Origin of the sequence: Nocardioides halotolerans DSM 19273 (assembly GCF_000422805.1) — a bacterium.
Classification (GTDB): domain Bacteria; phylum Actinomycetota; class Actinomycetes; order Propionibacteriales; family Nocardioidaceae; genus Nocardioides; species Nocardioides halotolerans.
In genome coordinates this window covers 111,624-165,053 of sequence record NZ_AUGT01000020.1, presented here as the reverse complement: position 1 = coordinate 165,053, position 53,430 = coordinate 111,624, and the positions used below count along the sequence as shown (strand labels likewise).

Genomic DNA, 53,430 nt, shown 5'->3' with positions numbered 1-53,430 from the left:
GGTGCTGGTCCCTGGCCATCCTGGAATAGGCCCGCGCCCCGCCAAGCCCGGTCTCGGGCTTGAGCCGACTGCGACGTGCAGCGCGAGGAGCCGACCCACGTTTCGACTGTGAGCCACCAGACCGACTGGTGACGCTCGACCTCAGAGAAGCGGAGCGCTCCTGCCGAACGCCGTCATGCGGTAACCAACCCGCGCATATCAGTCTCGACCGCGCGTCGCCAAGACACGCTGCGAAGCAGTCACCCACCCGAGACCGACGAGGCGCCGCCAGGTCACCCGACCCGGCGGCGCCTCACCCTGCCCTTGACAGCCAGCACTCACATATCAGTCGAGGACGCCGGGGGCGACGTCCTCGTCGTCGATCCAGTCGGCGCCGTCGTCGAAGAGGTCGCGCTCCTCGCCCTGGCGCTTCTTGTCCTTGCCGCCGCCGCGGCCGGCGCCCGCGCCGGCTCCGGCACCTCGGGAGCCCGCGCGCCCGGTCGTGCCTCGACCGCCCGCGCCCCGGCTACCACCGCGGCCGTTGCGGCCCGCCGTGCCACCGGCACCCGCACCGCGAGCGCCCGCGCCACGTGCTCCGGCTCCGCGCGCCCCGGCGCCCGTGCCGCGACCCAGGACCGAGCCGACGCCGGTGCGCGAGGTGGACCCGATGCCGCGGACGCCGCTGGACGAGAGTCCGCCGCGGACGCCACCGCCCGCGACCAAGCCGTTGAGCCCGCCGTTGAGACCGCCGGCCGCCAGGCCGGCCGCCGCTGCTCCGCCGAGCGCACCACCCGCGACCGCGCCGACGCCGCCCACGGCACCCGCGCCTCCGCCGACCGTGCCGACACCGCCGGGGACGCCGCCGCCGGTCGGGAAGGGCGAGCCCTGCGTGGGGTCGGGACCCTGCGGGATGCCGGGGTCGGCGGTGGGGTCGTCGACCGTCGGGTCGTCCGTCGTTTCGTCGGTGGTGTCGTCGGTCGTGTCGTTGGTGTCGTTGGTGTCGTCGTGGTCGTGGTTGCCCGGGTCCCAGTCGTTGTGGTGGTCGACGGGCGTGCCCACCGGCACGTGCGTGGTCGTCGTGGGCGGGGTGCCGGCGTTGACCGGGTTGGGGCCCGGGGGCGGCGGAGGCGGGGGCGGCGGGGGCTCGCCGTGGATCTTGGCGAACACCGCGGCCTGCTCGGTGTGGTTCTGCGTCAGCGCGGTGATCGCGTCGCCCGCAGCCGTCTCGCTCTTGTCGTAGTGGTTCCAGAACTGGTTGTTGCTGGTCTTCCAGTCCTTCTGCGCCTGCACGTCGGTGAGGTCGGCCGGCTGCTTGGGCGGCTGCGCCCCCGCGTGCTCGGCGAACTGGCTGTTGGCCTGCTTGGCCGTGTGGATGGCGTTGGCCGCGCGCCGGAACGCCTCCGACCCGTCGTGCATCTGGTCGGCCCGGTCGCTCATCTTCTTGGCAGAGCTGCTGAACGCCGTGCTCGCCGCCGTCGCGGTGCTGCCGCTGAACTCCTCGCTGTGGCCGAACTCCTTGGCCTTGGCGTCGAGCTGGGTCGAGAGACGCCGCAGGAGGCTCTCGGCCTGCGCCCACTGGGTGCTGGCTCCATGGAGCGGCTCCGGGTCGGCGTTCGCGACGTACGCCGCGAGGCGCTGCTGCTGGGGCCCGAGCACGTCAGCTGCCCTCCGAGCTGCTGCCCGGCAGCGTGCACTGGCTCGGTGCGGCGAAGGACGGCGCGATGCAGGCGTCGGCCGCAGCGGCCTTCTTCGTCAGGTCGGCCTGAGCGGTCTCGTCGATGACCTTGACGTCCTTGTAGAGGTCGGTCACGACCCCGCCGTAGCCCATCAGCGCGGCACCCATGTCGACGAGCGCCTGGGCGACGTGCGCGCGGGCCTTGTGGGCGTCACTCGAGCATTGCCGGCTCGCGGGCGAGCTGCCGAACGCGCTGGCCAGCACGTTGTCCGGAGTCATCTCCTTCAGCTCGCCGGCGCTCTCGTCGAGGAAGGCGCGCACGTCGTTGGCCAAGTCCTCAGAGATGCCGAGGGATGGCAGGGCGTTCACCACCGTGCCCACGTCTGGCAAAAGCATGTCGTCGCTCCCGAGTGTCCGATTGCCGGGTACGAGAGTGCTACCCCGCGAGCGTCAAGGCAAACCAAGCGGCGCCAACTGGATACCCCCGCGAGTTTCGGCCCCCAATCCGCGGCGACGCTTCGCTGGCGCCTGGCTCGCTGGCGGTCGCTGCGGCGCGGTCGCCGCGGCCCGGAGGCCGATCGCGGGGCGCCTCGCTGCGCTCGGAACTACCGGGTCGCTGCGCTCCCACCGCTCCCATTGCGCTTCGCGCCCGCGACCCGGCTGCGGAGAGAGACCGCGCTACCGTGATCGGCGGTGGATCCGGGTCCCCCAGTGGCCCGACCCCGCGACTGGAGGACCACGTGACGAGGCAACGCCGTTCCGCTGCCGGCACCCGGGCGGTCCTGCTGCCCGCGCTCCTGCTGTCGCTCTCGGCCGGGCTGGTCGCCTGCGGTGACGACGACCCGGAGCAGGAGCCCGGGCCGACGTCGTCCGCCTCCCCGTCGACCGGAGCGACCGGCCAGACGACGTCCGAACCGACGTCCCCGGACCCCACCGATCCGTCCGCCTCCGACTCGGTCGCAGACCCCTCGGTGGCGCCTGCGACCGGCATCCAGCTCGACGAGGCCTCGTCGACCGTCACCGCGCCCGCGGGGTGGAAGAAGCAGCCCGAGATCCTGGAGTACGCCTCCGCGGCCGCCAAGGGCCAGAGCTCGCTGCAGCTGGTGGACAGCGGCGACATCAGCGGCGGGGCGTCGCTCGACTCGCTCGCGGAGAGCACCCTCGACACGCTGCCGCCGGGCGCGAAGGGCGAGCGACTCCCCGACGTCGAGCTGGACGGCCAGCCCTTCCTGCACGTCCGCTACACGGTCAAGGGCGAGCCGCTGGAGCACCACACGTTCACCACGATCCGCAACGAGCGCAACGTCGGCCTCGACTTCGTCCTGCTCGAGCGCGACGCCGCCACCAACCCCGCGCTCATCGACTCGGTGCTGACCACGTTCCGCTGGACCGCCTGAACTGGCCGCGTGAGGTCCGTCGACGAGCCCGCCCTCGTGCCGGAGTTGCTGATCGATCAGTCACGTCCCCGGGTTACTGATCGATCACACACCTCCCCGGGTTGCTGATCGATCAGCAAGGCGACGAAGCGTGGGTATGCAGCGCACTGGGAGCGGTGGGAGCGAAGCGACCCGGTAGTTCCGAGCGCAGCGAGGCGCCCCGCGATCGGCCTCCGAGCCGTGGCGCCTGCGCCGCAGCGAGCGCCAGCGAGCCAGGCGCCGCGAAGCTGGCGCCACGGACTGGGGGCCGAAGCTCGCGGGGGTATCAGATCCAGGTATCAACGCTCAGGGCGCTGGTCGACGATCCGGCGCATCTTGCCGACGGACCTCTCGATGCCGTCGGGCTCGACGACGTGCACCGCGACCGAGACCCCGATGGTGGCCTTGACCAGCCGCTCGAGCTCGGCGCCGGCCGCGTCGCCGTCGGATGACGAGGCGTCCCCGCGACGCTCCACCCGGACCGTGAGGTCGTCGAGCGTGCCGGTGCGGCTCAGCACGCACTGGAAGTGCGGCGCCAGCGCCGGGAGCGTGAGCAGCAGCTCCTCGATCTGGGTCGGGAACAGGTTCACCCCGCGCAGGATGATCAGGTCGTCGGTGCGGCCGGTGACCTTCTCCATCCGGCGCATGGTCCGCGCGGTACCCGCCAGCAGCCGGGTGAGGTCGCGGGTGCGGTAGCGGACGACGGGCATGGCCTGCTTGGTGAGCGAGGTGAAGACGAGCTCGCCCCGCTCGCCGTCGGGCAGGACCTCGCCTGTGACGGGGTCGACGATCTCCGGGTAGAAGTGGTCCTCCCAGACGTGCAGGCCGTCCTTGGTCTCGACGCACTCCTGGGCGACGCCGGGACCGATCACCTCCGACAGCCCGTAGATGTCGACGGCGTCGATGCCGAGCACGTCCTCGATCTCGAGCCGCATCTGGTCGGTCCAGGGCTCGGCCCCGAAGATGCCGACCTCCAGCGACGACTCGCGCGGGTCGAGACCCTGGCGGCGCATCTCGTCGACGATCGCCAGCATGTACGACGGCGTCACCATGATGACCCGCGGGCGGAAGTCCGTGATCAGCCGGACCTGCCGCTCGGTCATGCCTCCGGAGACCGGGACCACGGTGCACCCGAGCCGCTCGCCCCCGTAGTGCGCACCGAGCCCGCCGGTGAACAGGCCGTAGCCGTAGGCGTTGTGGAGCACGTCGCCCGGCCGGCCACCGGCGGCGCGGATGCTCCGCGCCATCACCGACGCCCACACGTCGAGGTCGCCGGCGGTGTAGCCGACGACGGTGGGCTGCCCCGTCGTGCCGCTCGACGCGTGCACGCGGACGACCTCCTCGCGCGGCACCGCGAACATGCCGAACGGGTAGTGGGCGCGCAGGTCGTCCTTGCTCGTCAGCGGGATCCTGGCCAGGTCGGACAGGTCGCGGACGTCGTCGGGGTGCACGCCGGCCGTGTCCCATGTCTCGCGGTAGTGCGCGACGTTCGCGTACGCGTGCCGCAGCGTGGCTCGCAGCCGCTCGGTCTGCAGCGACCTCAGCTCGTCGACGGACGCGGTCTCGATGGGGTCGAGCTCCTCCATGCCCACGGCTCGCAACCTACGCCCGGCCCACGGCCCTACGGTGGTCGCATGGGCGCACGGACGACGAGGCGGACGTTGCTGCGCGGCAGCGCGCTCGCCCCGCTGGCGGCGCTGGCGGCCTGCAGCGGCGACGAGCCGACCGGCGCACCTACGCCGGCACCCACGCCGTCATCCACGCCGCCCCCGTCGCCCGCCCAGTCGACCACGCCGACCACGCCGGCATCCGCGCCCACCGCCACCGGCGCCCCGCACGCTCGGGTCGCCGGCGAGGTGGTGAGGGGGCTCGCGGTCCCGTGGGGCATTGCGCTCCTGCCCGACGGCACCGCGCTGGTCGGTGAGCGCGACACCGGTCGGCTGCTCCGGGTCGCGGACGGCCGCGCCGAGCCGCTCGGCACCCTGGAGGTGCGCTCCCGGCTCGACGAGGGCGGCGAGACCGGCCTGCTCGGGCTCGCCCTCGACCCGGCGTTCGCGGACAACCGGATCGTCTACGCCTACCTCTCCACCGACGAGGACAACCGGGTCGTGCTCTTCTCCTTCGACGGCACGACGCTCGGCGCCCCCACACCGATCCTCACCGGCATCGGCACGTCCACCCACCACAACGGCGGCGGGCTCGCCTTCGGCCCCGACGGAATGCTCTACGTCTCCACCGGGGACGCCGAGGACCCCGCCGCCGCACAGGACACCGCCTCGCTGGACGGGAAGGTGCTGCGCATCACCAACCTCGGGACGGCGCCGCGTGACAACCCGTTCGGCAACCCGGTGTGGAGCTACGGGCACCGCAACGTCGAGGGCCTCGCGTTCGACGGCACCGGCCGGCTGTGGGCGGCCGAGTTCGGCGACAAGGGTGCCGACGAGCTCAACCTCGTCGAGGCGGGGAAGAACTACGGCTGGCCCGACGTCGAGGGCACCGACGGCCCGGGCGGGTACGCCGACCCGCTGGCCGAGTGGCCCGTCGACCAGTGCTCCCCCAGCGGCGTCGCGATCGCCGCCGGACGCGCCTGGCTCGGCGCGCTGCAGGGCGAGTGCCTCTGGTCCGTCGTGCTCGACGGTCCGGACGCCGGCCGGACCGAGCAGCACCTCGCGGGCCAGCTCGGCCGGCTCCGCTCGGTCGTCCTGGCGCCCGACGGCTCGCTGTGGGTCACCACCTCCAACCGCGACGGCCGTTCCGAGCCGCGACCCGGCGACGACCGGATCCTGCGGGTCGTCCTCGAGCAAAAACCCGGATGACCCGACCCGGGGTCCGGCCGATAGGTTCGCCCGCATGTTCGGTGCCCTCGGTCGTCTCGCCTCCCGCCGTCCCTGGCTCGTCATCGCCGCGTGGGTGGTGTTCGCCGTCGCTGTGGTCGGCCTGGCACCCGCCTTCAAGGCCACCCAGGACCAGGCCGAGTTCCTGCCCGGCCATTACGAGTCGATCAAGGCCTTCGAGCTCCAGGACGACGCGTTCGGCTCGACCAGCCAGGTCGCCGCGATCGTGGTCTTCGACCGCAAGGACGGCGGCAAGCTCACGTCCGACGACCAGGCCCAGGTCGAGTCGGTCGTCGACGACATCAGCGGCAAGATGGGCAGCGGCGACCTGAAGAAGGCGTTCACCGGCATCCAGGTGCAGCCGCCATCCGAGAACGGCCTCGTCCAGCTCGCCGTCGTCGGGCTCTCCGACGACGTCACGGGCTACGACACGGCGTCGTTCGACGCGGTGAAGGCGTTGCGCGCGGACCTGGAGAAGTCGGTCACCGGCGACCTGGAGTACGGCGTCACCGGCACGGTCGCGCAGGGCTACGACCAGCAGGAGTCCGGCAACAAGGCCCTGCTCATCGTCGGGCTGGCGACGATCCTGCTGATCATCGTGCTGCTCGCGCTGATCTTCCGCAGCGTGCTCATCTGCCTGATGCCGATCATCGTGGTGGCGATCGTCTCGCAGATCGCGACCGGGCTGATCGCGACCGCCAACAAGGTCTTCGACCTGAAGGCCAGCAGCGACATCCAGACGATCCTCGTCGTGGTCCTCTACGGCATCGGCACCGACTACATCCTGTTCTTCCTCTTCCGCTACCGCGAGCGGCTGCGCGAGGGCGAGGAGAAGCGCCCCGCCGTGGCGCACGCCCTCGAGCGGGCGGGTGAGGCGATCGCCTCCGCCGGTGGTGCCGTGATCGTGGCCTTCATGGCGCTGGTCCTCAGCTCGCTCGGCATCTTCCGGTCGATCGGCCCGGCGCTCGCGATCGCGGTCGCCGTCACACTGCTGGCCGCCCTGACGCTGGTGCCGGCGGTCGTCACCGTCCTCGGCCGCGCCCTGTTCTGGCCGTCGAAGAGCTACCTCAAGGAGCCGGAGGCGGCGCGGTTCGCCGCGGTCGGTGCCTCGCTGTCGCGGAACCCGGGCCGCTACGCCCTGGTCTCGGGTGGCGTCCTCGCGCTCCTCGCGATCGCGGCGTTCTCCTTCAACCCCTCCTTCGACCTCGGCGGCAGCAGCACCGCGGGCGACGAGGAGTCGGCGGTCGCGCTGAGGACCCTGGAGAAGGGCTTCCCGGCCGGCGCCACCGACCCGACCACGGTGTTCCTCCGCTCCACCGACGGTGACCGGCTGAGCGAGGACGAGCTCTCGTCGTTCCAAGCGGCCCTCGCCGACGCCGACGGCGTCGCGCAGACGGCGCCTGCCGAGACCAACGACGACGGGACGGTGGCGCAGTTCAGCGTCTTCCTCGACGGCGACCCCGCGTCCGACGCCTCCATCGCCGCGGTCAAGGGGCCGATCCGCGACGCCGCCCACGAGGCGGCGCCCGACGGCACCGAGGCGCTCGTCGGCGGGATCACCTCGGTCTACGTCGACTTCCAGGCCGCCATGAACCGCGACTACTCCGTCGTCTTCCCGGTCGCGGCCCTGGTCATCATGGTGATCCTGGCGCTGCTGCTGCGCAGCCTGGTGGCACCGCTCTACCTCATGGGCGCGGTCGCGCTCGGCTTCGGGGCGACGCTCGGCGCCACCGCGCTGGTCTTCCAGAACATCAAGGGCGACGCCGGCCTGCTCTTCCTGCTGCCGATCTACGTCTACCTGTTCGTGGTCGCGCTCGGCACCGACTACAACATCTTGATGATCGCCCGGCTGCGGGAGGAGGCGAGGGACGGGCTGGAGCCACGCGCCGCCGCGGCCGAAGCGGTCAAGCACGCCGGGCCGACGGTCGGCGCCGCCGGTGTCATCCTCGCCGGCACGTTCGCGTCGCTGATGCTGGCCGGCAACTCGTTCTTCCTCTCCATGGGCTTCGCCCTCGCCTTCGGCATCCTGGTGTCGGCGTTCGTGATGGCGATGTTCTTCGTGCCGGCGATCACCTCGATGATCGGGCACGCCGCCTGGTGGCCCGGCCACGGCGACGAGAAGAGGCCGGAGCACGTCCAGGAACCTGCCTCCTAGGCCATGTCTCGGCCTGGGGCGCGAGCGTGAGGGTCAGCCCCGGCCGCGCACGCAGATCGGCGGCGGGTACTCCTGGAGCGTGCGCAGCGACAGCGTCGACATGGTGAGGGTCAGCCAGTCCGGGGTGAGGTAGCGCGCCTTGCCGATCCCGACGTCGCGGACGGCGCCGGGCCGGGCGCCGACGTACCGGTCGAGCCAGTAGTCGGCGCCGGCGCTGGCGAGGTAGCGCGCGAGGTGTCGCTCGTCGACGCCGTGGGGGTCGTCCATGATCACCCGCGCGGAGTACGTCACGACCACCCCGGCGACGTCGGACGGGTCGATCTTCGCGCGGGCGCGGATCGAGTAGAGGTGGAAGTTGTAGCCACCGCCCAGCGTGGCCGAGACCGCGCCGTCGGGCTCGTTGCGGAGGTCGGCCGGCTTGCTGGCGTTGCCGCTGAAGTCCTCGACGTAGTTGGCGCCGTTGACCCGCTTCGAGGCGTTGCAGCGGCGCCACGTGCCGCTCCGCCGCGACAGGATCCACACCGCGATGTCGCGGCAGGCGACCCGCACGTTGCGCGCCGGGCTGCCGTGGAGGTCCTCGTAGACCTGGCCCCACGCGCTGATCGCGTGGAAGCCGAGCCGGTCCGGGTGGTTGCCGGCGCCGATGCGCGGGCGCTTGGCCCAGTTGTACGACGACGGGACGCCGTGCATGCGGCCCTGGTGCGTGCCGCTCATGTCCCGCTTGAGCAGCACCGCCACCTTCTCGCGAGGCGCGCAGCCGCGCCCGCGCAGCACCGCGTCGTCGGGCGGCTCGAGCCCCTCGGCGCGGCCGGGTGCGGCGAGGAGGGCAGCGGGCGCGACGAGCGCCGCGCCGCGCACGAGGGAGCGTCGGGTCAACGGATCCATCCGGAGAACGGTAGGCGATGCGCTCGATGCCCCGCAGGGCATCTACCTACCGAGCCACTCGGCCACGGTCCGGCCCAGCTCCGCGCGCAGGTCGGTGACCAGGCTGTGTGTGGCGCCCTCGACGAGGCGTACGTCGGCCTGTGGGACGGCGTCTCGGAAGGCCTGCCCGGCCCGCTCGTTCTGCTCGCGGGCCGACTCCGGCTCGGTCGCGAGCAGCAGCAGCGTGGGCGTGCCGGCGGCCCCGAGCGCCGGCCACGTCGCACTCTGCCGCGCCCGGGCCAGATGGAAGAGCGCGGCGCCCTGGGCCTCCGGGGTCACCCGCGACACCAGATGGTCGTCGTCCTCGACCATGCCGAGCAGGAGATCGTCCATCAGCGGATCGTCGGCGTCGACCTCGACGGCCTCCGCGAGGGCTTGCCGGTCCGCGACCTCGAGCCGCCGCTCCCGGGCGCGCGCCACCCAGTCGTCGAGGGAGAGGTCCGCGTCGGCGCCGTTCACGTCGGCGTAGTCGAGGTGGCCGCTGTCGACCAGCACGAGCGCCGCGAGGACCCCCGGCGAGCGCGACTGCATGTGCATCGCGATCGCGCCGCCCCAGCTGTGCGCGAGGAGCGTCACCGGTCCGGTCGCCCCGAGCGCGTCGACCCACTGCCAGACGAGGTCGGCCAGGAGCGCGACGTCGTACTCCTCGGCCCGCAGGGCCGGGGTCATCCCGTAGCCCGGCAGGTCCGGCGCGACGACGCGGTAGCCGGCGTCGACCAGCGGGCCGACCGCACAGCCGAACAGGGCTCCGGTCGAGACCGGACCCATCGAGTGCAGCGCGACGACCAGCCGCGCACCGGTCTCGTCGCCCCACTCGCGGAGCGCGACGTCGCCGGCGTCGGTCGTCATGGTCCGGGTGCGCATGGCGACACCCTCGCCGGTGTCGGCCGGTCTGACTAGGTTTCGGGCGTGGGCTGTGCGATCGCGGACTTCGTCGAGCTGGTCCACCAGCTCGACGACGTGACCCAGCACGACCGCGAGCGGTGGTCGGCGTTCGACGTCGGTCGCCGGACCTTCGGCTACCTCTGGCCGCGCACGAGCACGGTCGGCCTCAAGCAGACGATCGCCGAGCAGCTCGCGCTGGTGGCCGAGCGCCCCGAGGTCTTCGAGGTGCAGTACACCGCGCACGGCTTCGGCTGGGTGGTCGTCCGCCTCGACGGCATCGAGCGAGACGAGCTCGCCGAGCTCACCTTCGAGGCCTGGCGCCTCACCGCGCCGGAGGTCCTGGTCGAGGCCCGCGCCGACCGCCTTCCGGTCTGACGCGGCAGTCAGCCCAGCGCCGGCAGCAGCACGCGGAACGTCGTGCCGTCGCCGAGCTCGGACTCGAGCTCGATGCGGCCCCGGTGGCGGCGCACCACGCGCTCGACCACCGTCAGGCCGAGCCCGGTGCCGGGACGGGTGCGGGCCTCGACGCTCTCGGAGCGGAAGAACTCCTCGAAGAGCCGGCCCTGCTCCTCCTGCGCGATGCCGATGCCCTCGTCGGCGACGCACAGCTCGACGTACGCCGTGCCGCCCTGCACGACGCGCTGGGCGGTCGCGGTCACCGAGCCGCCGGCGTCGGAGTACTTCAGGGCGTTGGAGAGCAGGTTGCCCACGAGGTCCTCGAGCTCGCCGGGGTCGCCGCTCACCAGCAGCGGCCCGGCGGGCAGGTCGAGGCGCACCTTCACGTCGGCGGCGGCGGCCTCGGCGCGCACCGAGTCGCCGACGTCGCGGACCAGCGCGACGAGGTCGACCTCGACCTCGTGCAGCGGCCGGTCGGGGTTGTTGACCTTCGCGAGCGCGAGGAGGTCCTCGATCATCGACTGGATGCGGCCGGTGGCGCGCTCGATCGCGCGCAGCGGCCGCTCTCTGGTGTCACCGGGCTCGAGCTGGTCGAAGAGGAGCTCGAGGTTGCCGGTGATCGCCGCGACGGGGTTCTGGAGCTGGTGGGAGAGCGCGTCGATCAGCTGGCCACGGTAGTCGGAGGTGGCGCGCTCGCGGTGCATCCCGGTCTCGAACTCGTGCCGCTCCAGCAGGGTCACGACCGCGCGGCCGGCCTGGCGTGCGTGCTGCTCGATCACCCGGCGCTGCTCGGTGTCGGGGCGCAGCCCGTTGCGCGGCACGTCGACAGAGAGGACGCCGCGCAGCTGCCCGGCGTCGTCCTCGAGCAGCGCCACGAGCAGGTCGTTGGGGTGCCAGGCGTCCGGGGCGTCCACCGGCGCGAGGTCGGGGATGAAGGAGAGGTCGGCCAGCTCGCGCGACTGGCGCTCGGCCGGGAGGAACTTCAGCGACCCCCAGTCCTCCGCGCGCTCGAGCTCGGCGAGCACAGCCGACACCTTCGGCTGGAGCGTCGAGGGCTCGGGGTCGGCGTGCGCGGAGCCGGCGATGGCGATCGTGTGCAGGCGGCCGTCGTGGACGATGCTGATCGCCGCCAGCTCGAAGCCGGCGAGCTCGGTCACGCCCTCGGCGATGAGCTGCAGCGCGGCCCGGTCGACCTCGCCGGGCTCGACCCCGTCAGCTGTCCCCATGAGGGAGGTGTAACACGGCGTCCCTCTCCGCCGGGGCGTTTCGGCCGGGTCCGGGGTGGCGCATCACCAGGACCACGCCCGCGAGGAGGAGCAGTGCCACCAGCCCGTCGATCCAGTAGTGGTTGGCGGTGACCACGACCACCAGCACGGTCAGCAGCATGTGGCCGGTCGCGATCCACGCCAGCCAGCGCGGCCCGGTGCGGTGGATGACGTAGGCGATGAGCGCGGCCCACCCGATGTGGAGGCTCGGCATCGCGGCGAACTGGTTGGCCATCGCGCCGCTCGCGCCGGAGTAGGCGTTGGGACCGTAGGCCGCCATCGTGTCGACGAACCCCCACTGGGGGAACATCCGCGGCGGCGCCAGCGGGAACACGATGTGCACGACGAGCGCGATGCTGGTCAGGGCGATCACGAGGTTGCGCGCCCAGCGGTACTCCGCGCGCGGCCGGAACAGATAGCCCCAGACGAGGAAGGCGATCATCGTCGGGAAGTGCACCGAGAAGTAGTAGACGTTCGCCGCGTGCAGCACCGACTCCCACGGCACCAGGCTCTGCACCCACGCCTCGGAGGGCAGGTGGAGGGCGCGCTCGAGGTGGTGCACCTGCAGGGCGTGCTCGTACGCCGCGGCGCTCTCGCCGCGGGCCAGGAGCCGGCCGGCGCGGTAGAGCTCGAAGACCACGAGCACCAGGGCGAGCTCGAGGAGGGCGCGCAGGACGGTGGGCGCGACGCTGCTCACCGTGCGTCGTACGACCGCAGGTGCCCTACTGGGGTTCAGCAGTGCCATCCGACCTCCTCGCCGTAGTTCTATCCACAGCAAGCACTTCTCGTCACCCGGGATTCCCCCCGGCCCTCCCCTGACCGGCCCCCGACCGGCGCCGGCCGCGCCGTGCCGTCCCGCCGCCGACACCCTCTCGACGTCGCGCCGGCTCGTTCTGTGACCTGTGTTGACCTGTCCGCATCCTGCATCTCATCGCGCGGTGACGCGGTGATCGCCGAAGCATCCCGCAGAATGCGTGCAGGGAGAGCGAACCTCTGGCGGCTTCCGCGCGTCAATGGTGCGGAGGGAGTCTCCGGTCCGAAAGGGAACACGTTGAACAAGATCCCGGCCTTCGTGGCCGCCGCCGTCTCGACCATGCTCGTCACGAGCATCGGCCCGACCACCCCGGCCAGGGCGGTGACGGCAGCCGACGACCGGTCCAGCCCGGCGGCCTCCGGGGCGGCCTCCGGGCCGGCCTCCGGGGCCGCCCCGTCCGGCTCGGCGACGAAGACCACCGCCGAGGCCGACCGCGGCACGGCCGCGCGAGGACGCGGCGGGCGCTACCACGTGCCGACGGGCGCGTACTTCAACAACCCGCGGGGCGGCTGGGACTCCCGCATGCGCATCGAGCGCCAGATCCTGCGCGCGATCAAGGCCACCAAGAAGGGCTCCGTCATCCGGATCGCGCTCTACTCCTTCGACCGCATCCCGGTCGCCCAGGCGCTCATCGCGGCGAAGCGCCGCGGCGTGCACGTCCAGATCCTGCTGAACGACCACCAGGACACCAAGGCGATGAAGATGCTGCGCGGCTACCTCGGCACCAACGTCAAGAAGCGCGACTTCATCTACAAGTGCCACTCGGGCTGCCGCACCGACAACCGCAAGCGCCTGCTGCACACGAAGTTCTACACGTTCACCAAGGCCGGTGGCTCGAAGTGGGCGCTGTTCTTCGGCTCGCACAACCTGACGATGAACGCCATGCGGCACCAGTGGAACGACCTCTACCTCATGGACGGCGACAAGGAGCTGTTCCAGCAGTACGTCGCGCTCTTCGACGACATGAAGAAGGACTACGAGAAGGCCCAGAAGCCGTTCCCGGCGTTCTGCGGCATCCCCGCCAACGGCGTCGCGTGCGACGACGCGATCGACAAGGGGACCACCGTGACCTTCCCCAAGCTGGTCGGCCCCAAGAACGACCCGATCGTGCAGATCCTCAACCGCGTGCAGTGCATCACGGTCGCGGCCGACGGTCGCCGGGTCCGCACCAAGCTGGCCGTCAACATGCACACGATCCGCGGGCACCGCGGCAACTACCTCGCCGACGCCTACCGGCGGAAGTTCGCGGAGGGCTGCCAGGCCCGCTTCAGCTTCGGGCTCGTGGGCGCGCGCACCAAGGGTCACCTCGGCGCCATGACGCCGCGCGGTCGGATGCCTCTGCGCTCGACCGGGTTCGACTACCACCCCGAGAACAACGAGGACCCGAAGAACAACCCGGACGAGAAGCTCGACCTCACCCTCGACTACTACTCGCACCAGAAGTTCCTGATCATCCAGGGCAACTACGCCGGCGACCCCAACGCCCAGCTGGTGTTCACCGGCTCGTCCAACTGGGGTGCGCTCGGCTCGGTGAACGACGAGATCCTGGTGTCGGTGCCGGGCCGGAGGACCGCCCGCCAGTACCTCCGCCAGTTCAACTTCGAGTGGCGGCCGGGCAACTCGCGCAACGCCTACACGACGTCCTACCTCCACTTCCGCGTCCCCGTCGTGCACCGGGGTCCCGACGGCGAGGAGGTCACGACGTACAAGACCGTCACCCGCAAGCGCGTCGTCGTCGACCCGCGCCTGGTCTACCGGCCCGGTGCCGACTACGGCCCCTACTGGGAGGACGACTGAGCCCGGCCGACCGCGGCCGGGTCAGGCCGGCAGCCTGACCGCAGGAAGCGGGGCCGGTAGCGAGTGGGGTCCCGCGCGGTCCTCGCGCCGCCGCTCAGCGGACCGGGGTCGGTCGCGACTCCGGCCCGCTACCCGGATGCGCCCGGGTGAGCCGCACCAGCACGCCCGGCAGGACCGCCAGCAGCACCAGCCAGAGCAGCTCGGCCACCCGGGGCGGCTCGGTGCCGAGCAACCCGGCCAGGCCGGGGAGCGCCGCTCCGCCGACCTGGAGCGCTGCGGCGCACAGGACGGCGAGCTCGAGGCCGCGCTCGTTCCAGCGCCAGGTCCGCGGGGTGCGTGGAGCCCTCAGGGCCAGGGCCACGAAGAGCTGGCCCAGCCCCAGGGTGAGGAAGACCGCCGTCCGCACGTCGCTCCCGGCCCATGACGCCCACCACGCGGCGGCCAGCGACGTCGCCGTCACCAGGGCGCCGGCGAACGCGATCTGCCCGACCAGGACGCGGTCGAGGATCGATCGGTCGGGGGCGGGCGAAGGGCGCCGCATCGTCGCGGGGTCGAGCGGCTCGCCGCCGAACGCCACCCCCGGCAGGCCGTGGGTGAGCATGTTGACCCACAGGATCATCGCCGGCGTGAGCGGGATCCCCAGGCCGGCCAGCGGGGCGATGAGCAGGACCGCCACCTCCGCGACCCCACCGGCCAGGCCGTAGCGCAGGAAGGTGCGGATGTTGGCGTGGATCCGGCGCCCCTCGGCCACCGCGACGACCAGGGTGCCGAGGTCGTCGTCGACGAGCACCAGGTCCGCGGCCTGTCGGGCCACCTCGGTCCCGCGGCCGCCCATCGCCACGCCGATGTCCGCACGGCGCAGGGCCGGAGCGTCGTTGACCCCGTCGCCCGTCATCGCCACCACCGCGCCGTACGCCTGCCACGCCTCGACGATGCTCACCTTCTGCTCGGGCCGGATCCGGGCGTAGACGTCGATCTCCTCGACCCGGTCGAGGTGCTCGCCCCGCGCCACTGCGGCGCCCTCGACCACCCGCCCCGTTCCCAGGATGCCCACCTGCGCGGCGATCGCGCTCGCCGTCGCCGGGTGGTCGCCGGTGACGAGGACGGTGCGGATGCCGGCTTCCCGGCACTGCTCGACGACGGTCGCTGCGGCCGGGTGCGGCGGGTCGATCACGGCCACGAGGCCGGCCCAGGCGCGGTCCTCGGCGACGGCGAGCACCCGGTGCCCCTCGGCGGCCAGCCGCCGGGCCTCCGCGGCGGCGCGGTCGGCGACTGGTCCGGCCGGGAGCAGGGCCAGGACGGTCTCGGGCGCGCCCTTGACCACCTCGAGCCGCGTCCCGTCCGCCGCCCGGTGGACGGTGCGGGCCCAGCCGAGCGCGCTGTCGAACGGTGTCTCGTCCACCCGCGTCCACCCGCCGAGAGTCTCCGACGTGGCCCCGACCTTGGCCGCGGCGACCAGGAGTGCCACGTCGAACGGGTCCCCGACCGGCTGCCAGTCGTCGTGGGCACCTGCGACCAGGGTGGCGTCGTTGCACAGCGCCGCGTCCCGCAGCAACCGGGTCGCGCCGCTCACGGCGGACCCTGACCCGGTGACCGCACCGGCTCGGCCGTACGCCGTGCCCGAGACCTCGCACGGACCCTCGGGGGTCCACAGCCGGCGGACCGTGAGCACGCCCGGAGTCAGGGTGCCCGTCTTGTCCGAGGCCACCACGGTCACCGAGCCCAGCGTCTCCACCGCCGGCAGTCGACGCACGACCGCGTGACGCCTGGCCATCCGGTGCGCGCCCAGGGCGAGGGAGATCGTCACGACCGCCGGCAGCGACTCGGGCACGGCCGCGACACCGAGGCTGACCGCGAGCACCGCGGCCCTGGGCCACGACTCCCCCTGCGCGAGCGCCAGCGCGAGGACGACGAGGCACAGCGCGCCCGTCACGACCACCAGCTGGCGCGAGAGGACCGCGAGGCGACGCTGCAGCGGGGTGGGGCGGACCCGTCCCCCGACCAGCGCGGCGATCTGGCCGAGCGCGCTCGCCGTCCCGGTGCGGACGACGCGGCCCACCCCGCGGCCCCGCGTCACGACCGTGCCGGCGAGGATCTCCTCGGCCGGGTCCCTGCGCACGGGGAGCGACTCACCGGTCATCGCGGACTCGTCGACCTCGAGGTCCCTCGCCTCGAGCACCGCCAGGTCGGCCGGCACGACGTCCCCCGCCTCGAGCCTGACGACGTCGCCCGGCACCACGTCTGACGCGGCCAGCGCGAGGAGCCGGCCGTCCCGCCACACGTGCGCGACCGGTGCCGCCATCCGCGAGAGGGCGTCGACCGCCCGCTGGGCGCGCACCTCCTGGACGACCCCGACCGTGGTGTTGAGGACGACGACCGCGGCGATGATCGCCGCGTCGGAGGTGTCCCCCACGGCCACGACCAGCACGAGCGCCGCGCACAGCAGCAGGATCATCGGGTCGGTCAGCTGGTGGAGCACGCGCGCCGCGACCGACGGGCCCGGATCGACGGGGAGCTCGTTGCGACCGTGCTCGACGAGCCGGCGCGTCGCCTCGGCCGCCGAGAGCCCCTCGCTGCCGCTCGCGTCCACCGCGGGCACGGACGACCCGTCGTGGGACAGCGCAGACATGAGTGGTTCCTCTTCTCCTGGTCCTGCGACCAGCCCACCCGACCCCGGCTGCGCACCACAGGGGCCAAGGTCATCCGCGCGAAGGCCCCAGGCCCCCGGTGGCGGGCGCAACGGTCTGCCGCCGGCCGGCGCGACCCCAGCCGTGATCCAACCTCGCTCCCACACGCTTGACGGGGGCCGCGCCGGTCACCCACGTTTGAGGACCAGCGCCCTGCCGACGCACGACGCCCGACGACCGAGGAGTGGACCGCCGTGAGCGACGAGAACGAGACCACCCCGCCCGCCCGCCTCAGCGAGGACGAGCTGTCACTGCTCGACGCGTGGTGGCGTGCCGCCAACTACGTGTCGGTCGGGCAGATCTACCTCCTCGACAACCCGTTGCTGCGCCGGCCGCTGGAGCGCGAGGACATCAAGCCGCGGCTGCTCGGCCACTGGGGCACCACGCCCGGGCTCAACCTGCTCTGGACCCACCTCAACCGGCTGATCCGCGAGCGCGACGTCAACGCGATCTTCCTCGCCGGGCCGGGGCACGGCGGGCCTGCGGCCGTCGCCAACGCGTGGCTGGAAGGGACGTACTCCGAGGTCTACCCGCGCGTCGGCGACGACGAGGTCGGGCTGCAGCGGCTGTTCCGGCAGTTCTCGTTCCCGGGCGGCATCCCGAGCCACGTCGCCCCGGAGACCCCGGGCTCGATCCACGAGGGCGGTGAGCTCGGCTACGTGCTCTCCCACGCCTACGGCGCCGCGATGGACAACCCCGACCTCGTGGTCGCCGCGGTCGTGGGCGACGGCGAGTTCGAGACCGGCCCGCTGGCCGCGTCGTGGCACGCCAACAAGTTCGTCGACCCCGTGCACGACGGTGCGGTGCTGCCGATCCTCCACCTCAACGGCTACAAGATCGCCAACCCCACCGTCCCGGCGCGGATCCCGCGCGAGGAGCTCGTGAGCCTGCTGCGCGGCTACGGGCACGAGGTGCTGACGGTCGAGGGCGACGACCCGGGCGACGTCCACCAGCAGCTGGCCGCCGCCATGGACCAGGCGCACGACCGGATCCGCGAGATCCAGGAGGCTGCGCGAGAGCGCGGCGACGTCGAGCGCCGGCCCTGGCCGATGATCCTGCTCGTCACGCCCAAGGGCTGGACCGGGCCCGCCGAGGTCGACGGCGTCCAGGTCGAGGGCACCTGGCGCGCGCACCAGGTGCCGCTCGCCGCGACCAGGGAGAACGACGAGCACCGTGCGCAGCTCGAGGAGTGGATGCGGTCCTACCGGCCCGAGGAGCTCTTCGACGAGGACGGGCGGCTGGTCGAGTCGCTGCGGGCGCTCGCCCCCGAGGGCCACCGGCGGATGAGCGCCAACCCGCACGCCAACGGAGGGCGCCTGCGTCGACCGCTCGACCTGCCGGACTTCCGGGCGCACGCGGTCGACGTACCGTCGCCGGGTGGCTCGGTGCACGAGCCGACCCGCGAGCTCGGCCGCTTCCTCGTCGACGTGGTCCGCGACAACGCCGACAACTTCCGGGTCTTCGGGCCCGATGAGACGGCGTCCAACCGGCTCGACGCGGTCTACGAGGTGACCGACAAGGTGTTCGCCGGCGAGATCCTGCCGGTCGACGAGCACCTCGCGACCAGCGGCCGCGTGATGGAGATCCTGTCCGAGCACACCTGCCAGGGCTGGCTGGAGGGCTACCTGCTCACCGGCCGGCACGGCGTCTTCAGCTGCTACGAGGCGTTCATCCACATCGTCGACTCGATGCTCAATCAGCACGCGAAGTGGCTGAAGACCACGCGCGAGCTGGAGTGGCGGCCGCGCATCTCCTCGCTCAACTACCTGCTCAGCTCGCACGTGTGGCGGCAGGATCACAACGGCTTCTCCCACCAGGACCCCGGGTTCATCGACCACGTGGTCAACAAGAAGGCCGAGGTGGTCCGGGTCTACCTGCCGCCGGACACCAACACCCTGCTCTCGACGATGGCACACTGCCTCGCGAGCGAGCACTACGTGAACGTCGTCGTCGCCGGCAAGCAGCCGCAGTTCGACTGGCTCGACGCCGACGCGGCCGACCTGCACTGCGCGCGCGGCGTGGGGATCTGGGACTGGGCCTCGAACGACGGCGACGACCCCGACGTCGTGATCGCGAGCGCCGGCGACGTGCCGACCCTCGAGGCACTCGCCGCGACGAGCATCCTGCGCGAGCGGCTCCCCGACCTGCGGGTGCGCTTCGTGAACGTCGTCGACCTCATGCGGCTCCAGGACGAGTCCGAGCACCCGCACGGGCTCTCGGGCCGCGACTTCGACACGGTCTTCACCGCCGACAAGCCGGTGATCTTCGCCTACCACGGCTACCCGTGGCTGATCCACCGCCTGACCTACCGCCGCACCAACCACGACAACATCCACGTGCGCGGCTACAAGGAGGAGGGCACCACCACCACGCCGTTCGACATGGTGATGATGAACGACCTCGACCGGTTCCACCTGGTCATGGACGTCATCGACCGGGTCCCGTCGCTCGGCTCGCACGCCGCGGCCCTTCGCCAGGAGATGGGTGACCTGCGCCGCCGGGCCCGCGCCTGGACCCGCGACCACGGCGAGGACCTGCCCGAGGTCCGCGACTGGTCGTGGGGCGACCTGTCACCCGAGGCCGGTGCCTCCCCCTCGACGACCGCCCAGCCGGAGTCGCCCGCCGACCGCAACTGAGCCAGGCCGAGTCCCCGCGGGAGAGATCAACCGCCGAGGAGGTCGTGGACCTGGCGTGCGATGGCGAGCTCCTCGTCGGTCGGTACGACGAGCACCGCGACCCGGGAGCCGTCGGCACTGATGCGGCGGGGGCCGCCGGCGGCCCCGCGGTTGCGCGCGTCGTCGACCTCGACGCCGAGGGCGGAGAGCCCGTCCAGCGCGTCGGCGCGGAGGTCGGGGGCGTGCTCGCCGACGCCCGCGGTGAACACGATCGCGTCGGCCCCGCCGAGCACGGCGAGGTAGGCACCGACGTACTTGCGCAGCCGGTGGCAGTAGACGTCGTACGCAGTCCGCGCCGCGCCGTCGCCGCGTGCGACCGCCTCACCGAGGTCGCGGAAGTCGTGCACGCCGGCCAGCCCCTGCAGCCCAGAGCGGTGGTGCAGGAGCTCCTCGAGCCGGTCGGCGTCGTACCCCCGCCGCAGCAGGTGGAGGAGGACGCCCGGGTCGATGTCACCGGGTCGGGTGCCCATCACGAGGCCCTCGAGCGGCGTGAGCCCCATCGAGGTGTCGACCGGGAGACCGCCCCGCACGGCAGCGGCCGAGGCGCCGTTGCCGAGGTGCAGCACCACCAGCGAGAGCTCCTCGAGCGGTCGGCCGAGGAACCGCGCCGCCTCACCCGCGACGTGCTGGTGGCTGATCCCGTGGGCGCCGAAGCGGCGGATGCCGGCCTCGCGCGCCACGTCGCGGTCGAGGGCGTACGTCGCCGCGGCGGCCGGCAGGTCGGCGAAGAAGGCGGTGTCGAACACCGCCACCTGCGCCAGGTCGGGAAACGTCGTCCTGGTGGCCCGGATCCCGGCGAGCGCCGGCGGGTTGTGCAGCGGCGCAAGTGCCACCAGCTCCTCGATGCCCCGCTCCACGTCGTCGTCGACCCGGGTCGGCCCGGTGTAGCGGTCACCGCCGTGGACCACCCGGTGCCCGACCGCGAGCAGGTCCGCCGGGTCGACACCCCCTTCGGACAGCGCGGAGGAGACCTGCTCGAACGCACCGTCCCAGCCGCTCTCGTCGACGCGCTCCACCGTGCCGCGCACGGCGGTCTCCTCGGAGACGGGGTCGAGCACGCGGTACTTCAGCGAGGACGACCCGGCGTTGAGGACGAGGACCGCGCGGCTCATCCCGCCACGCTACGGCGTCGGCTCACTCGGTCGTGACCGCGCGCAGGACGTCGACCCGGCTCGCCCGCCGCGCGGGACCGAGCGCGGCCAGCACGCCGACCGCCACGGCGATCGCGAAGTAGACCCCCACGGTCAGCAGGGGCACCGACACCGTGGTGATGCCCTCGTCGCCCAGGGCTCTGGCCAGGGCGGCCCCGGACCCGACGCCCAGCGCCACGCCGGTGAGTGCCCCGAGCAACGACATCAGCACCGACTCCCGGCGCACGACCGCGCGCACCTGCCGTCGCGTCGCACCCACCGCGCGCATCAGCCCGAGCTCGCGAGTCCGCTCCACCACCGAGAGCGCGAGGGTGTTGACGATGCCGAGGACGGCCACCACCACGGCCAGGAGGAGCAACGCGGTGACGATCCCGAGCAGCTGGTCGACCGAGGCGCGGGCGTCGCGGGTGATGTCGGCAGGGGTGTTCACCTCGACGTTCGGGTACTCGGCCACGGCCTCCTCGATCGTCGCCTTCGCCTCGTCGGGGCCGATCCCGTCGGCCACGGTCAGGAGGATCGCACCGTCGAGCCGCGAGGTGACGTTGGCCTCGAAGTCAGCCATGGAGATCACGTAGTGCGCGTTGATCAGGCTGCCCCGACCGAACGTGCCGGCGACCTCGAACGTCGCGGGGCCGGTCTCCGGGAAGGTCACGACGAGCTCGTCGCCGGGCCGCACGCCGAGGTCCTCGGCGTTGCTCGCGCTCACCAGGATCCGGCCGGGCGCGAGGTCGGTGACCGCACCGCTCTCCATCCCGAGGTCGAGGACGCGATCGAGGCCCCTGGGGTCGAGCCCGGTCACCAGCTGCCCCGCGCCCGCGATCTGGGCCCCCCACTCCCTCAGCTCGACCACGTCGCGCACGTCGTCGCGGACTCGTAGCAGGTCGGCGACCGCAGGGCTGATGCCCATCCCGGCGCCCTCCGCCTCGAGGATGAGGTCGGAGCGGTTGCCGCCGCTCACCGCCTCGGTCACCGAGTCCTTGAGCGAGGAGGCGGTCACCGAGACCGCGACCACGACGGTCAGGCCGATGGTCAGCGCCAGCGCCGTCGCGGCGGCGCGGCGCGAGCTCCGGCGGACGTTGCGGGCGGCCAGCCGCCAGCCGTTGCCGCGCCGGCCGTGGTCGGCCACCCGCGCCAGGCCGCGCGCGAGGGACGGGCCGACGACGACCAGACCTGCGAAGGTCGTCACCGTGGCGATCACCGTCCACCAGCGCTGGTTGCCCATCAGGGCGATGAGCAGCAGGAGCCCCGCGCCGACGCCCGTGGTGACCCAACCTGCGAGGTGCCGGATCCGGCCGGAGCCCCGGCTGACCGGCACCACGTCGCGCAGCGCCTCCATCGGGGCGACGCGGGTCGCCGACCAGGCTGGCAGCACCGCGGCGACGGCCGTCACCCCGAGGCCCACGACCAGGCCCGCCACGACGGTGCGCATCTCGATGGCCGGCGACGTGCTGGGGATGTCCACCCCGACCAGGCCGAGCAGCGACCGGATGCCGAGGGCGAGACCGATGCCGCTGACCAGGCCGAGGAGGCCCGCGACCGCGCCGATCGCGACCGCCTCGGACAGCACGCCGCCGAGGACCTGGCGACGCGTCGCCCCGACCGCGCGCAGCAGCGCCACCTCCCGGCGGCGCTGGGCGACGAGCACGTTGAAGGTGTTCCAGATGACGAACGAGCCGACCAGCAGCGCCACCCCGGCGAAGACCAGCAGAACGGTGGTGAAGATGCCCAGTGCGTCGCGGACCGACTCGGTGCTGTCCTCGGCCACCTGTTCGCCTGTCACGGCCTCGACGCCGTCCGGGAGCACGGTGGCGATCCGGCCCCGGAGGTCGTCCGCGCTGACACCGTCCTCGGCGCGGGCGTCGATCTCGTCGACCAGCCCGGTCTTGCCCAGTGCCTCCTGTGCCGTCGGCAGGTCCCAACCGGACAGGGTCGCGCCGAGCAGGCTGTCGGTCTCGCCGAACCCGACGATGCCGACGAGCTCGTAGGTCTTCCGGCCGTCCTCCAGCACGACGTCGACGTCGTCCCCGACCTCGAAGCCCGCCTGGTGCGCCGTGCGCGCGTCGATGACCATCTCGTCCGGCCCGGAGGGTGGGCGGCCCTCACGCATCGTCCCGCCGCCGGACAGCTCGAGGTCGGCACTGATGCTGGTGCCGAACGTGGGCGCACCGCCTGGCTGGATGGGGACGCCGTCCTTGTCGATGATCAGCGCGAACCCGAAGACAGAGCCCTCCGCGGCCGCGACGCCGGGCACGGCGCGCACGGTCTCGACCAGGCCGTCGTCCACCGGGCGCACCTGGCCCCCCGTGGTCGTGACGTCGGCCTCGTAGGCGCTCTTGGAGCGCACGACGACGTCGGTGCCGGAGGTCAGCCCGGTGTAGAGCTCGTCGAAGGCCTTGACCATGGTGTCCGACAGCACGAACGTGCCCGACACGAACGACACCCCGATGACGACCGCCATGACGGTCAACAGCAGGCGGAGCTTGTTCACCAGCAGGTTGCGCAGCGAGACGCGGAGCATCGGTTGTCACGCCCCCAAGCGGCTCATGACGTCGAGGATCGCGCCGCGCGTCGGAGCGGCGAGCTCCTCGACGATCGCACCGTCCACGAGGAAGACGACGCGGTCGGCGTACGCCGCCGCGCCGGGGTCGTGGGTGACCATGAGCACGGTCTGCCCGAGCTCGTCGACCACCGAGCGCAGGAACCGGAGCAGCTCGGTGCCGGCCTTCTGGTCCAGGGCCCCCGTCGGCTCGTCGGCGAAGACGACCTCTGGGCGGGAGATGAGCGCACGAGCCACCGCGACCCGCTGCTGCTGGCCGCCGGAGAGCTCCGACGGGCGGTGGCACAGCCGCGCGCCCAGGTCGAGCTTGGCGACCACCGTCCGCTGCCACTCCGGGTCGGGAGCACGGCCGGCGAGGTCGGCCGGGAGGGTGATGTTCTCCTCGGCCGTGAGGGTCGGCAGGAGGTTGAAGGACTGGAAGACGAAGCCCAGCCGGTCGCGGCGCAGGATGGTGCGCTCGCGGTCGGACAGCGTCGCCAGGTCGATCTCGCGGACCAGCACCTGGCCCGCTGTGAGCGTGTCGAGACCGGCCAGGCAGTGCATGAGGGTCGACTTGCCCGACCCGGACGGGCCCATGATGGCGGTGAACTCACCCGACGGCAGGTCGAGCGAGACGTCGTCCAGTGCGACCACCGCGGTGTCGCCCTCCCCGTACACCTTGCGTGCCCGCACCGCCCTGGCCGCCAGCGGCGTCTCCGTGGCCGCGCGGCCGGGCGTCTCCGCTGGCTCCGTCCTCATGCGACCACCGTCTCGCCCTCTGGGAGGGAGCGGCAGAGCCGAACGTCCCCGCAGGGCACGACCAAGGCCCGACCCAGACCCGACCAGGGCCCGAGGCGGGCCCAAGGTCACCGCAGCGAGGACGTTCGGCCCGGGCCCCGGGGGGCCCGGCCACCAAGACTGAGGGGACCGAAGCACGACCCGACGTCCGAGGAGGAGCGATGACCGCCCACCCGCAAGGCCCGGTCTCCGCCGTCATGAGCTGGCCCGTGGCGACCATCGACCACGACGCCACCGTCCAGGAGGCCGCCGAGGCCCTCGCGGCCGATGACCTCGGCGCGCTCCTCGTGCTGCGCGACGGTGACCCCGCCGGGATCGTCTCCGAGCGCGACGTCATCGCCCACGTCGCCGCCGGGACCGAGCTGGGACATCTCAGCACCGGCGAGGTGATGGCCGGCGACCTTGTCACCGTCCAGGCCGACGCCACCTTGGTGGCGGCCGCGCGCGTGATGGCTGACGCCGGCGTGCGGCACCTGCCGGTTCTCCAGGGGCGGCTCATCGCGGGGATGGTCTCGATCCGCGACCTGCTCCCGGTGCTCGCCGACGCGGTCGACGACGAGGACGTCGTCGTCGTGCCCAGCGGCACCCGCGTCGTCGTACGGACGCCCTGAGCGCCGGTGCCTACGGCGAGCCGACGGAGCGGGCGCGGTCCCGGGCGAGCGCCAGGCCCGCGGCCCAGCCCGGGGCACGGCCGCCCCGCGGCGGCGCCACCTCCGACAGGTCGACGTCGCTCGAAGCGAGCAGCCAGGCGACCAGGCTGTTGGAGTTCCACATGTCACCGGCATGGAGCTCGTCGCGGCCCCAGGTGAGGGCGGGCACGGTCGCGACCACGTCGAGCACCCGGTCGGCAACGACGGGATCCTCACTCACCCGGACCGGGCCGTCGGCGACCCACGCCCGGTCGGGGATGTCGCCGTCCTCCCATTGCCGCACCTCGTAGCGGAAGGCACGCAGCCGGCCGAGCAGGCGCAGGCCGACCGGTCCTTCGACGACCACCCCGCGGTCGGGCGACGCGTCGCTCCACACCGGCGCCATCTCGATGACGTGGCGGCTGCCCGAGCGGCACACCTCGAGCGCGGAGTGGAACAGCGGCTGCGGTCGGCGACCCTCGCGCAGCGCAGACAGCCGCTCGAACACCCAGCCGCAGCGCGGCACGACGACGCCACCGGCGCCGAGCGGCAGCCAGTAGAGGTCGACCCAGCCGCTCGACGCCGGCACCGGACCGCTCCGATCCCGTGAGACTTCTAGAACTCGAAGACCAGGCGTGCGGCGGCCCGGCCGGAGAGGACGTCGTCGAACGACTCAGCGGCGGTGAGGTCCTCGGCCAGTCTCGGCTCCACGACCATGACCGGGCACGTGGCGTGGTCGAGCACGTGTCGCACGATCGGACCGAGGTGCGAGCCGAACGGCAACCGGGGGTCACGCCGTGCCACGACCAGCATCGAGGACGCTGCCGACGCATCCACCAGCACCTCGGCTGGTCGCCCCCACCGCACGGTGAAGGTGCACGGCACCCGGTCGCAGATGCTGTCCGGGAGATTGGTGTCGCGGACCAGCTCGTCGTGCGCCAGCCGCAGGAGGTCCTGCTCGGGGGTCTCGCGCCGAAGGATCTCCTGGTAGGCCTCGGGGAGGTAGACCACGCGCAGGATCTGCACCGGCAGGTCCTCGGCGGCCGCCAGACCCAGGGCCGTCCAGACCTCCGCGTCGGCGCGCGCGGCATCCTCGACGGCCACGGTGATCGGGCGGGGCTGCTGCGGCGGTCGCCACCCTCGGGGGACCGACACCACGGGCGCGTGTGCCCGCGCCGCCACACCGGCGGTGATCGAGCCTTCCGCCAACCGCTCCCAGCGGCCGAGGTGGCGGCGTTCGAGGACGACGAGCTGGGCGCTCCGGCTTCGGTCGACCAGCGTCCCGACCGCACCACCACGCACGAGCTGCGTCGTCACCGGCTGCTTGCTGCCCAGCCGGCTCCGCACGCGCGTCGCGGCTTCTTCCAGCCGCGCCTCGCCCTCGCTCACGAGCTGCCCGAACGCGATGCCGACCTCCCATGCACCGGTCGGCCCACCGAGCACCGCGGGCACCGCGTGCACCAGCTCCACGCCGAGCCCGAGCCGCTCCGCGGTCTCGACGACGAAGGCGATCGTGCCGTCGGACAACCGGTCGCGGCCCCCCACACCGAGGAGGACGGCGGCCTCTGTGTCGACCGAGCTCATCGCGATCTCCTTCCTCATCCTGTGCCTTCCGACGATGGCACCGCGGTGCGTGCCGCATGAGGGCCGTTGGTCCCGTGCCGCCGAGACCTCGGTCCGTTCCGGTGCCGGTGAGGACTCGAGACGGTGCTTGCATGACCGAGGCCCCTCACGTGGTGACCGTGCTCGTCCGGTCAGAGCCCGACGGCGGGCGGGTGACCTGAGATGTGGACGACGTGGCTGGCCATGCAGCCCTGGCCCCGTCGATCGCCCGCATCGCAGCCAACGCCGTCTGCGAGCGACCTGATCCTGTCTCGGACCCGCCACGCCTCCTTCACGGCCGAGGTGGCCGAGCACGTCACGGAGCCGTTGACCCGCCGCGAGCTCCGCGAGCTGTGGGACGTGACCACAGATCTGTTGGACCGACCGCTCGCCCCTTCCCAGCGGCTCAACCTGGTGCTGCTGCGCGTCCACGTGCTGGGTCGGCTGGAGGCCGTGTCACCCAGGACCGCCGAGGCGCTGCTGCGCGGCGACCGGTGATCAAGGACGTCACTGGGGGCCGGCCGCGGGATCAGACGACCACGACGCCGTCGACCTCGTCGACCCTGACGCCGCTCCTTCGCAACCGGTCCTCGACCACCGCCGGGTGCGGAGTGCTGACCAGCAGCTCGTCGTACTCACCGCTGCGCATCGTGATCGCGAGCCCCTCCCGGTCGCGTCGCAGCGCCACCAGCTGGCGATGACCGGGCCGCCACCACGTACCGAGCAGCCAGATCCCGGGCACGCCCAGACCCGTGCGCCAGCCGTGCACCGCGGCCCACGGGTCGCGCAGACGACGCACCGAGCGGACCTCGGACAGGGGCACGTCGAGGTCGTGGATCAGCCCGAGCAGCGTCTCGGTCGCCGTGAAGCCGACGCGGAGCCGGCCGCCGTCGAGGTCGACGTCGATCATCACCATGGTTCAACCCCACTTCCTTCCACCCCTGCAACTCGTGGAGCAGCGCCACCGGCAGGGCCAGAGATCCTCACTTGAGGAGTGCGCCGGCCTGCTCCAGCTCCAGGTCCTGCGCGACCGGCACCGGGTCGGCGACGTAGGGCACGACCTGGACGGGCACCTCGCTGAGGCGCAGCAGGTCGTGACCGATCCCACCGAGCTGGCCGTACGGCGGGAGCGCGAGCCGGCGCCGGGAGATCAGGAGCAGGTCTGCACCCTCGCTCGCACCCAGCAGCACCCTCGCGGCCGGGCCGTGGACCACGCGGGTCTCGACGGTCACGTCGGGACAGGCGGCCCGCCAGTCGGCCGCCACGTCGTCGAGGATCTCGGTGCCGTTGCGGACCCACTCGTCGGCGTGGGTGCGGGCCTCGATGGTGTCGGAGTAGGGATCGGTGAGGTGCCAGGCGGTCACGAGGGTGAGCACGGCACCGCGGGCGGCTGCCTCGGAGAACGCGTGCGCGAGCAGCTCGCTGGTGTTGCGGCCGGGCTTGACGCCTGCCACGACCCGGCCGCGCAGGTCTCCCTCGGTCCAGAAGGACGGCACGACCACGACGTCGGTCGGGGCGCGGGCCGCGATGCTCGCCGTCGCGGCGCCGGTGAGCAGGCGCTCGATCCCGCGCCTGCTCTCGCGGCCCACCACCAGGAGCTGCCCCTCTTCCGCTGCACCGACGACACCGGTGGTGCGCTCGCCGAGCGTCAGGAGCGTGTCGATCCTCAGGTCTGGCGCGAGCTCGCGGGCCGTCAGCTCGACGCCGGCGAGGAGGTCGGCGCCGGTCTGGCGCAGCCCTGGCAACGGCACCGCCAAGCCCGGGCTCAGCACGGTCGGCAGCACGTGCACCAGCCGCAGTGACGTGCTCCGGCGCCGGGCCTCGCAGATGGCGTAGCGGAGCGCGCCCGCGCTGCCGGGCAGCCCGTCGACACCGACCACGACGGGACGGGATCCGGGGTTGTCGTTCATGTCGCCTCCTTGGGTGGCCATGACCTGGGTCACGAAGCGCGGCGGGCGTGCGCAGGCACGGCCGGGCCTTCCTCGATGCGCGGGTCCTGCGAGTCCGGGTGCACGTGGCCCGGGGCGGTCAGGAGCACCGGGCAGCTGGCGGCGGCGAGGAGCTCCCGCGCCAGGCTGCCCAGTCGGGAGTGGTCCGGGGGGCGCGGGTGGTGGCGGCCGACCACGAGCAGGTCCGACGAGGTCGCGGCGGACGCCAGGGCGGACGCCGGAGGCGCCGCGGTGAGCTCCACCGCGAGGTCGCACCCGTCGCCGCCCAGCCGCTCGAGCCGCGTGTCGGCGTCCGCGCGCGACGCACCGCCGGCCACGACCACCCGGAGCACGTCGCCGCGCAGCCGGGCAAGAGTGATGGCAGCCCGCACGGCGGTGTCGTCGGCTGCCTGGGTGTCCAGACCGACCGTGACGACACCGCGCCGCCGCTCGACCCAGCTCGTCGGGACGACGACCACCGGGGTGTCGGTCACCGAGGCCAGCACGACCGCGTCGGACTCCATCGGGAGCCGGTGGTTGCCGGGCGGCAGCTGCTCGAGGACGACGAGGGCCGCGGAGTCGGCCAGCGCAACGGCTTCGTCGCGCGTGCCGCCGCAGAGATGGGTGCTCTGGACGAGGACCCGGCCCGCGACCTCGCCCGCGGCCCGGGCGTGCGCGAGCCTCAGCGAGTCCCGGCCGACGCGGATGAGCCAGCGGTCCCCCGAGGGCGACACGTGCACCAGCCGCAGCGGTCGGAGGGTGCGCGTCGCCTCCGCCGCGCCGTAGCGAACGGCGGCTCCGGAGTCGCCGCGGTCGACGAAGACCAACACGGGCGCAAGAGGGGCGTCGGTATTGTTCATGCGCTCACACCAGCTCGTGGTCGGGCTCGGGGCGGCGCAGCCGGAACCTGCGTCCGGTGACGACGGTCGGCCGCAGCTCGACCACGTCGGGGGTCGGCGTCAGGATCCACGGCTGGTGGGCGAGCCCGTCGACCCGGTGCTCCTCGTCCTCCTGCAACCGGTGCAGCTCACCCCGGACGACGACCGACCACGCTGCGAGGTCGTCGTGCCAGTCGATCTCGAAGGCGACGTCGGAGTGGAGCGCGGCTGCGAGCAGCTTGTTGCCTGATCCGGTCCGGAACAGCAGCGCGCCGCTGTCGACGAGGTAGTTGATCGGCACCAGGTGCACCTCGTCGACGAGGCGGTAGGCGAGTCGCCCGAACTCCCCGTCCGCGAGCAGGCTCCAGCACTCGTCCTGAGACAGCTCCTCGACCGGCTGGTCGATGTCGGTCACCATCGCGTCCTCACCTCCCGTGCTGTTCCTGGTGGAGCGGCGGCGAGGATCCGGCCGTGCGAACACGGTGTGGGGCCTGGGCCGTCCTCGCGCGCTCCCACGCGACTCGGGCCGCCGGCGCTTGCATCCCTGGGATCCTCGCCGCCACCACCAGTCCACCTCGCTCGCCGCGACCCGGGCAGGGGCCTAGGTCCCGACTCGACGCGACCGAAGGACCCGTCGGCCGGCGCGGGACCATCGGCCCGGGCCGCGACGACCTCGGTCCCTGCCCCGTGGAAGCGCCGACCGGAAGGGTCGGGACGGAGACCACGTCGTGCGCAGGAGGACGTCATGAAGGCCCTGGTCGTGTTCGAGTCGATGTTCGGCAACACCGAGACGGTCGCCGGAGCGATCGCGCGCGGGTTGCAGCTGGAAGGGGTCGACACCGGCCTGGTCGAGGTGCACGCTGCACCGCACCGACTGGCCGCGGACCTCGACCTCCTCGTCGTCGGCGGGCCCACGCACGCGTTCGGCATGAGCCGGGCGAGCACCCGCGCGGACGCCGTGCGCCAGGGCGCCCCGGCCCAGCGCGCCACGACAGGCATCCGCGACTGGCTCGCGTGCGTCGAGCTCGACCCGGGGCGAGCGCCCGCGCTCGCGACGTTCGACACCCGCGTGACCAGGGTGCGCCGGCTGCCGCAGGCTGCTGGGCCGTCCGCGGCCCGGGCGGGCCGCCGCCGCGGTCTCGAGCCGGTCGCCCGGCCACGGGCCTTCCTCGTCGACGACGTCCGCGGACCGCTCGCCGCCGGCGAGCCGGAGCACGCGGTCAGGTGGGGCCGGGGCCTCGCAGTGGCGTTCGTCGACCGGGCCGCCGCGTGCGGACCGGTCAGTGCCCCTGGTCGCGACTGACGTCGGGGGCGGCCGGCACCGACCAGGTGACCGTGGTGCCAGCGCCGGGCCGGGAGCGCACCGTGAACGCGCCGCCGTGCTTGAGCGCGCGCTGACGCATGTTGTCGAGACCGCTCTCGAGCACGCCCTGCTCCATGCCCTTGCCGTCGTCGGTCACCTCGACCACCACGTCGTCGCGGGCCCTGACGAGGACGGCCACGGCGGAGGCCTCGGCGTGCCGGCTGGCGTTGCTCAGCGCCTCGCCCAGCACGGCGAGCAGGTCGGGCGCGAGCTCGGACGTGACCACCGTCCGGACCGGGCCGTCGAACTGCAACGACGGGTGGAACTTCATCGTCGTGGCGGCGCGGTCGACGATCCGCTCGATCTCGGTCTGGACGTCGTTGGTGGCATCCATCGTGCCGAGCGCGAAGATCGTGCGGCGGATGTCCCTGATCGTGCCGTCGAGCTCGTCGACCGCGCGCTCGAGGCGGGCCGAGACGTCGGGGTGGACCGCCAGCCGGGCGGCGCTCTCGAGGCTGAGCCCGATGGCGAACAGCCGCTGGATGACCAGGTCGTGCAGGTCGCGGCCGATGCGGTCGCGATCCTCCAGCATGTCCAGCCGCTGCTGGTCCTCGCTGGCGCGCGCGATCTGGAGGGCGAGGGCCGCCTGCTCCGCGAAGCTCGCCGGCAGCGCGGCGTCGACGGCGTCGTACCCCGCCTCGTGCTCGGAGGTCCAGGCGAGGGCGAGCGCGCCTTCCACGGCGTTGCCCGAGCTCATCGGCACCACGACCGCAGGACCCAGGCTCGGCCAGCCGAGGCTCGCCGAGGGGTCCACGGCCCGTGGGTCGGAGGCGAGGTCACGGACGGTGATCGCCTCGCCGCTGCGGACGACCTCGGCGGCGAGCGACCGGTCCATCAAGACCTCGCCCATCGCACCGACGTCGGCCGCGATGCCCGAGACCACCCGGAGCTCGAGCGACTCGCTGTCGGCCCCGGCGACGATCCAGGCGACGTCTGCCCCCGCGACCTCGCGGGCCCGGTCGGCGACCAGCTGGAGGGCATCGCGACCTCGGCTGGAGTCGGCCAGGATCGCGGCGATCTCCGCCGTCGCCCGAAGCCACAGCTGACGGCGCTCGGCCTCCTCGTAGAGCCGGGCGTTCTCGATCGCGACGCCCGCGGCCGCGGCCAGGGCGATCGCGACGGTCTCGTCCTCGTCGGTGAAGTCCCCGCCGCCGGCCTTCTCGGTCAGGTAGAGGTTGCCGAAGACCTGGTCGCGGATCCGTACCGGCACCCCCAGGAAGGAGCTCATCGGGGGGTGGTGCTCGGGGAAGCCGTACGACGCGGGGTGGGCCGCGATGTCGTGGAGCCGGATCGGCCGGGGCTCGTCGATCAGCAGGCCGAGGAGGCCGTGCCCGGTGGGCAGCTCACCGATCTTCGTCACCACGTCGGTGTTCATGCCGTGGTGCACGAACGTGCGGAGCCGGCGCTCCGACCCGGTGTCGAGGACGCCGAGGGCGGCGTACCGGGCGTCGACCAGGGTGCTGGCGATCGTCACGATCCTCGAGAGCACGCCGTCGAGGCTGAGGTCGGCCGCCATCGTGACGACGGCGTCGAGCAGCAGGCGCAGCCGGGCCTGCTCGTCGAGCACGCCCTGCACCCGGTTGAGGACCTCGCGCAGCAGGTCGTCGAACTCCACGTCGCGGAGTGCACGTGCGTCGAGCTCGGCGCGGTGGTCGCCGCCGCGGTCAGTCGTCTCCTCGATCACCAGGCTTCCTCCCGTGGATCAGCGACAACCTAGTCTGCCGGACGCTCGACCTGCCCACAGGCATGGCAGAAGGTCCCTGCTCCGGGGGCCTTGCGGACCTGCCGACCTCCCACCGGCTTCGCCGATGCTCTCGACAACGACGCAGCCGAAGGAGGCAGCCATGGACCAGAGGGTCCTCGACCTCTCCCCCGACGAGTGCTGGGAGCTCGCCGCGAGCCAGCCGGTCGGCAGGCTCGGCTGGGCTGGCGCCCACGGCATCACGATGATCCCGGTCAACTTCGCCGTCACCGGCGACGAGGTGCTGGTGCGCACGACCGCCCACTCGGGTGCGGCTCGGGAGTGCGACGACAGCGCGGTCGCGTTCGAGGTCGACCACGTGGACGCCTCGACCAGGTCCGGCTGGAGCGTCCTCGTGCGAGGCACGGCGCACCTCGAGTACGGCGCCCCGCAGGACGCCGAGCCGGACGTGTGGGCGCCCGGCCCGCGCAGCGTGCGGCTGCGCATCGTCGTCGCCGACGTGACCGGGCGGCGGATCACCCCCGCCTGAGTCGGAGGCCCGAGTCCCGGGGGCACCGAGGTGGGGGCCGAGCCGGCCTCAGCCCCGGGTGTGCTTCGTGGCGAAGATCGCGGCCTGGGTCCGGCTGTTGAGCCCGAGCTTGGCCAGCATCGAGGACACGTAGTTCTTCACGGTCTTCTCGGCGAGGAACATGGTCTCCGCGATCTGGCGGTTGGTCATGCCTTCCCCGATCAGCTCGAGGATCCGCTGCTCCTGGGCGGTGAGCCCCTCGAGCTCCTTGTCCTTCGGTGGACCGTTGCGCACGCGCTCGAGCACCTGCGCGGTCATCGCCGGGTCGAGCGTCGACTGCCCGGCGGCGACTCGGCGCACCGTGTCGACGAAGTCGTTGCCGCGCACCTGCTTGAGGATGTAGCCCGAGGCGCCGCCCATGATGGCCGCGAAGAGCGCGTCGTCGTCGTCGTAGGACGTGAGGATCAGGGCCTTGATCGTCGGGTCGACCGACCGGATGTCCCTGCACACGTCGATGCCGGACCCGTCGGGGAGCCGGCCGTCGAGGATCGCGACGTCGGGTCGCAGGGCCGGGATGCGGCGGGACGCCTCCTGTGCCGAACCGGACTCGCCGACGACCACGATGTCGCCCTCGCTCTCGAGCAGCTCCCGGATGCCCCGACGCACGAGCTCGTGGTCGTCGAGCAGGAAGACCCGGATGGTGGAGGCGTCGGACTCGGCCGGGGACGCGGCCTGGGGAGCGTCGGTCACGGTCTCCACGGTAGTGGTTCCCGCCGCGCCACGGAGGGGGCGGATCGGCCCGGGCCGACAGGACCTTGGTCCCTGTGCCGGCGCCACGCGGGACCGCACGCTTGGACGATTCCCGCCGCACCCGTCTCGGAAGGCCGCTCGTGACCATCATCCAGGCTCCGCACCCGCCGTCGCGGGTGGAGCCGACCGTCCACGCCTCTCTCGGGGGTCGGTGCGCGGGCGGGTCGTTCCTGGTCGTGGGCCGCGTCGACCTCGGGCCGGTCTCGGCCGGTCCGGAGGTCCACCGCGACGTCGCCGACCACGGGCGGACGGCATGACCGCCACCCACGTCCCGCCGGACACGATGCGCCGGATCGTCGAGCTCGCGACCCGCGCGCCGAGCGTGCACAACACCCAGCCGTGGCGCTGGCGGGCCGGCCCCACCTCGCTCGAGCTGTACGCCGACCGGTCCCGCCAGCTCCACGAAGGTGACCCCGACGGGCGCAACCTGACTATCAGCTGCGGTGCCGCGCTGCACCACGCGCAGGTGGCCGCCGACGCACTCGGGTGGGCCGCCACGGTGACCCGGCTGCCCGACGAAGGCACGCCGGACCTCCTGGCCGTCCTCGCCCTCGAGCCGGCCACACCGTCGCGCCACGCGGCCGCGCGGCTCGACGCGATCGAGAAGCGCTGCACCGACCGGAGGCGGTTCACGTCGTGGCCGGTCGCTGACGACCGGCTGACCCACCTCGCCGCCCAGGCCTCGTCGCAAGGTGCTCGGGCGCTGCCCCTCACCGACGTGACCGAGCGCTTCCACGCCGAGATGCTCATCAACCGAGCCGTCCACCTCCAGCCCGGGGACGACCCCGCGATGGTCGAGCAGAGGTCGTGGATCGATCGCGGCGTGCAGGACGGCGTCCCCTCCGCGGTGCTGCCTGTCCCTGACGACCTCCGAACCCGGCGCCAGAGCCGGTTCGCGGGCGGCCTCCTGGACGACATCGGCGGAGACGAGGTCGAGGGGTCCGACGGCCTGATCGTCCTGTGCGCCTCCGACGACGACCCGGCGGCCTGGCTGACCGCCGGTGAGGGGCTGAGCGCCCTGTGGCTCGAGGCCACGATCGACGGGATGTCGGTCGTGCCGCTCAGCCAGGTGGTCGAGGTCGACGAGACCCGGGCGGCGTTCCACCTCGGCGTGCTCGGTGGCCTCGCCCGACCGCTCGTGGTGATCCGCGTCGGGTGGCAGGCGATCAGCCGCAGCGAGCTGCCGCGCACCCCGCGCCGGCCGGTCGCCGAGGTCCTCGAGCTGAGCTGACCGGGCCTAGGTGACCGGGCGCAGCTGCCGGGGAGCGTGCGCGTCCGGCCCGACCGGGGTCCCCAGCCGCACCTTCGCATCCACGACGGCACAGCCGGCGGCGCTGACGACGACGGGGTTGAGGTCCAGCTCGGCGACCTCCGGGACGTCGACGGCCAACCTCCCGAGTGCCGTCACCAGGTCGACCAGGCCGGCGACGTCGCCGGCGGGTGCGCCGCGGAGCCCCTCGAGCAGCCGCGAGATCCGCAGCGACCCGATCGCGCGTCGCGCCTCGGCCGTCGAGACAGGCGGCACGAGGAAGGCGCGGTCGTCCCAGACGTCGGTCGCGACACCGCCGCTCGCGACCATGACCAGCGGTCCCATCGAGGGGTCGCGCACCAGGCCGAGGGCGATCTCGGTGCCCGCGACCATGGGCTGCACCAGCACCTGCGGTGCGTGGCCGACGGTCGCGCGGAAGTCGCGGTAGGCGCCCAGCACCTGCTCGCGGGTCCGTAGCCCCGTGCGCACCAGCCCGAGCTCGGTCTTGTGGACGACGCCCGGGTCGGTCACCTTCACCGCCACCGGGAAGCCGAGACGCGAGGCGCAGCTCGCGGCCTCCGCCGCCGACGTGGCGGCCGAGCCGAGCAGAGGGATGCCCCAGTCCTGGAGGAGAGCCGCGCACTCGGCGGCGTCCAGCCAGCGGGCGCCCGACAGCGTGGCCCGCACCCGGCGCCGTGCCTCGACCAGGAGTGCGGGGTCGCTGGTCTGCGGGGCGACAGGCTCCTCGACCAGCCACTCGGCGTAGCGCGCGGCCCGGCCGAGGGCCCTGAGCGCCGAGGCGGTGGTGCGGTAGGTCGTGATCGGGACCGGCGACGGTGCCGCGTCCGGCAGGCCCCCGAGTGGCACGCCGACGACGGTGACCTCCGGGTGCGGGGCCCGGGCCTTCGTCAGCTCGGGCATGGTCGCGCTGCCGTCGGTGACGCCGGTCGCGACCGGCGCGACGAGGACGGCGTCCACCTCACCGGACGCCAGGACGGCCTCGAGCAGGTCGGCGAGTTGCGTCGGTGAGACTCCCGCACCGGCGTCGACCGGGTTGGACGTGCCGGTGGTGCCGTGCACGAGCGCGCCCAGTCGGCGCTGCAGGGCGGGCGAGAACTCGACGACGTCGAGACCCTCGTCGGCGGCCGCGTCAGCGGCCAGGACGCCCATGCCTCCGGCGTTCGAGAGGATCGCGATCCGGCGCCCGGCCGGCAGCGGCTGCTCGGTCAGCAGGACGGCGGTGCGCGCCAGGTCCTCGGCGTCGCGGCAACCGATGACGCCGGCCTGCGCGAACAGCGCGTCCACGCCGACGCCGGGCGTGGCGGCCGCTGCGGTGTGCGACACACCGGCCCGGCTGCCCCCGGCGGACCGGCCGCCGACGACGGCCAGCAGCGGCTTGCGCCGGGCGAACCTGCGGGCGAAGCGCGCGAACTTCGCCGAGTTGCCGAACGACTCGAGATAGAGCGCTGCTGCGGTCACCTCCGGGTCGTCGTACCACGCCGCGAGCAGGTCGTTGCTCGAGACGTCGGCCTTGTTGCCGAGCGAGACGAACGTGTGGACGCCGAGCCCGAGCTCGCGGGCGAGGTCCATCAGGACGATGCCCACCCCGCCGGACTGGCTGGCGACGGCGAGCCCGCCGGCCGGCGGGACGGCGTCGTGGAAGGTGGCGTTGAGCCGCAGCGAGGGGTGGTTGCACAGCAGACCCAGGCAGTTCGGGCCAACCACCCGCACGTCGTGGGCGCGGGCCAAGGTCACGATGTCGTGCTGGATCCTGGCGCCCTCCTTGCCGAGCTCGCTGAACCCTGATGAGACGATCACGGCAGCCCTGGCCCCGGCCGTGACCGCGTCGCGGAAGACGTCGAGCACGCGCGCGGCGGGGACGCAGATGACGACCAGGTCGACCGCGTCGGTGACCTCGAGCAGCGAGGCATACGCCGGCAGCCCGGCCAGCCGCTCGGCGCGCGGGTGGACCGGCACGACCCGGCCGTGGAAGCCGGCGTCGACGATCGAATGGAGCACGGTCGCCCCGATCCCGGTGCCGTCCGAGCGAGCGCCCACGACGGCGACGGACCCCGGCCGCAGCATCGGCCGCAACGACCGGGCCTCAGCCCGGAACTCACGGGCGTCCGCTCGCTCGGTCGACTCCTGGGTCGGCCCGGTGCCCAGCGTCAGCACCACGGTGCCCGCGTCGAAGCTGCGTTCGTAGGTGTAGCCGGCGTCGGAGAAGACGCTCAGCATCGCGTGGTTCTCGGTGAGCACGTCGGCCTCGAGCGCGGTGATGCCCAAGGCGAGGGCGTGAGCGGCCAGGTGCTCGAGCAGGAGCGTCCCGACCCCGTGCCCCCTGGCGTCGTCAGCGACGAGGAAGGCGACCTCCGAGCGGGTAGGGCTCATCGGTTCGGCGGTCGCGAGCCCGACGAGGCGGCCGTGCAGCTCGGCCACCAGGGCCAGCGTCCGCTCGTCCTGGAGCACGTGGTCGACGTACGCGTGCGCGGCATGGCGCGCGACGCTGAAGAAGCGCAGCCGGATCGCCTCGTCCGAGACCTGCTCGTGCAGCTCGTGCAGGGCCGGGCCGTCACCCGGGCGCAGCGCCCGGATCACCGCGATGGAGCCGTCGGCCAGGAGCACGTCCGCCGGGCCCCGCGCCTCCGCGGTCCCGGACGCGGGGGTGCTCCCGGTCCTCGCGTCACTCCGAGCTCCGGTCGCATCCACAGGCATGACCTCAGCCTCCGGCGCGGCGAGGGCCGGTAGGGAGGGTCCTTGGTCCCGGGCGCCCGGGCCGCACGGCCGTGGGGTCCGGGCGCGCCCGGGACGAGGCTGGTGGCATGAGGATGCACGACGTACCTCACGGCTGCGTGGTGGTCGGCGTCGACGGCTCCGCCGACTCCGACCGGGCCGTCGGGTGGGCCGCGGCCCAGGCGGCTCTCGAAGACCGGACCCTCGCGATCGTCCACAGCACGAGCGGGAGCGCACTGCGCGACACCGTCTGGCTCGACGCGCAGGGCATCGACCACCGTGAGCTGAGCGCGGCGCTCGACGAGGCCGCCCGCGACACGGTCACGTCGGCCCGCATGCTGGCGACCGCCGCGGCACCACGCATCGAGGTGGTCACCGCGGTCGTCGAGCCGGACCCGCGGCTCGCCCTCGTGGAGCTGTCGCAGCGGGCTCACCTGGTCGTGGTCGGGTCCCGGGGTCGCGGGCCGGTGCGCACGGCCCTGCTCGGGTCGGTGAGCGCCTCGGTCGCCCGCCAGGCCCACTGCCCGGTCGTCGTCTGCCGGCCGAGCGCGCGGCCGGTGGTCGGCCCGGGGATCCTGGTCGGGTCCGACGGCGACCCGGCAGCGACCCCGGTGCTGGAGTTCGCATTCGCCCAGGCATCGCTGCGCGGGGCCCCGCTGACGGTCATGCACTGCTTCTGGGACGTGGCCGTCGCGGTCCGCGGCCCCGGCATCGTCGACGACACCGACCCCGACGACCTCTCGGACCTGCGGCTCCTCCTCACCCGGTCGGTGTCCGCCCTCGTCGAGAAGTTCCCCGACGTGGACGTCACCCTGCAGCTGGCCCGGGGCCTCGTGGACGAGTGCCTCGTCGACCGGCTGCCCGACTCGAGCCTGGTCGTGGTCGGCCGCAGCCAGGCGTCCGGGTGGGCGCGCTTCCTGCACGCGTCCTGCGCGATCGCCGTGCTCGAGCGCGCGCACACCACCGTGGCGGTGGTGCCCGAGTCCGCTTGATGTCAGTCCAGACAAGGAGAGAAGAGATGACCGTTCCCACCAACGCCGTGGTGCTCGGCATCGGAGCCGACGGCTTCGACGCCGCCCTCGCGGTCGCCATCGCCGAGGCTCGGCGCACCCAGCGTCCGCTGCACCTCGTCCACGTCCTGCAGCTGCCGCCCGGGGACGCCTACGTCGGCGTCTACGGCGGCGTGCTCGACGCCGCCAAGGCCACGCTCGACGGCGCTCTCGCCGAGGCCCGCACGCTCGCGGGGTCCGACGTCCCGGTCACGGGCGAGCTCATGGACACCGGCTGGGTCGTCGACGACCTGGTACGCCGTACCGACGGCGCCTCGCTGCTCGTGATGCAGCACCGCGCGCTGAGCCGCGTCAAGCGGGTCTTCGTCGGGTCCATGGTGCACGGGGTCGCGGGCCGCGCCCACGTGCCGGTGCTCTCCGTTCCCGAGGGCTGGGACCCGACATCGTCACCCAAGGGCGTCGTGACCGTGGCTGTCCAGGACCCGGTGGAGGCGCCCGCGATCCTGCGGTCGGGATTCACCGAGGCGCGCGACCGCGGCGCGCGGCTGGTCGTGCTGCACGCCTGGTGGCTCGCCTCCGGGTTCGACGTCGTCGTCGTCGACGGCTCGGTCCGCGACGAGTGGGCAGCTCGCAGCCGGGAGGAGATGCAGCCCGTGCTGGCGCCGCTGCAGGAGGAGTTCCCGGACGTCGACGTGACGATCGAGGTGCGTCACGCACCCCCGGTCGAGGCGGTCCTCGACGCCGGTGAGGCGTCCGACGTGCTCGTCCTCGGTCGCCGGCACCACCGCCTGCCGATCGGCACCCACCTCGGTCCGGTCGTGCGCGCCGCGCTCGACCACGGCAGCTGCCCCGTGCTCGTCACGCCGGAGCTCCGGTCGGAGGTCGGGCGGTCCGAGACGGAGTCGAGGGGCGCCCTGACGGGCGCTGCCGCACACGGGTGACCTCCCGCTGGGGAGCCGCCCTGCTCACGCCGACCGGGCCGCTGGGGGCGATCGCCGCCCACGGCCCGGTCGGCCTGTGCCGGGCCCGACACGCTCCGCCGGCGCGAGGACGGCCGTCTGCACCGGCGGCGCTGAAGGTCCCGGCGAACCAGGGACCTTCGCCGGGTCGCGGCGGTCCTTCCGCCTCTGATCGGCACCTGCCCGCCGCTCATAGCTTGGAGTCATCGCGGAGCACAAGGGCCCCGCAGACTGAGGAGATCATCATGCGCTCGGCATTCGACAAACTCATCTCGTGGACGGGGCTGGCCCTCGTCGCTGTTCTGGTCACCGCAGGTGGTCTGCTCACCTGGGCCAACACCTTCATCGGCGACCAGGTCCACGACCAGCTGGTCATGCAGGACATCACCATGCCGACGGCCGAGGCCGTGGCCGAGCTGCCCCAGGCCGACCAGAAGGCCCTCGAGCCCTACTTCGGCAGCCAGCTCGACACCGGCGCCGAGGCCAAGGCCTTCGCCGACCACTACATCCTGGTGCACATGAACGCCGCCAGCGACGGCCGCACCTACGAGGAGGTCAGCGGAGAGTTCCTCCAGCTGTCTCCTGAGGAGAAGGCGACCGAGGACGGCCAGGCGCTCGGTCAGCTGCGCCAGACGCTGTTCATGGGCAACACCCTGCGGGGCCTGCTGCTCTACGGCTACGCGTTCGCCACGATCGGCACCATCACCGGCATCGCCGCATACGTTTCCTTCGGCGCCGCGGCCGTGCTCCTGGTGCTCGTCCTGCTCGGGCTCTGGCACGCACGCCGGGTCGAGCACACCGCCGAGCGCCCCGCCCCGGCGCAGGTTGCTCAGCACGCCTGACCAGGACAACAACCTCCCGGGTGCCGTACGGCACCCGGGAGGTTCGTCATTTCCGGCGGCGTAGACCGTCTGGATCAGGCCAACATGGCCCGCATGACCCAGGTCACATCGAGGAATATGCGTCCGGTGCCACACCCCGTAGGTTGCCCCGACACGAACCGCCCCGGCGCCGCTGCCGGCAACCCGCAGGAGCGTCATGCGCACTCGTCGCCTCATCGCCACCCTCGCCGCGTCGGCGATCGGCTGGGCGGGCCTGACCCTCGTCGTCGCGACGCCCGAGGCCGGGGCCGCCGCGGCCTCCGCTGGCGAGGCGACCCGCGACGCCCCGCACGACCCGGCGACGTACTACGCCGGCACCGAGGGTCTGACCGGCACCGCGCTCGCGCTCAAGCTCAACGAGATCATCGACGGGCACACCCGGGTGAACTACTCCCCAGGGGTGTGGGACGCCATGGTGGTGCTCGACAGGGACCCGAACGACCCGACCAAGATCATCGACGTCTACTCCGGCGACAGCCTTGACGCCGGCAACCGGTGCGGCAACACGTGTCCGAACGCCGACTCGTGGAACCGGGAGCACACCTGGCCGCAGAGCCGCGGCAGCTTCAACACCGCGGCCGGGCCGGGGACCGACCTGTTCCACATGCGGCCCTCACGTGCGACCAGCAACTCCTCGCGCGGGAACAAGGACTATGACAACGGCGGTGCGGCCAGCGTCCCGGGCTGCCCCGTCCTCTGCCACGCCGACGGCGACTCCTTCGAACCCCGCAATGCCGTCAAGGGCGACATCGCCCGCGGCATCATGTACATGGACGTGCGCTACAACGGCGACGCCGACGACCAGTTCGCCGTCGACCTCAAGATGTGGAACCAGGTCGGTGACAGCGGCAGCCAGCTGGGCAAGCTCTCGACGCTCGTCGCGTGGTCGCTCGCCGACCCGCCGGACGACGCGGAGCGGCTGCGCAACAACCTGATCGACGCCGACTACCAGCACAACCGCAACCCCTTCATCGACCACCCCGAGTGGGTGTGCTCGATCTGGGGCAGCAGCGCCCCGGCGGGCGCGTGCGTCGTCCAGCCGAACCAGCCCCCGACGACGGCGCCGATGGCCAAGACGACCGACGAGGACACCGCGACCACCGTGGCCCTCACCGCCACCGACCCCGACGGCGACGCGCTCACCTGGTCGGTCACCACCCCGGCCGCGCACGGCACGACGAGCATCACCGGCGGGTCGACCCTGAGCTACACCCCCGCCACGAACTTCCACGGCCAGGACACCGTCGGCGTCACCGTCTCCGACGGCAAGGGCGGCACGGCGGCCACGACCGTGACGATCACGGTCACCCCGGTCAACGACGCACCCGTCGCCACCCCGCAGAGCGCGAGCACACCCGCCGGCACCCCCACGGTGATCACCCTCGCCGGCACCGACGTCGACGGCGACACCCTCACCTACGCGATCGGCACCCAGCCGAGCCACGGCTCGGTGGTCCTGGCCGGAGCGCAGGCCACCTACACCCCGACCACGGGCTACTCAGGACCGGACTCGTTCACGTTCACCGCCAACGACGGCACCGTGACCTCCGCACCGGCGACGGTCTCGATCACGGTCGAGGGCGCGGGCGGCAACCACGTTCCGGTGGCGAACGCGCAGGACGGCGTGACCACGCCGGAGGACGCGGTGAAGGCGATCACCCTCACGGGCACCGACGAGGACGATGACGACATCCTGACCTACGCCAAGGGGCTCGACCCCGACCACGGCACGCTCACCGTCACGACCGGCGGCCAGGCGACCTACACCCCCGCGGCGAACTACCACGGCCCCGACTCCTTCACGTTCACGGTCAGCGACGGCACCGCGACGTCCGCCGCCGCCACCGTCTCGCTCACGGTCACCCCGGTCAACGACGCCCCGACGGTCTCCGACGTCGTGCTGAGCACGACCGCGGGCACCCCGGTGTCGACGGTCCTGGCGCCGGTCGACGTCGACGGCGACACCGTCACCGTCACCTCGAGCAGCACGCCCGCGCACGGCACGGTGACCCACGAGGACCTCACCGTGACCTACGCGCCGACGGCCAAGACCGCGAGCGACTCGTTCACGGTCACCGTGTCCGACGGCCAGGGCGGCACCGCGACCGCGCAGATCGGTGTCACCACCGTGGCCCGGACGGCGGCGCTGTCGCTCAGCACGCCGGGCGCGACCCGCGGCCGCGCCGTCACCACCACGATCACGGCGACCGGCCCGGCCGGCCCGAAGCCGTCCGGTCCGGTGACGCTCACCCGTGACGGTGTCGCGCTCGGGACCGCCATCCTCGGGCCCGACGGGACCGCCGCGGTCACCTGGACCCCGGCGGCCGCGGGCGCGACGACCCTGTCCGCCGTCTACTCCGGTGACGACCTCTACGACGTGGCGTCCTCGACGAGCGCGACCACCGTCGACAAGTCGGCCTCGGCGCTGACGTTCTCCGGCAAGCTGAAGAAGGGCAGGCCGGGCAAGGTCAAGGTCTCCGTCACGACGGTCGGCGCCCTCCCCGCCACCGGCACAATCACCCTGAAGATCGGCTCGAAGAAGCGGACGGCGACTCTGAAGAACGGCATCGCGACGTTCAAGCTCCGGGCGCCGGCCACGACCAGGCTCAAGGCGACCGCGACCTACGTCGGCGACGGGCAGTACGCCGCCGGCTCCGGCAAGCGGACCTTCAAGCTGAAGTAGCGAACCACGCGAGGAGGTCCGCGCCGCACGGCGCGGGCCTCGCGCTGGTGCGGCGAGACACCGCGAGACGCGACGACGTGGAGAGGTGTCCGGAGGACTTTGCGCGCCCGTAGGGATTCGAACCCCAAACCTTCTGATCCGTAGTCAGATGCTCTATCCGTTGAGCTACGGGCGCCCGTCCGACGGCTGACACGTGGTCGTCCGCGGGACTGGACGAGGATAGCCGACCCGCATCGGTGGTCCGAATCCTGCAGTGTGACCCGGACCATAGTGCTTGGACCGATCCAATATGTCCGGGCTCCGGTCGGAGGTAGCGTCGGCGTTCCGCGGAGGCCCCGGGGCCGCCGCACACAGTTTCGGGAAAGTCGCGACAACGGTGCCGCGCCATCCGACGAACTTGTCACCTCGACAGAAGGATCGCCAGCGATGACGGACGTTGAAGCCGCTCTCGACGAGGCCGGGATCAAGAACCAGCAGGTGCGCGACTACGTCGCCCACTGGGCGGCCATCACGCAGCCCGACCGCATCGAGGTCGTCAGCGCGGACGACGACGCGCGCCTGGTCCAGGAGGCGCTCGACGCCGGCGAGCTGATGCCGGCGGGCGAGGGCCTCTACTACTCCCGCTCCTACGTCAAGGACACCGCGCGCTCCGAGGAGCGCACGATCGTCGCCACCAACGACCCGGCCGACCAGGGCGTCTACAACAACTGGCGCCCGGCCTCGGAGATGAAGGAGCTCTTCAACGAGCTCGTCGCCGGGCAGTCGCGCGGCAAGACGATGTACGTCATCCCCTACCTGATGGCGCCCCCGGGTTCGCCCCTCGAGGCGTTCGCTGCGGGAGTCGAGCTCACCGACTGCCGGCCGGTGGTGCTGCACATGATCCGCATGGCGCGGGTCAGCAAGGACCACGTCGACAACCTCACCGACCCCAACTCGTTCGTGCGCGCCGTCCACGTGACCGGCGACCTGCCGACCCTCGGCCACGGCACGCCCGACGACAAGCGCTACTTCGTCACGGTCGCCGACGAGCGCACGATCCTCCACTACGGCTCGTCGTACGGCGGCAACGCGCTGCTCGGCAAGATCGCCCACGGCCTGCGCCAGGCGATGTACGACGGCTGGAAGAACGGCTTCCTCGGCGAGCAGTTCATGCTGCTCGGCGTCGTCGACAAGCAGACCGGCGAGAAGTACCACATCGCCGGCGGCTTCCCGAGCGCCTCGGGCAAGACCAACCTCGCGATGACGCTGGCGCCCGACGCCCTCGGCGACCGCTACCACGTCGAGTTCTACGGCGACGACATCACCTGGCTGTGGGCCGACGAGGAGTCGGGCCGGGTGCTGGGCTTCAACCCGGAGAACGGCGTCTTCGGCGTCGCCAAGGACACCAACGAGCTCACCAACCCGACCGCGCTGGACTCGATCCGGCCCGGCTCGGGCGCGATCTTCACGAACGTCGCCTACAACCCCACCACCCAGGAGGTCTGGTGGGAGGGCCGCACGCCCGAGCCGCCGGCCGACGCCACGGGCTGGCTCGACTGGAAGGGCACGCCGATCACCGAGCGGACGCCCGAGGAGCAGAACGAGCCCTGGGCGCACCCCAACAGCCGCTTCACGACGACGCTGGCCAACGTGCCGAATGTCGCCGACGACTACGAGACCCCGCGCGGCGTGCCGGTCGACGTCATCATCTTCGGCGGCCGCACGCGCGACCGCGAGCCGCTGGTCCGCGCGATCACCGACCTCGCCGAGGGCGTCTACGACGGCCTCACGCTGGGTGCGGAGGCGACCTTCGCGGCCGAGGGCGTCGACGGCCAGCTGCGCTACGACCCGATGTCCAACCGGCCGTTCATGGCCTACGGCGAGGGCGACTACGCCCAGCACTGGCTCGACGTGATCGGCGCGGCCAAGGACCAGCCGCTGTTCGCGCACGTCAACTGGTTCCAGCGCGACCCGGAGGACGGCCACTTCCGCTGGCCCGGCTACCGCGAGAACCTGCGCGCCCTGCTCTGGCTCGTGCAGTACCGCAAGGGCGAGGTGAAGGGCCGGCAGACCCCGGTCGGCGTCGTTCCGACGGCCGAGGAGCTCAACCTCGAGGGTCTCGAGATCAGCGAGGCGGACCTCGAGGCGGTGCTCAGCATCGACGTCGACCGCTGGCGCCAGGAGATGGGGTTCCGCCAGGAGCACCTCGAGCAGTTCGACCGCCTGCCGGAGGCGATCTGGGAGGCGCACCGGCGGGTGGCCGAGGACCTCGACGAGGGCTAGCGAAGCAGCTTGAGCACCGAGCCCGTTCGCGGCACCACGACGTACGGCGAGGCCCGGGTCGAGAAGTCTCGACCCGGGCCTCGTCAGGTCCGGACGCCCTTACGGGTGATGGCGGGGGGTGCCGACCGGATGGGATTCTCAGGATGCCCGGCGCCGGGAGTGCATGTGGGGGGCTCCCGGCGCCAGGACATTTCCTGGAACTAGCTGGTGCGCGGTGGGGGCCTGTGCTGAGACAGGTGTGCGCAGCGGCTGTGTTGCCGACTATATGGCAACTTCTGGCAACTGTCTTGGGTAGTCCATACCAGTAGGCGTGCCAATGGGGGTCGGAGCCCCCTCGCTCCGACCCTCCTGGGGCCTGTGTTCAGTTGGTGGCTAGCGGCAGCACAGGGTGGTGCGACCGAGCTCGCGGCCCTGGTTTGCGGCGGCGGGAGCCTGGCTGAGACCGAGCACGCTGATGACAGCCACGAGGCTGACCAGGGCGAGACGGACGGGCTTGTTGTTCATGCGGTGACTCCTCGCGTCAGGGGAGGCGGGACGTTCCCGCCATGAGTCAGGCGTAGACAACCGCGTCACACAGGTCACTCGCGTCCCCAAATTCGGTGACTTGACGCTTTTCGGGGCAATTCGCGGCAAGATGTGCCACATGTCCCCCGAGCTCGCCCACCAGCTGACCAAGCTCGACCCCGTCGTCCTGGGCGAGCGCATCCGGGCCGCCCGCGTCGCAGCGGGGCTCACGCAGCCGGAGCTGGCCGGCACGGACGCCTCCGTCGCCTACATCTCGCGCATCGAGAGCGGCCAGCGCCGGCCCGGCACCGACCTGCTCCAGGTCCTCGCCGGCCGGCTCGGCGTGACGGTCGACTTCCTCGCGCACGGCGAGGGCTGGGAGGACGCCAGCCGGCTGGAGCTGCTGCTCGACCACGCGGAGCTGTCCCTGGCCGGAGGCGAGGGCGAGAACGCCCTGGCCCTCGCGCGCGAGGCGCTCGGCTCGCCGGGCCTGCAGGCCGTGGCCGGAGGCATCACCCGGGCCCGCTACCTCGAGGCGAGCGCGCTCGACCGGGTCGGCGACCCCGCCGCCGTGCCCGCCTTCCAGGCCCTGCTCGGCCAGGCGGCCGACTCCGGCATCCGGCTGAAGGTCGCGACCTCCCTGTGCAGCATCTGGCGTGAGGCGGGCCAGTTCGAGCGAGCGATCGCGGTCGCGCAGACCCAGCTCGGCGCGGAGTCCGAGGACGCCCTCGGCACCGAGGAGGGGATCCGGCTCGCGGTGACCCTGGCGGCTGCCCTGTTCGTCAGCGGCCGCACCGACGAGGCCGCCGAGCTGTGCGACCGGGCCATCGCAGAGTCCGAGCGGCTGAGCTCGCCCGTGGCGCGCGCGTCGGCGTACTGGAACGCCAGCTACTTCCGTGCCGACTCCGGCGACGTGGCCGGCGCCCTCCCGCTCGCGAAGCGCGCACTCCACCTGCTCGAGAACAGCGAGCGGATGCGCGACGTCGGCAGCCTGCGGACCCAGCTGAGCGCGATCATGCTCCGCACCGACCCCCCGCGGCTCGAGGAGGCGCGCGAGCAGCTGCGCCTCGCGGACATGGAGCTGGAGTGGAGCCAGGCCAGCCCCGGCGAGCGGGCCCGCAACCAGCTCGTCAACGCGCAGGCGATGCTCGTGGCGGGTGAGGCCGAGGCCGCCAAGGAGAAGATGCTCGGCGTCGTCGAGACCTACTCCGACACCGAGCCCCTGATCGCCGTGCACGCGCTGACCCTGCTCGGCCAGACCGCGTGGCTGTTCGGTGAGCACGAGGAGGCGCAGCAGTGGTACCGCCGCGCCATCGCGACGCTGACCGGCGTCGGGGCGGACCGTGAGGCCGCCCAGGTGTGGTTCGAGATCGGCACCCTCTCCGCCCAGGCCGGCCTGGTCGCGGAGTCGGCGGACGCCTTCCGGCGCGCCGCGGTCTCGGCCGGCCTCACCTCGCGCCTCCCGGTCATCAACACGCCCCCGGTCACCTCGCCGCGCACCACGCCGGTGCACGCCCCGGCCGGCCGGATGCCGGTGATCAACACCCCGCCGGTGACCTCGCCGCGCACGACGCCGGCGCAGTCCCCGACCGGGATGGTCTGACCCGAGGAGCCTCTCCGCACCGCGGCGCCGGTGTGGGATCATCGACGTTGCGTGATCTGCGGCCGTCGAGAGGTGGGTAGTCATGCCGGGCTACGGACCTGATGAGCGCGCCCTCTTCGAGGATGACGCGACCAAGCTCTACGAAGAGGTCTGCGAGAAGGGCCAGATCGCCGCGTCCGACTACCGCATCGCCGAGGACGGCGAGCTGCGCCCGGCGTTCGACCTGCTCGTCGAGATGGGCCTGCTCATCTTCGACAGCGAGCAGGACGGCTGGGCGCCCGAGGACCCGACCAGCGTCCAGTCGCGCGTCGTCTCGCCCCTGAGCCAGGAGGCCGCCAAGCTCCTCTCGGAGTCCTCGCAGTGGTCCTCGGCGTTCAGCAACCTCTCCCAGAGCTGGCGACAGGCGCCGCAGTCCTCGGCCCGCGGGCCCTTCACCTACCTGCGCAGCGTCGAGCTGATCAACAGCGTCCTCGACCAGCTGCTGGCCGAGTGCGAGGACGAGCTGCTCACCGCGCAGCCCGAGGCCGGCCGCGACCCGCGCTTCCTGGCCAAGGCGGCGCTGCGCGACATCGTGGTCCTCGAGCGCGGCATCACGATGCGCACGCTCTACCAGCACAGCGCGCGACGCAGCTCGGTCACCCACAAGTACGTCGCAGCAGTCACCGCCCGGGGCGCGGAGGTGCGGACCCTCGACGAGTTCTTCAAGCGGATGATCGTGGTCGACCGACGGGTGGCGGTGATCCCCAACCGCGACGAGGTGGCGGTCGCGGTCGTCGTCCGCGAGCCGGCGGTGGTCGCCTACCTCGTCGACATCTTCGAGCGGTCCTGGGAGCGCGGGCGCCCGTTCACCAACCGCGACACCTCGCTCCTCAAGGACATCGCCGCCGAGCAGCGCGCGATGACGATGCGGATGCTGATCGAGGGGCACAGCGACCCGGTGAGCGCCAAGAGGCTCGGGGTCAGCCCACGGACCTACGCGGGCTACGTGGCCGACCTGAAGGCCGACTACGACGCGCAGACGCGCTTCCAGCTCGGCTACATGATGGGCCGGATGGGGGTCTCGGGCCAGGAGCAGATCGAGGACGATCCGGCGGAGTGAGGTCCTGGGACGGCTCACCCCGCCGGGGCCCTCCGCGGGCGTTCCGTGGCACCCGGGGAAATGTCACGAGGGCAGCGACCGCGCGGTCACTGCCCTCGTGCTGTTGAGACGGGCCTGGGGGGTAGGCGCTGAACCAGACAAGTGGGGGGAAAGTCGGGTCCTCGTCTCAAGTCGGAGGTGCTGCTCAGCCGCCCCACTGGGTGTCGCGGGCCTGCTGGACGATGGTGTCACCGTCGTCGTCAGCATGAGCCGGCACGGTGCCCGCACCGATGAGGCCGGCGGACAAGGCCGCGGCCCCGATCACGACGGCGATCCTGCGCACGAAGGTCTTCATAGCTACCCCACCTCAAGTCTTCTGGGAGCCCACGGAATGGCCCGCCTCCGGTAGTCTGTCGGCAGGGTCAGGCAAGGCGTGAGCCCGCTGATGCCTCACAAAATTGCATTGCAAAAACATGCAGTTCGATGGTGCTTGACCGCGCCACATTCGGGCATGCCCGCTATTGGGTATTGAGCCTTTCCGGGGCTGGTGTGACGCATGTTTCGCGCTCAGCGGACCGTGATGACCGCGCCGGCCCGCAGCGCGTCGCCGGCCCTCGCGACGGGCTCGCGCGGTCCGTGACGGTCCTGCGGGGTTGATCCGGGGCGCTTGACCCCGGTGGATCGGCCTCCGACACGCCCAGATGCACAAAGTTGTCACAAATTTTCGACGGCCCCCACCCGCTGGGTGGGAGCCGTCCGGTCGCCGTGGCGACGCGCAGCGGAGGCGGCGGGATTTGAACCCGCGATGGGCTGTTGACCCAAACCCGCTTAGCAGGCGGGCGCCATAGACCGGACTAGGCGACGCCTCCGCGGAGCAGGTTACAAGGACGCCGCGAGGAGGTCGAAACCGCGGCTCACAGCGGCCGCAGGCCGTGGCCCCGCTGCAGGCGGGCCTGGACCTCGCGGACGAAGTCGTCCTTGTCCACGGCCAGCACCCCGACCGGGATGGTGGTGGTGCGCCCGTCACGCAGCCGGAGCTCGAGACACGCGACCTCGCGGCGGTACGCCGTGACGGCGTCCTCGACCTCGCTCCACCGCGCCTCGCGCACCCCGGCGCCCCGGACCAGCCGCACCTGGTAGCCCCCGGCCGTGGCGCGCAGCACCCACGCCCGCTGTCGCAGCCACCAGGCGAAGCCCGCCACGAGCGCCACGCAGACCAGCACGGCGACCACGAGCAGGTCCGGGGGCAGCCCGGCGACCGCGACCACGAAGGTGCCGACGAACAACAGCAGCGCGAGCCCCACCAGCGCCGCGCCCATCAGTCGCGCCACGAAGGCCGGCGCCAGCCGGTAGTCGACGTGCTCGCTCCCGCTCACCGGGTGATTGAACAACGCACGGTCTCAGCACCCAAACGCGGGGTTGTGGGTACCAGTGACCTGGGTCACACTCAGAATCCCGGCCCGAGGAGGCCGCCCGATGCCGACCGTTCCCCCTGGTCTGCCGACCGCAGTGCTCGCGCTCGACCACGCCCTCGACGCCCCTCGCAAGCCCGGCATCCCGCTCGGCAACTGGCGGTGGGTGGTCCGCCAGCGCATGGCCGGCGTGCGCGACGCACTCGTCGGGGAGGCAGCCGGGTCCGACGACGGCTGGCTGGCCGCCCGCGGCGGCTCGGCGTTCCGCGAGCGCAACGCGCTGCTGTCGCGGCTGAGCATGCTCGGCCCGCAGATCCTCGAGACGCCGGACGTCGAGGCGACGCGTCTGGAGCTGAAGCGGCTGGTGGTCGACATCCAGCGCCACGTGCAGCGCGTCAACGACCTCGTCTACGACGAGGTGTCGCTGGAGCTCGGCGGCTCGGAGTAGTCCCGCCGCGCCTCGGGGCGGGCCCTCTCTAGGCTGTGCCTCGTGCCGCCGTACACCGGCGGGCACGGAGGGGTGCCGGAGTGGCCGATCGGAACCGCCTTGAAAGCGGTCGCTGGCAGAGATGTCAGCCGCGGGTTCGAATCCCGCCCCCTCTGCCGAGTGTGGACGGAGCGTGCTCAGCCCGTGAGCACGAGCTCCAGCAGCACGTCGCCCTCCTGGACGACGTCGGCCGGCGCGATCTTCACCGCACGCACGGTGCCGTCGTGCTCGGCGATGACCGGGATCTCCATCTTCATCGACTCCAGCAGCACCACGACGTCGCCGGCGGTGACGGTGTCGCCGGGCTCGACGGCCACGCTCATCACGTTGGCCACCATCTCCGCCACGATCTCGGACACGCGCTCCCGGGCCATGGAAGGAACCTAGCCGGGATCTGCGCTCAGAGCAGAGCCGCGGTGCGCGGCGGCTCCGGACGGACCGCGGACGCCTCCTCCAGCCGGCGCCCGCCCTGTCCGCGCGAGCCGGTGAGGGCGAGGTCGGCGCGGATGACGGCGAAGCCGATCACCAGCCCGACCACCAGGCCGTAGAGCACCGAGAGCCCGCACTCCAGCAGCGAGATCGCAGGATTGACCAGCGCGTTGGCGACCGGCGCCGTCGCGGCGACGCCGAAGGCGCACAGCCACCAGCCCTGCCGCCGGCGGGCCCGCATGTGGCAGCCCCACGCGAGCGCGGGCACGCCGAGCACCGTCTCGATCGGGCGCGGGAAGGCGCCGAGGTGGTCGCGGCTCCAGCGGACGCCGCCGAGGAGGTTGTCGATCAGGTCCTGCGACCCGTAGCGGCGCAGCATCTCGGCGTACAGCAACGTGATCGCGAGCACCACGCCCCCGATCGCGACGACGGCCAGGCCGCGGCGGCCGAGGCCGTGCAGGCCGGCGCCGAGGCGGTAGACGACGCCGAACGCCCCGACCATCGCCAGGCCGAGCGTGGCGTACTCGAACCGGACCACCGACACCACCGGGTCGAAGCCGATGGTGGCCATCGCCCCCACGGCGGCGACGAGCACGGCGACGACGCACTCGCGCGCCGCCCGCACGAACCGCACGGCCGGCGTGGTGGCCATCACCGCCAGCACCGCGGAGACCACGCAGGTCATCACGGCGGCGCCGGTGCGCAGGTAGTCTTGGTCGAGCACCAGCACCAGCACCCCGAGCACCAGCGACAGCGCCCCGAAGACGACCGGCCGGCCGCCGGTGCGGGCGGCCAGCCCCCAGGAGTACGCCGTCACGATCGCCACGGCCCCGACGCCGTCGAGCCACTCGGGGCCGACCGGGACGAGCGCGGCGACGAGCGCCGCCAGCCCGCCGGCGACCACGACGAGCCAGAGCGCCACGAGCAGCCGGCTCTGGACCGGCTGGGCGTCCGTGACGGGTCCCGCTCCCGGAGCCGCCAGCGGGGCCGGGGCGGTGTCAGGGGCGGTGTGAGGGGCGGGGGCGGTCTCCGGTGCGGCGTCGGTCGCGGCCGGGGACGCCGGCGTGCCCGCGCGGGCGGCCTCGTCGCGGGCCACGCGGACCCGCTGGTGACGCGTGGCGCGTCGTCGAGGAGCGGTCCGTGGCACGACAGAACAGGTTACAGAGGAGGTGGCGGGATCCTCCTGTTGGCGAGCGAGGGGTTGGTGGCCCGCGCCTGCTCCAGCACTGCCCGGTCGAGGGTCGCGCTGAGCGTCGCGGCGTCCTCGCCGGCCTCGGCGAGCACGTCGCCGAACGGGTCGACGACCATCGAGTGCCCGGAGTAGCGGGGGCCGGGCTGGGCGGCGGCGACCACGAAGACGGTGTTCTCGATCGCCCGGGCCAGCACCAGGGTGCGCCAGTGCTCGACCTTGCGCGGGCCGGCGACCCACGCCGCAGGCACCACGAGCACCTCGGCGCCGCGGTCCACCAGGAGTCGGGCGAGCTCGGGGAAGCGCAGGTCGTAGCAGGTCATCAGGCCCACCCGGAACGGGCCGAGGTCGACGAGCGACGGCTCGAGGGAGCCGGCCCGGAGCGCGTCGGACTCGCGGTAGCCGAAGGAGTCGTAGAGGTGGATCTTGCGGTAGCTCGCCTCGGCGACGCCGCGCACCACCACCGTGTTGAACGGGCGCGCCGGGTCGTCGGAGGTCTCGAACATGCCCGCGACCGCGGTGGTACGACGCTCCGCCGCCACGGCGGACAGCTCGCTCGCGAAGGCGCCGTCGAGCGGCTCGGCGTAGGGGCCCACGGCGGAGCCGGCCTCGCCGAAGTCGCGGGCGAACGCCTCCGGCAGCACCACGAGGTCGCTGCCCGACGGGACCAGCTCGCGCAGCCGGGCCCGGTTGCCGGCCGGGTCGAGCCCCGAGGCCGCCTGCACCACTGTGACCGACAGCATGCTCACCCCGCCCAGCCTGCCAGCCAGACTGGGGCCATGGCGATCGGGTCGGCGTTCAGCGCGGTGGTGCTGGCCGGCGGCGTCGCCGCCCGCCTGGACGGCGCCGACAAGTCCTCGCTCGAGCTGCGCGGACGCACCCTCCTCACCTGGGCGCTCGACGCGGTCATCGACGCGACCGAGGTGGTGGTGGTCGGCGACCCGGTGCCGACGCACCGGCCCGTGACGTTCACCCGCGAGGACCCGCGCCACGGCGGTCCGGTGGCGGCGCTGCTCACGGGTCGCGACGCGCTGCTCGAGCCGCGCGCGAGGCTCGCGGTGCTGGCCTGCGACATGCCGTTCGTGACCGCCCAGACCTTCCAGCGGCTCCGCGACGCGGCCGAGGACCACGACGGTGCCGTGCTCACCGGTCCCGACGGCCGCCGCCAGCTCGCTCTCGTCCTCGACGTGGCGCGCCTGGACGCCGTACGGCCGAGCGTGGAGGAGCAGCACAACCTCGCCCTCCACCGCCTGCTCGCACCGCTGGACCTCGTCGAGGTGCCGGCACAGGAGCAGGAGCATCGCGACGTCGACACGTGGGCCGACGTCAGGGACCTGACCACGTGATCGGTAGAAGGAACTTGCGAGACTCCGGCCGGCGCGTAAGTCTGATGGCGTGAACCTCCACGACTGGATCGACGAGCTGAGCGACGTCCTCGATCTCGAGGACGTGGAGGTCGACGAGGGGCTGCTGGCCGACCTCACCAAGCTCGCCGCCCACAACGTCGAGCGGCTGGCGGCGCCGGTGACCGCCTACCTGCTCGGG

Annotated in this window: 48 protein-coding genes and 3 tRNA genes (1 of these 51 cut by a window edge); 23 read left to right on the top strand and 28 right to left on the bottom strand. The window is 72.8% G+C overall.

The features are described from left to right. Nucleotides 1–324: 324 nt before the first annotated feature. Both G514_RS25050 and G514_RS0105310 read right to left on the bottom strand, forming a co-directional pair. Nucleotides 325–1,635, bottom strand: a complete 1,311-nt coding sequence (locus G514_RS25050; RefSeq protein WP_036563670.1) for a hypothetical protein — start codon at nt 1,633–1,635, stop codon at nt 325–327. 1 nt (nt 1,636) lies between these two features. Continuing rightward, the gene (locus G514_RS0105310; RefSeq protein ID WP_157544615.1) at nt 1,637–2,050 is read right to left on the bottom strand and encodes a hypothetical protein; all 414 of its coding nucleotides are present in this window, start codon (nt 2,048–2,050) and stop codon (nt 1,637–1,639) included. A gap of 344 nt (nt 2,051–2,394) precedes the next feature. On the opposite strand from G514_RS0105310, the gene G514_RS0105305 reads away from it, so the two are divergent. Further along, complete coding sequence (locus G514_RS0105305) at nt 2,395–3,051, top strand: hypothetical protein (protein ID WP_028650901.1); 657 nt, start codon at nt 2,395–2,397, stop codon at nt 3,049–3,051. Nucleotides 3,052–3,368: 317 nt separating this feature from the next. Here G514_RS0105305 and paaK read toward each other — a convergent pair whose 3' ends face one another. Continuing rightward, nucleotides 3,369–4,655 (bottom strand): phenylacetate--CoA ligase PaaK, encoded by a 1,287-nt coding sequence (gene paaK, locus G514_RS0105300; protein WP_036563668.1) that lies wholly within the window; start codon nt 4,653–4,655, stop codon nt 3,369–3,371. A 48-nt stretch (nt 4,656–4,703) separates the two neighbouring features. Here paaK and G514_RS0105295 point away from each other — a divergent pair, with 48 nt between their 5' ends. Both G514_RS0105295 and G514_RS25045 read left to right on the top strand, forming a co-directional pair. Continuing rightward, nucleotides 4,704–5,885 carry a PQQ-dependent sugar dehydrogenase gene (locus G514_RS0105295; protein WP_036563666.1) on the top strand — a complete coding sequence of 394 codons (1,182 nt, stop codon included), beginning with the start codon at nt 4,704–4,706 and terminating at the stop codon, nt 5,883–5,885. A 34-nt stretch (nt 5,886–5,919) separates the two neighbouring features. Then, nucleotides 5,920–8,058, top strand: a complete 2,139-nt coding sequence (locus G514_RS25045) for an MMPL family transporter (protein WP_036563664.1) — start codon at nt 5,920–5,922, stop codon at nt 8,056–8,058. Between the two features lie 33 nt (nt 8,059–8,091). Here the strand turns inward: G514_RS25045 and G514_RS0105285 are convergent, their stop codons facing one another. Both G514_RS0105285 and G514_RS28995 read right to left on the bottom strand, forming a co-directional pair. Then, the gene (locus tag G514_RS0105285; protein ID WP_157544614.1) at nt 8,092–8,943 is read right to left on the bottom strand and encodes a hypothetical protein; all 852 of its coding nucleotides are present in this window, start codon (nt 8,941–8,943) and stop codon (nt 8,092–8,094) included. A gap of 42 nt (nt 8,944–8,985) precedes the next feature. Continuing rightward, nucleotides 8,986–9,846, bottom strand: coding sequence for an alpha/beta fold hydrolase (locus G514_RS28995; protein ID WP_028650897.1), 861 nt, complete (start codon nt 9,844–9,846; stop codon nt 8,986–8,988). Nucleotides 9,847–9,891: 45 nt separating this feature from the next. Here G514_RS28995 and G514_RS0105275 point away from each other — a divergent pair, with 45 nt between their 5' ends. After that, a complete protein-coding gene (locus tag G514_RS0105275; RefSeq protein ID WP_028650896.1) occupies nt 9,892–10,242 on the top strand; it encodes an MmcQ/YjbR family DNA-binding protein in 351 nt (116 codons plus the stop codon). An 8-nt stretch (nt 10,243–10,250) separates the two neighbouring features. Here the strand turns inward: G514_RS0105275 and G514_RS28990 are convergent, their stop codons facing one another. Both G514_RS28990 and G514_RS25025 read right to left on the bottom strand, forming a co-directional pair. Beyond that, a complete protein-coding gene (locus G514_RS28990) occupies nt 10,251–11,489 on the bottom strand; it encodes a sensor histidine kinase (RefSeq protein WP_051246854.1) in 1,239 nt (412 codons plus the stop codon). Beyond that, the gene (locus tag G514_RS25025; protein ID WP_051246851.1) at nt 11,476–12,225 is read right to left on the bottom strand and encodes a phosphatase PAP2 family protein; all 750 of its coding nucleotides are present in this window, start codon (nt 12,223–12,225) and stop codon (nt 11,476–11,478) included. The genes G514_RS28990 and G514_RS25025 overlap by 14 nt, the downstream gene beginning before the upstream one ends. Before the next feature lie 354 nt (nt 12,226–12,579). Here G514_RS25025 and G514_RS0105255 point away from each other — a divergent pair, with 354 nt between their 5' ends. After that, nucleotides 12,580–14,139, top strand: coding sequence for a phospholipase D-like domain-containing protein (locus G514_RS0105255; protein ID WP_028650895.1), 1,560 nt, complete (start codon nt 12,580–12,582; stop codon nt 14,137–14,139). A 94-nt stretch (nt 14,140–14,233) separates the two neighbouring features. Here the strand turns inward: G514_RS0105255 and G514_RS0105250 are convergent, their stop codons facing one another. After that, nucleotides 14,234–16,768, bottom strand: coding sequence for a cation-translocating P-type ATPase (locus G514_RS0105250; protein ID WP_051246847.1), 2,535 nt, complete (start codon nt 16,766–16,768; stop codon nt 14,234–14,236). 252 nt (nt 16,769–17,020) lie between these two features. Here G514_RS0105250 and G514_RS25020 point away from each other — a divergent pair, with 252 nt between their 5' ends. Further along, nucleotides 17,021–19,462, top strand: coding sequence for a phosphoketolase family protein (locus G514_RS25020; RefSeq protein ID WP_084151796.1), 2,442 nt, complete (start codon nt 17,021–17,023; stop codon nt 19,460–19,462). 26 nt (nt 19,463–19,488) lie between these two features. On the opposite strand, the gene G514_RS0105240 is transcribed toward G514_RS25020, so the two are convergent. Genes G514_RS0105240 through G514_RS0105230 form a run of 3 tightly spaced genes read right to left on the bottom strand, consistent with a single transcriptional unit; the run spans nt 19,489 to nt 23,947 of the window. Beyond that, a complete protein-coding gene (locus tag G514_RS0105240) occupies nt 19,489–20,613 on the bottom strand; it encodes an acetate/propionate family kinase (RefSeq protein WP_028650893.1) in 1,125 nt (374 codons plus the stop codon). Nucleotides 20,614–20,635: 22 nt separating this feature from the next. Next, entirely contained in the window at nt 20,636–23,170 is a 2,535-nt protein-coding gene (locus G514_RS0105235) for an ABC transporter permease (protein ID WP_028650892.1), read from the bottom strand. A gap of 6 nt (nt 23,171–23,176) precedes the next feature. Next, nucleotides 23,177–23,947, bottom strand: a complete 771-nt coding sequence (locus G514_RS0105230; protein WP_028650891.1) for an ABC transporter ATP-binding protein — start codon at nt 23,945–23,947, stop codon at nt 23,177–23,179. 200 nt (nt 23,948–24,147) lie between these two features. On the opposite strand from G514_RS0105230, the gene G514_RS25015 reads away from it, so the two are divergent. Further along, nucleotides 24,148–24,597 (top strand): CBS domain-containing protein, encoded by a 450-nt coding sequence (locus G514_RS25015; protein ID WP_051246844.1) that lies wholly within the window; start codon nt 24,148–24,150, stop codon nt 24,595–24,597. Nucleotides 24,598–24,607: 10 nt separating this feature from the next. Here the strand turns inward: G514_RS25015 and G514_RS0105220 are convergent, their stop codons facing one another. Together G514_RS0105220 and G514_RS0105215 are read right to left on the bottom strand one after the other, a co-directional pair. Continuing rightward, nucleotides 24,608–25,204 carry a hypothetical protein gene (locus G514_RS0105220; protein ID WP_028650890.1) on the bottom strand — a complete coding sequence of 199 codons (597 nt, stop codon included), beginning with the start codon at nt 25,202–25,204 and terminating at the stop codon, nt 24,608–24,610. A gap of 26 nt (nt 25,205–25,230) precedes the next feature. Next, complete coding sequence (locus G514_RS0105215; protein ID WP_028650889.1) at nt 25,231–26,199, bottom strand: universal stress protein; 969 nt, start codon at nt 26,197–26,199, stop codon at nt 25,231–25,233. 321 nt (nt 26,200–26,520) lie between these two features. Between G514_RS0105215 and G514_RS30135 the strand changes: the two genes are divergently transcribed. After that, nucleotides 26,521–26,715, top strand: a complete 195-nt coding sequence (locus G514_RS30135) for a hypothetical protein (RefSeq protein ID WP_157544613.1) — start codon at nt 26,521–26,523, stop codon at nt 26,713–26,715. A gap of 31 nt (nt 26,716–26,746) precedes the next feature. On the opposite strand, the gene G514_RS25010 is transcribed toward G514_RS30135, so the two are convergent. The 4 genes from G514_RS25010 to G514_RS0105190 form a co-directional block, all read right to left on the bottom strand. Then, a complete protein-coding gene (locus G514_RS25010) occupies nt 26,747–27,133 on the bottom strand; it encodes a hypothetical protein (protein WP_051246842.1) in 387 nt (128 codons plus the stop codon). A 67-nt stretch (nt 27,134–27,200) separates the two neighbouring features. Further along, the gene (locus G514_RS0105200; protein ID WP_028650887.1) at nt 27,201–28,127 is read right to left on the bottom strand and encodes a universal stress protein; all 927 of its coding nucleotides are present in this window, start codon (nt 28,125–28,127) and stop codon (nt 27,201–27,203) included. Between the two features lie 29 nt (nt 28,128–28,156). Continuing rightward, nucleotides 28,157–29,005, bottom strand: coding sequence for a universal stress protein (locus G514_RS0105195; protein ID WP_157544611.1), 849 nt, complete (start codon nt 29,003–29,005; stop codon nt 28,157–28,159). Between the two features lie 4 nt (nt 29,006–29,009). After that, nucleotides 29,010–29,438 carry a pyridoxamine 5'-phosphate oxidase family protein gene (locus G514_RS0105190; RefSeq protein ID WP_211222041.1) on the bottom strand — a complete coding sequence of 143 codons (429 nt, stop codon included), beginning with the start codon at nt 29,436–29,438 and terminating at the stop codon, nt 29,010–29,012. A 330-nt stretch (nt 29,439–29,768) separates the two neighbouring features. Between G514_RS0105190 and G514_RS25005 the strand changes: the two genes are divergently transcribed. After that, the gene (locus tag G514_RS25005) at nt 29,769–30,326 is read left to right on the top strand and encodes a flavodoxin family protein (RefSeq protein ID WP_051246836.1); all 558 of its coding nucleotides are present in this window, start codon (nt 29,769–29,771) and stop codon (nt 30,324–30,326) included. Here G514_RS25005 and G514_RS25000 read toward each other — a convergent pair. Then, on the bottom strand, nt 30,304–32,070 hold the full coding sequence (locus tag G514_RS25000; protein WP_245582109.1) for a sensor histidine kinase: 1,767 nt from the start codon (nt 32,068–32,070) through the stop codon (nt 30,304–30,306). The genes G514_RS25005 and G514_RS25000 overlap by 23 nt on opposite strands. Before the next feature lie 160 nt (nt 32,071–32,230). Between G514_RS25000 and G514_RS0105175 the strand changes: the two genes are divergently transcribed. Continuing rightward, the gene (locus G514_RS0105175; protein ID WP_028650884.1) at nt 32,231–32,617 is read left to right on the top strand and encodes a pyridoxamine 5'-phosphate oxidase family protein; all 387 of its coding nucleotides are present in this window, start codon (nt 32,231–32,233) and stop codon (nt 32,615–32,617) included. 48 nt (nt 32,618–32,665) lie between these two features. Here G514_RS0105175 and G514_RS0105170 read toward each other — a convergent pair whose 3' ends face one another. Next, on the bottom strand, nt 32,666–33,346 hold the full coding sequence (locus tag G514_RS0105170; RefSeq protein ID WP_281167603.1) for a response regulator: 681 nt from the start codon (nt 33,344–33,346) through the stop codon (nt 32,666–32,668). 140 nt (nt 33,347–33,486) lie between these two features. On the opposite strand from G514_RS0105170, the gene G514_RS30130 reads away from it, so the two are divergent. After that, nucleotides 33,487–33,663: a hypothetical protein gene (locus G514_RS30130; protein ID WP_157544610.1), complete on the top strand. Its 177-nt coding sequence runs from the start codon at nt 33,487–33,489 to the stop codon at nt 33,661–33,663. Further along, nucleotides 33,660–34,637, top strand: a complete 978-nt coding sequence (locus tag G514_RS0105160) for an Acg family FMN-binding oxidoreductase (protein WP_028650882.1) — start codon at nt 33,660–33,662, stop codon at nt 34,635–34,637. Before G514_RS30130 ends, G514_RS0105160 begins: the two co-directional genes overlap by 4 nt. Nucleotides 34,638–34,643: 6 nt before the next feature. On the opposite strand, the gene G514_RS0105155 is transcribed toward G514_RS0105160, so the two are convergent. Continuing rightward, complete coding sequence (locus G514_RS0105155) at nt 34,644–37,370, bottom strand: bifunctional acetate--CoA ligase family protein/GNAT family N-acetyltransferase (RefSeq protein ID WP_084151792.1); 2,727 nt, start codon at nt 37,368–37,370, stop codon at nt 34,644–34,646. A gap of 107 nt (nt 37,371–37,477) precedes the next feature. On the opposite strand from G514_RS0105155, the gene G514_RS0105150 reads away from it, so the two are divergent. The 4 genes from G514_RS0105150 (at nt 37,478) to G514_RS29710 (ending at nt 42,921) form a co-directional block, all read left to right on the top strand. Then, nucleotides 37,478–38,380, top strand: coding sequence for a universal stress protein (locus tag G514_RS0105150; protein WP_084151791.1), 903 nt, complete (start codon nt 37,478–37,480; stop codon nt 38,378–38,380). 26 nt (nt 38,381–38,406) lie between these two features. Then, nucleotides 38,407–39,339, top strand: coding sequence for a universal stress protein (locus G514_RS0105145; RefSeq protein ID WP_028650879.1), 933 nt, complete (start codon nt 38,407–38,409; stop codon nt 39,337–39,339). Nucleotides 39,340–39,602: 263 nt separating this feature from the next. Continuing rightward, nucleotides 39,603–40,199 carry a hypothetical protein gene (locus G514_RS0105140; RefSeq protein WP_028650878.1) on the top strand — a complete coding sequence of 199 codons (597 nt, stop codon included), beginning with the start codon at nt 39,603–39,605 and terminating at the stop codon, nt 40,197–40,199. A 196-nt stretch (nt 40,200–40,395) separates the two neighbouring features. Then, entirely contained in the window at nt 40,396–42,921 is a 2,526-nt protein-coding gene (locus G514_RS29710; protein WP_084151789.1) for an Ig-like domain-containing protein, read from the top strand. A gap of 102 nt (nt 42,922–43,023) precedes the next feature. Here the strand turns inward: G514_RS29710 and G514_RS0105130 are convergent. Next, nucleotides 43,024–43,096 (bottom strand) — tRNA-Arg (locus G514_RS0105130). Between the two features lie 251 nt (nt 43,097–43,347). Here G514_RS0105130 and G514_RS0105125 point away from each other — a divergent pair. Then, entirely contained in the window at nt 43,348–45,183 is a 1,836-nt protein-coding gene (locus G514_RS0105125; protein WP_028650877.1) for a phosphoenolpyruvate carboxykinase (GTP), read from the top strand. Nucleotides 45,184–45,555: 372 nt separating this feature from the next. Here the strand turns inward: G514_RS0105125 and G514_RS31280 are convergent, their stop codons facing one another. Further along, nucleotides 45,556–45,687: a hypothetical protein gene (locus G514_RS31280; protein ID WP_281167602.1), complete on the bottom strand. Its 132-nt coding sequence runs from the start codon at nt 45,685–45,687 to the stop codon at nt 45,556–45,558. Between the two features lie 139 nt (nt 45,688–45,826). On the opposite strand from G514_RS31280, the gene G514_RS0105115 reads away from it, so the two are divergent. Further along, nucleotides 45,827–47,290, top strand: a complete 1,464-nt coding sequence (locus G514_RS0105115; RefSeq protein ID WP_028650876.1) for a helix-turn-helix domain-containing protein — start codon at nt 45,827–45,829, stop codon at nt 47,288–47,290. Between the two features lie 82 nt (nt 47,291–47,372). Next, nucleotides 47,373–48,389: a hypothetical protein gene (locus G514_RS0105110; protein ID WP_028650875.1), complete on the top strand. Its 1,017-nt coding sequence runs from the start codon at nt 47,373–47,375 to the stop codon at nt 48,387–48,389. Between the two features lie 184 nt (nt 48,390–48,573). Here G514_RS0105110 and G514_RS30125 read toward each other — a convergent pair whose 3' ends face one another. The 3 genes from G514_RS30125 to G514_RS0105095 form a co-directional block, all read right to left on the bottom strand. After that, entirely contained in the window at nt 48,574–48,723 is a 150-nt protein-coding gene (locus G514_RS30125; protein ID WP_157544608.1) for a hypothetical protein, read from the bottom strand. Nucleotides 48,724–49,147: 424 nt separating this feature from the next. Further along, nucleotides 49,148–49,237: transfer RNA gene (locus G514_RS0105100), tRNA-Ser, on the bottom strand. Nucleotides 49,238–49,282: 45 nt separating this feature from the next. After that, nucleotides 49,283–49,744, bottom strand: a complete 462-nt coding sequence (locus G514_RS0105095; RefSeq protein ID WP_028650874.1) for a PH domain-containing protein — start codon at nt 49,742–49,744, stop codon at nt 49,283–49,285. Between the two features lie 100 nt (nt 49,745–49,844). Here G514_RS0105095 and G514_RS0105090 point away from each other — a divergent pair, with 100 nt between their 5' ends. Next, nucleotides 49,845–50,228 carry a hypothetical protein gene (locus tag G514_RS0105090; protein ID WP_028650873.1) on the top strand — a complete coding sequence of 128 codons (384 nt, stop codon included), beginning with the start codon at nt 49,845–49,847 and terminating at the stop codon, nt 50,226–50,228. Nucleotides 50,229–50,294: 66 nt separating this feature from the next. Then, a tRNA-Ser gene (locus G514_RS0105085) sits at nt 50,295–50,383 on the top strand. 21 nt (nt 50,384–50,404) lie between these two features. Here the strand turns inward: G514_RS0105085 and G514_RS0105080 are convergent. The 3 genes from G514_RS0105080 to G514_RS0105065 all read right to left on the bottom strand — a co-directional run bounded on the left by G514_RS0105080 (nt 50,405) and on the right by G514_RS0105065 (nt 52,628). Beyond that, entirely contained in the window at nt 50,405–50,641 is a 237-nt protein-coding gene (locus G514_RS0105080; protein WP_028650872.1) for a biotin/lipoyl-binding carrier protein, read from the bottom strand. Between the two features lie 26 nt (nt 50,642–50,667). Next, entirely contained in the window at nt 50,668–51,792 is a 1,125-nt protein-coding gene (locus G514_RS24990) for a hypothetical protein (RefSeq protein ID WP_051246829.1), read from the bottom strand. Between the two features lie 62 nt (nt 51,793–51,854). Further along, nucleotides 51,855–52,628 (bottom strand): carbon-nitrogen hydrolase family protein, encoded by a 774-nt coding sequence (locus tag G514_RS0105065; protein WP_036563661.1) that lies wholly within the window; start codon nt 52,626–52,628, stop codon nt 51,855–51,857. A 36-nt stretch (nt 52,629–52,664) separates the two neighbouring features. Between G514_RS0105065 and mobA the strand changes: the two genes are divergently transcribed. Next, a complete protein-coding gene (gene mobA / locus G514_RS0105060) occupies nt 52,665–53,231 on the top strand; it encodes a molybdenum cofactor guanylyltransferase (protein WP_036563659.1) in 567 nt (188 codons plus the stop codon). 49 nt (nt 53,232–53,280) lie between these two features. After that, a protein-coding gene (locus G514_RS24985; protein WP_051246826.1) for a DUF6457 domain-containing protein crosses the window boundary here: on the top strand, nt 53,281–53,430 show its start. It continues 210 nt past the right edge of the window; the window shows 150 of its 360 coding nt (coding positions 1–150); its start codon is at nt 53,281–53,283; its stop codon lies beyond the right edge, outside the window.

What these genes read in the sequence shown, in the direction of transcription:
- G514_RS0105310 (WP_157544615.1), bottom strand. Translation starts at nt 2,050, where the DNA reads ATGCTTTTGCCAGACGTGGGCACGGTGGTGAACGCCCTGCCATCCCTC.
- paaK (WP_036563668.1), bottom strand. Translation starts at nt 4,655, where the DNA reads ATGGAGGAGCTCGACCCCATCGAGACCGCGTCCGTCGACGAGCTGAGG.
- G514_RS0105295 (WP_036563666.1), top strand. Translation starts at nt 4,704, where the DNA reads ATGGGCGCACGGACGACGAGGCGGACGTTGCTGCGCGGCAGCGCGCTC.
- G514_RS25045 (WP_036563664.1), top strand. Translation starts at nt 5,920, where the DNA reads ATGTTCGGTGCCCTCGGTCGTCTCGCCTCCCGCCGTCCCTGGCTCGTC.
- G514_RS0105285 (WP_157544614.1), bottom strand. Translation starts at nt 8,943, where the DNA reads ATGGATCCGTTGACCCGACGCTCCCTCGTGCGCGGCGCGGCGCTCGTC.
- G514_RS28995 (WP_028650897.1), bottom strand. Translation starts at nt 9,846, where the DNA reads ATGCGCACCCGGACCATGACGACCGACGCCGGCGACGTCGCGCTCCGC.
- G514_RS28990 (WP_051246854.1), bottom strand. Translation starts at nt 11,489, where the DNA reads ATGGGGACAGCTGACGGGGTCGAGCCCGGCGAGGTCGACCGGGCCGCG.
- G514_RS0105250 (WP_051246847.1), bottom strand. Translation starts at nt 16,768, where the DNA reads ATGTCTGCGCTGTCCCACGACGGGTCGTCCGTGCCCGCGGTGGACGCG.
- G514_RS0105240 (WP_028650893.1), bottom strand. Translation starts at nt 20,613, where the DNA reads ATGAGCCGCGCGGTCCTCGTCCTCAACGCCGGGTCGTCCTCGCTGAAG.
- G514_RS0105235 (WP_028650892.1), bottom strand. Translation starts at nt 23,170, where the DNA reads ATGCTCCGCGTCTCGCTGCGCAACCTGCTGGTGAACAAGCTCCGCCTG.
- G514_RS0105230 (WP_028650891.1), bottom strand. Translation starts at nt 23,947, where the DNA reads ATGAGGACGGAGCCAGCGGAGACGCCCGGCCGCGCGGCCACGGAGACG.
- G514_RS25015 (WP_051246844.1), top strand. Translation starts at nt 24,148, where the DNA reads ATGACCGCCCACCCGCAAGGCCCGGTCTCCGCCGTCATGAGCTGGCCC.
- G514_RS0105215 (WP_028650889.1), bottom strand. Translation starts at nt 26,199, where the DNA reads ATGAGCTCGGTCGACACAGAGGCCGCCGTCCTCCTCGGTGTGGGGGGC.
- G514_RS25010 (WP_051246842.1), bottom strand. Translation starts at nt 27,133, where the DNA reads ATGGTGATGATCGACGTCGACCTCGACGGCGGCCGGCTCCGCGTCGGC.
- G514_RS0105200 (WP_028650887.1), bottom strand. Translation starts at nt 28,127, where the DNA reads ATGAACGACAACCCCGGATCCCGTCCCGTCGTGGTCGGTGTCGACGGG.
- G514_RS0105195 (WP_157544611.1), bottom strand. Translation starts at nt 29,005, where the DNA reads ATGAACAATACCGACGCCCCTCTTGCGCCCGTGTTGGTCTTCGTCGAC.
- G514_RS25005 (WP_051246836.1), top strand. Translation starts at nt 29,769, where the DNA reads ATGAAGGCCCTGGTCGTGTTCGAGTCGATGTTCGGCAACACCGAGACG.
- G514_RS0105175 (WP_028650884.1), top strand. Translation starts at nt 32,231, where the DNA reads ATGGACCAGAGGGTCCTCGACCTCTCCCCCGACGAGTGCTGGGAGCTC.
- G514_RS0105160 (WP_028650882.1), top strand. Translation starts at nt 33,660, where the DNA reads ATGACCGCCACCCACGTCCCGCCGGACACGATGCGCCGGATCGTCGAG.
- G514_RS0105155 (WP_084151792.1), bottom strand. Translation starts at nt 37,370, where the DNA reads ATGCCTGTGGATGCGACCGGAGCTCGGAGTGACGCGAGGACCGGGAGC.
- G514_RS0105150 (WP_084151791.1), top strand. Translation starts at nt 37,478, where the DNA reads ATGAGGATGCACGACGTACCTCACGGCTGCGTGGTGGTCGGCGTCGAC.
- G514_RS0105145 (WP_028650879.1), top strand. Translation starts at nt 38,407, where the DNA reads ATGACCGTTCCCACCAACGCCGTGGTGCTCGGCATCGGAGCCGACGGC.
- G514_RS0105140 (WP_028650878.1), top strand. Translation starts at nt 39,603, where the DNA reads ATGCGCTCGGCATTCGACAAACTCATCTCGTGGACGGGGCTGGCCCTC.
- G514_RS29710 (WP_084151789.1), top strand. Translation starts at nt 40,396, where the DNA reads ATGCGCACTCGTCGCCTCATCGCCACCCTCGCCGCGTCGGCGATCGGC.
- G514_RS0105125 (WP_028650877.1), top strand. Translation starts at nt 43,348, where the DNA reads ATGACGGACGTTGAAGCCGCTCTCGACGAGGCCGGGATCAAGAACCAG.
- G514_RS31280 (WP_281167602.1), bottom strand. Translation starts at nt 45,687, where the DNA reads ATGAACAACAAGCCCGTCCGTCTCGCCCTGGTCAGCCTCGTGGCTGTC.
- G514_RS0105115 (WP_028650876.1), top strand. Translation starts at nt 45,827, where the DNA reads ATGTCCCCCGAGCTCGCCCACCAGCTGACCAAGCTCGACCCCGTCGTC.
- G514_RS0105110 (WP_028650875.1), top strand. Translation starts at nt 47,373, where the DNA reads ATGCCGGGCTACGGACCTGATGAGCGCGCCCTCTTCGAGGATGACGCG.
- G514_RS30125 (WP_157544608.1), bottom strand. Translation starts at nt 48,723, where the DNA reads ATGAAGACCTTCGTGCGCAGGATCGCCGTCGTGATCGGGGCCGCGGCC.
- G514_RS0105090 (WP_028650873.1), top strand. Translation starts at nt 49,845, where the DNA reads ATGCCGACCGTTCCCCCTGGTCTGCCGACCGCAGTGCTCGCGCTCGAC.
- G514_RS0105080 (WP_028650872.1), bottom strand. Translation starts at nt 50,641, where the DNA reads ATGGCCCGGGAGCGCGTGTCCGAGATCGTGGCGGAGATGGTGGCCAAC.
- G514_RS0105065 (WP_036563661.1), bottom strand. Translation starts at nt 52,628, where the DNA reads ATGCTGTCGGTCACAGTGGTGCAGGCGGCCTCGGGGCTCGACCCGGCC.
- mobA (WP_036563659.1), top strand. Translation starts at nt 52,665, where the DNA reads ATGGCGATCGGGTCGGCGTTCAGCGCGGTGGTGCTGGCCGGCGGCGTC.